Annotated in this window: 51 protein-coding genes, 1 rRNA gene and 1 pseudogene (1 of these 53 running past the window's edge); 36 read left to right on the forward strand and 17 right to left on the reverse strand. The window is 71.7% G+C overall.

The genetic code is table 11. The annotated features are described in order from the left end of the window. Positions 1-211: 211 nt before the first annotated feature. From rrf to AB0I66_RS27815, 3 genes and pseudogenes are all read left to right on the forward strand, one after another. Positions 212-328 (forward strand): 5S ribosomal RNA (gene rrf / locus AB0I66_RS27805). Positions 329-574: 246 nt separating this feature from the next. Then, a pseudogene (locus tag AB0I66_RS27810) lies at positions 575-1,234 on the forward strand (hypothetical protein); the annotation flags it as partial. A gap of 510 nt (positions 1,235-1,744) precedes the next feature. After that, a complete protein-coding gene (locus AB0I66_RS27815) occupies positions 1,745-2,602 on the forward strand; it encodes a hypothetical protein (protein WP_363211125.1) in 858 nt (285 codons plus the stop codon). An 86-nt stretch (positions 2,603-2,688) separates the two neighbouring features. On the opposite strand, the gene AB0I66_RS27820 is transcribed toward AB0I66_RS27815, so the two are convergent. Then, entirely contained in the window at positions 2,689-3,966 is a 1,278-nt protein-coding gene (locus AB0I66_RS27820) for a DUF1015 domain-containing protein (protein ID WP_363210689.1), read from the reverse strand. 72 nt (positions 3,967-4,038) lie between these two features. On the opposite strand from AB0I66_RS27820, the gene AB0I66_RS27825 reads away from it, so the two are divergent. Beyond that, positions 4,039-5,067 (forward strand): HAD hydrolase-like protein, encoded by a 1,029-nt coding sequence (locus AB0I66_RS27825; protein WP_363210690.1) that lies wholly within the window; start codon positions 4,039-4,041, stop codon positions 5,065-5,067. 248 nt (positions 5,068-5,315) lie between these two features. On the opposite strand, the gene AB0I66_RS27830 is transcribed toward AB0I66_RS27825, so the two are convergent. From AB0I66_RS27830 to AB0I66_RS27840, 3 genes are read right to left on the reverse strand one after another with little or no spacing between them, the layout of a single operon-like run. Continuing rightward, complete coding sequence (locus AB0I66_RS27830; RefSeq protein ID WP_363210691.1) at positions 5,316-6,149, reverse strand: siderophore-interacting protein; 834 nt, start codon at positions 6,147-6,149, stop codon at positions 5,316-5,318. Further along, on the reverse strand, positions 6,149-7,180 hold the full coding sequence (locus tag AB0I66_RS27835; protein WP_363210692.1) for an ABC transporter substrate-binding protein: 1,032 nt from the start codon (positions 7,178-7,180) through the stop codon (positions 6,149-6,151). The genes AB0I66_RS27830 and AB0I66_RS27835 overlap by 1 nt, the downstream gene beginning before the upstream one ends. Next, a complete protein-coding gene (locus AB0I66_RS27840) occupies positions 7,180-8,166 on the reverse strand; it encodes an ABC transporter substrate-binding protein (RefSeq protein WP_363210693.1) in 987 nt (328 codons plus the stop codon). The genes AB0I66_RS27835 and AB0I66_RS27840 overlap by 1 nt, the downstream gene beginning before the upstream one ends. Before the next feature lie 107 nt (positions 8,167-8,273). Between AB0I66_RS27840 and AB0I66_RS27845 the strand changes: the two genes are divergently transcribed. Genes AB0I66_RS27845 through AB0I66_RS27855 form a run of 3 tightly spaced genes read left to right on the forward strand, consistent with a single transcriptional unit; the run spans position 8,274 to position 11,268 of the window. Beyond that, positions 8,274-9,317 (forward strand): iron chelate uptake ABC transporter family permease subunit, encoded by a 1,044-nt coding sequence (locus AB0I66_RS27845; RefSeq protein WP_363210694.1) that lies wholly within the window; start codon positions 8,274-8,276, stop codon positions 9,315-9,317. Then, positions 9,314-10,342: an iron chelate uptake ABC transporter family permease subunit gene (locus AB0I66_RS27850; protein ID WP_363210695.1), complete on the forward strand. Its 1,029-nt coding sequence runs from the start codon at positions 9,314-9,316 to the stop codon at positions 10,340-10,342. Before AB0I66_RS27845 ends, AB0I66_RS27850 begins: the two co-directional genes overlap by 4 nt. A gap of 26 nt (positions 10,343-10,368) precedes the next feature. Continuing rightward, the gene (locus AB0I66_RS27855) at positions 10,369-11,268 is read left to right on the forward strand and encodes an ABC transporter ATP-binding protein (protein WP_363211126.1); all 900 of its coding nucleotides are present in this window, start codon (positions 10,369-10,371) and stop codon (positions 11,266-11,268) included. Here AB0I66_RS27855 and AB0I66_RS27860 read toward each other — a convergent pair. After that, on the reverse strand, positions 11,252-11,599 hold the full coding sequence (locus AB0I66_RS27860; RefSeq protein WP_363210696.1) for an SCP2 sterol-binding domain-containing protein: 348 nt from the start codon (positions 11,597-11,599) through the stop codon (positions 11,252-11,254). The genes AB0I66_RS27855 and AB0I66_RS27860 overlap by 17 nt on opposite strands. A gap of 42 nt (positions 11,600-11,641) precedes the next feature. Between AB0I66_RS27860 and AB0I66_RS27865 the strand changes: the two genes are divergently transcribed. From AB0I66_RS27865 to AB0I66_RS27875, 3 genes are read left to right on the forward strand one after another with little or no spacing between them, the layout of a single operon-like run. Further along, positions 11,642-11,965 carry a hypothetical protein gene (locus AB0I66_RS27865; RefSeq protein WP_363210697.1) on the forward strand — a complete coding sequence of 108 codons (324 nt, stop codon included), beginning with the start codon at positions 11,642-11,644 and terminating at the stop codon, positions 11,963-11,965. Positions 11,966-11,972: 7 nt separating this feature from the next. Next, the gene (locus AB0I66_RS27870) at positions 11,973-12,788 is read left to right on the forward strand and encodes a TlyA family RNA methyltransferase (RefSeq protein ID WP_363210698.1); all 816 of its coding nucleotides are present in this window, start codon (positions 11,973-11,975) and stop codon (positions 12,786-12,788) included. A gap of 11 nt (positions 12,789-12,799) precedes the next feature. Then, positions 12,800-13,705 (forward strand): NAD kinase, encoded by a 906-nt coding sequence (locus tag AB0I66_RS27875; RefSeq protein WP_363211127.1) that lies wholly within the window; start codon positions 12,800-12,802, stop codon positions 13,703-13,705. Positions 13,706-13,814: 109 nt separating this feature from the next. Here the strand turns inward: AB0I66_RS27875 and AB0I66_RS27880 are convergent, their stop codons facing one another. After that, positions 13,815-15,164 carry an ABC transporter permease gene (locus AB0I66_RS27880; protein ID WP_363210699.1) on the reverse strand — a complete coding sequence of 450 codons (1,350 nt, stop codon included), beginning with the start codon at positions 15,162-15,164 and terminating at the stop codon, positions 13,815-13,817. Between the two features lie 222 nt (positions 15,165-15,386). Between AB0I66_RS27880 and recN the strand changes: the two genes are divergently transcribed. From recN to AB0I66_RS27895, 3 genes are all read left to right on the forward strand, one after another. After that, entirely contained in the window at positions 15,387-17,114 is a 1,728-nt protein-coding gene (gene recN, locus AB0I66_RS27885; RefSeq protein WP_363211128.1) for a DNA repair protein RecN, read from the forward strand. Between the two features lie 109 nt (positions 17,115-17,223). Continuing rightward, positions 17,224-18,000 (forward strand): hypothetical protein, encoded by a 777-nt coding sequence (locus AB0I66_RS27890; protein ID WP_363210700.1) that lies wholly within the window; start codon positions 17,224-17,226, stop codon positions 17,998-18,000. A gap of 946 nt (positions 18,001-18,946) precedes the next feature. After that, positions 18,947-20,092: a glycosyltransferase family 4 protein gene (locus tag AB0I66_RS27895; RefSeq protein ID WP_363210701.1), complete on the forward strand. Its 1,146-nt coding sequence runs from the start codon at positions 18,947-18,949 to the stop codon at positions 20,090-20,092. Positions 20,093-20,114: 22 nt separating this feature from the next. Here AB0I66_RS27895 and AB0I66_RS27900 read toward each other — a convergent pair whose 3' ends face one another. Together AB0I66_RS27900 and AB0I66_RS27905 are read right to left on the reverse strand one after the other, a co-directional pair. Then, positions 20,115-21,758, reverse strand: a complete 1,644-nt coding sequence (locus tag AB0I66_RS27900; protein WP_363210702.1) for a PucR family transcriptional regulator — start codon at positions 21,756-21,758, stop codon at positions 20,115-20,117. A gap of 124 nt (positions 21,759-21,882) precedes the next feature. Next, complete coding sequence (locus tag AB0I66_RS27905; RefSeq protein WP_363210703.1) at positions 21,883-23,694, reverse strand: glycoside hydrolase family 15 protein; 1,812 nt, start codon at positions 23,692-23,694, stop codon at positions 21,883-21,885. A gap of 409 nt (positions 23,695-24,103) precedes the next feature. On the opposite strand from AB0I66_RS27905, the gene AB0I66_RS27910 reads away from it, so the two are divergent. The 11 genes from AB0I66_RS27910 (at position 24,104) to AB0I66_RS27960 (ending at position 36,866) form a co-directional block, all read left to right on the forward strand. Continuing rightward, positions 24,104-25,762, forward strand: coding sequence for a CTP synthase (locus AB0I66_RS27910; protein WP_363210704.1), 1,659 nt, complete (start codon positions 24,104-24,106; stop codon positions 25,760-25,762). A gap of 86 nt (positions 25,763-25,848) precedes the next feature. Continuing rightward, the gene (locus tag AB0I66_RS27915; RefSeq protein WP_363210705.1) at positions 25,849-26,475 is read left to right on the forward strand and encodes an NUDIX hydrolase; all 627 of its coding nucleotides are present in this window, start codon (positions 25,849-25,851) and stop codon (positions 26,473-26,475) included. 200 nt (positions 26,476-26,675) lie between these two features. Then, the gene (locus AB0I66_RS27920; protein ID WP_363211129.1) at positions 26,676-28,724 is read left to right on the forward strand and encodes a tetratricopeptide repeat protein; all 2,049 of its coding nucleotides are present in this window, start codon (positions 26,676-26,678) and stop codon (positions 28,722-28,724) included. A gap of 144 nt (positions 28,725-28,868) precedes the next feature. Then, positions 28,869-29,984 (forward strand): alanine dehydrogenase, encoded by a 1,116-nt coding sequence (gene ald / locus AB0I66_RS27925; protein ID WP_363211130.1) that lies wholly within the window; start codon positions 28,869-28,871, stop codon positions 29,982-29,984. Between the two features lie 378 nt (positions 29,985-30,362). Beyond that, positions 30,363-31,523, forward strand: coding sequence for a ParA family protein (locus tag AB0I66_RS27930; RefSeq protein WP_363210706.1), 1,161 nt, complete (start codon positions 30,363-30,365; stop codon positions 31,521-31,523). After that, positions 31,508-32,095 carry a hypothetical protein gene (locus AB0I66_RS27935; RefSeq protein WP_363210707.1) on the forward strand — a complete coding sequence of 196 codons (588 nt, stop codon included), beginning with the start codon at positions 31,508-31,510 and terminating at the stop codon, positions 32,093-32,095. Before AB0I66_RS27930 ends, AB0I66_RS27935 begins: the two co-directional genes overlap by 16 nt. Positions 32,096-32,112: 17 nt before the next feature. Next, complete coding sequence (locus AB0I66_RS27940) at positions 32,113-33,078, forward strand: segregation/condensation protein A (RefSeq protein WP_363210708.1); 966 nt, start codon at positions 32,113-32,115, stop codon at positions 33,076-33,078. Further along, positions 33,075-33,767, forward strand: coding sequence for an SMC-Scp complex subunit ScpB (gene scpB / locus AB0I66_RS27945; protein WP_363210709.1), 693 nt, complete (start codon positions 33,075-33,077; stop codon positions 33,765-33,767). Before AB0I66_RS27940 ends, scpB begins: the two co-directional genes overlap by 4 nt. Before the next feature lie 10 nt (positions 33,768-33,777). Then, positions 33,778-34,965 (forward strand): pseudouridine synthase, encoded by a 1,188-nt coding sequence (locus AB0I66_RS27950; protein ID WP_363210710.1) that lies wholly within the window; start codon positions 33,778-33,780, stop codon positions 34,963-34,965. A gap of 141 nt (positions 34,966-35,106) precedes the next feature. Beyond that, complete coding sequence (locus tag AB0I66_RS27955; RefSeq protein WP_363211131.1) at positions 35,107-35,850, forward strand: NUDIX domain-containing protein; 744 nt, start codon at positions 35,107-35,109, stop codon at positions 35,848-35,850. Beyond that, complete coding sequence (locus AB0I66_RS27960) at positions 35,847-36,866, forward strand: ADP-ribosylglycohydrolase family protein (protein ID WP_363210711.1); 1,020 nt, start codon at positions 35,847-35,849, stop codon at positions 36,864-36,866. The genes AB0I66_RS27955 and AB0I66_RS27960 overlap by 4 nt, the downstream gene beginning before the upstream one ends. Here the strand turns inward: AB0I66_RS27960 and AB0I66_RS27965 are convergent. Genes AB0I66_RS27965 through AB0I66_RS27980 form a run of 4 tightly spaced genes read right to left on the reverse strand, consistent with a single transcriptional unit; the run spans position 36,863 to position 39,380 of the window. Further along, entirely contained in the window at positions 36,863-37,573 is a 711-nt protein-coding gene (locus AB0I66_RS27965; RefSeq protein WP_363210712.1) for a nucleotidyltransferase domain-containing protein, read from the reverse strand. The genes AB0I66_RS27960 and AB0I66_RS27965 overlap by 4 nt on opposite strands. 22 nt (positions 37,574-37,595) lie before the next feature. After that, positions 37,596-38,063, reverse strand: a complete 468-nt coding sequence (locus AB0I66_RS27970; RefSeq protein ID WP_363210713.1) for a Rieske (2Fe-2S) protein — start codon at positions 38,061-38,063, stop codon at positions 37,596-37,598. Next, complete coding sequence (locus tag AB0I66_RS27975) at positions 38,060-38,653, reverse strand: DUF6529 family protein (RefSeq protein WP_363210714.1); 594 nt, start codon at positions 38,651-38,653, stop codon at positions 38,060-38,062. The genes AB0I66_RS27970 and AB0I66_RS27975 overlap by 4 nt, the downstream gene beginning before the upstream one ends. Before the next feature lie 52 nt (positions 38,654-38,705). After that, entirely contained in the window at positions 38,706-39,380 is a 675-nt protein-coding gene (locus AB0I66_RS27980; RefSeq protein ID WP_363210715.1) for a hypothetical protein, read from the reverse strand. Positions 39,381-39,568: 188 nt separating this feature from the next. Between AB0I66_RS27980 and AB0I66_RS27985 the strand changes: the two genes are divergently transcribed. From AB0I66_RS27985 to der, 6 genes are all read left to right on the forward strand, one after another. After that, complete coding sequence (locus AB0I66_RS27985) at positions 39,569-40,051, forward strand: YidB family protein (RefSeq protein ID WP_363210716.1); 483 nt, start codon at positions 39,569-39,571, stop codon at positions 40,049-40,051. 131 nt (positions 40,052-40,182) lie between these two features. Continuing rightward, positions 40,183-40,545: a chorismate mutase gene (gene aroH / locus AB0I66_RS27990; RefSeq protein WP_363210717.1), complete on the forward strand. Its 363-nt coding sequence runs from the start codon at positions 40,183-40,185 to the stop codon at positions 40,543-40,545. Further along, positions 40,542-41,627: a prephenate dehydrogenase gene (locus AB0I66_RS27995; RefSeq protein ID WP_363210718.1), complete on the forward strand. Its 1,086-nt coding sequence runs from the start codon at positions 40,542-40,544 to the stop codon at positions 41,625-41,627. The genes aroH and AB0I66_RS27995 overlap by 4 nt, the downstream gene beginning before the upstream one ends. A gap of 121 nt (positions 41,628-41,748) precedes the next feature. After that, the gene (gene cmk, locus AB0I66_RS28000; protein ID WP_363211132.1) at positions 41,749-42,441 is read left to right on the forward strand and encodes a (d)CMP kinase; all 693 of its coding nucleotides are present in this window, start codon (positions 41,749-41,751) and stop codon (positions 42,439-42,441) included. Beyond that, positions 42,399-43,085, forward strand: coding sequence for a lysophospholipid acyltransferase family protein (locus tag AB0I66_RS28005; RefSeq protein ID WP_363210719.1), 687 nt, complete (start codon positions 42,399-42,401; stop codon positions 43,083-43,085). The genes cmk and AB0I66_RS28005 overlap by 43 nt, the downstream gene beginning before the upstream one ends. 70 nt (positions 43,086-43,155) lie before the next feature. Further along, positions 43,156-44,628 (forward strand): ribosome biogenesis GTPase Der, encoded by a 1,473-nt coding sequence (der, locus tag AB0I66_RS28010; protein ID WP_363210720.1) that lies wholly within the window; start codon positions 43,156-43,158, stop codon positions 44,626-44,628. Between the two features lie 88 nt (positions 44,629-44,716). Here the strand turns inward: der and AB0I66_RS28015 are convergent, their stop codons facing one another. Beyond that, the gene (locus AB0I66_RS28015; RefSeq protein WP_363210721.1) at positions 44,717-45,016 is read right to left on the reverse strand and encodes a hypothetical protein; all 300 of its coding nucleotides are present in this window, start codon (positions 45,014-45,016) and stop codon (positions 44,717-44,719) included. 178 nt (positions 45,017-45,194) lie between these two features. Beyond that, positions 45,195-46,001 carry a hypothetical protein gene (locus tag AB0I66_RS28020; protein WP_363210722.1) on the reverse strand — a complete coding sequence of 269 codons (807 nt, stop codon included), beginning with the start codon at positions 45,999-46,001 and terminating at the stop codon, positions 45,195-45,197. Positions 46,002-46,527: 526 nt separating this feature from the next. Here AB0I66_RS28020 and AB0I66_RS28025 point away from each other — a divergent pair. Both AB0I66_RS28025 and AB0I66_RS28030 read left to right on the forward strand, forming a co-directional pair. Next, a complete protein-coding gene (locus AB0I66_RS28025; protein WP_363210723.1) occupies positions 46,528-47,181 on the forward strand; it encodes a transglycosylase family protein in 654 nt (217 codons plus the stop codon). A 119-nt stretch (positions 47,182-47,300) separates the two neighbouring features. Continuing rightward, positions 47,301-48,188, forward strand: a complete 888-nt coding sequence (locus tag AB0I66_RS28030; RefSeq protein WP_363210724.1) for a transglycosylase family protein — start codon at positions 47,301-47,303, stop codon at positions 48,186-48,188. Here AB0I66_RS28030 and AB0I66_RS28035 read toward each other — a convergent pair. The 3 genes from AB0I66_RS28035 to AB0I66_RS28045 are packed head-to-tail and all read right to left on the reverse strand — an operon-like array spanning position 48,166 to position 52,506. Beyond that, positions 48,166-48,855 carry an ATP-binding cassette domain-containing protein gene (locus tag AB0I66_RS28035; RefSeq protein WP_363210725.1) on the reverse strand — a complete coding sequence of 230 codons (690 nt, stop codon included), beginning with the start codon at positions 48,853-48,855 and terminating at the stop codon, positions 48,166-48,168. The two genes, AB0I66_RS28030 and AB0I66_RS28035, sit on opposite strands and share 23 nt — an antisense overlap. After that, positions 48,852-51,962 carry an ATP-binding cassette domain-containing protein gene (locus AB0I66_RS28040; protein WP_363210726.1) on the reverse strand — a complete coding sequence of 1,037 codons (3,111 nt, stop codon included), beginning with the start codon at positions 51,960-51,962 and terminating at the stop codon, positions 48,852-48,854. The genes AB0I66_RS28035 and AB0I66_RS28040 overlap by 4 nt, the downstream gene beginning before the upstream one ends. 4 nt (positions 51,963-51,966) lie before the next feature. Beyond that, positions 51,967-52,506 carry a hypothetical protein gene (locus AB0I66_RS28045; RefSeq protein ID WP_363211133.1) on the reverse strand — a complete coding sequence of 180 codons (540 nt, stop codon included), beginning with the start codon at positions 52,504-52,506 and terminating at the stop codon, positions 51,967-51,969. Between the two features lie 186 nt (positions 52,507-52,692). Here AB0I66_RS28045 and AB0I66_RS28050 point away from each other — a divergent pair, with 186 nt between their 5' ends. From AB0I66_RS28050 to AB0I66_RS28065, 4 genes are all read left to right on the forward strand, one after another. After that, positions 52,693-53,241, forward strand: a complete 549-nt coding sequence (locus AB0I66_RS28050; protein ID WP_363210727.1) for a hypothetical protein — start codon at positions 52,693-52,695, stop codon at positions 53,239-53,241. After that, the gene (locus AB0I66_RS28055) at positions 53,216-54,496 is read left to right on the forward strand and encodes an ABC transporter substrate-binding protein (protein ID WP_363210728.1); all 1,281 of its coding nucleotides are present in this window, start codon (positions 53,216-53,218) and stop codon (positions 54,494-54,496) included. Before AB0I66_RS28050 ends, AB0I66_RS28055 begins: the two co-directional genes overlap by 26 nt. Positions 54,497-54,660: 164 nt before the next feature. Continuing rightward, the gene (locus AB0I66_RS28060) at positions 54,661-55,941 is read left to right on the forward strand and encodes a glycosyltransferase family 4 protein (protein WP_363210729.1); all 1,281 of its coding nucleotides are present in this window, start codon (positions 54,661-54,663) and stop codon (positions 55,939-55,941) included. Continuing rightward, positions 55,938-56,636, forward strand: partial view of a hypothetical protein gene (locus AB0I66_RS28065; RefSeq protein WP_363210730.1) — the 5' portion only. It continues 177 nt past the right edge of the window; only the first 699 of its 876 coding nucleotides appear in the window; it begins with the start codon at positions 55,938-55,940; its stop codon lies beyond the right edge, outside the window. Before AB0I66_RS28060 ends, AB0I66_RS28065 begins: the two co-directional genes overlap by 4 nt.

The raw sequence follows: 56,636 nt of genomic DNA on the forward strand, positions 1-56,636 counted from the left end.
GTTGATAGGCCAGATCTGGAAGCCCGGCAACGGGTGGAGGTGACTGGTACTAATAGGCCGAGGGCTTGTCCTCAGTTGCTCGCGTCCACTGTGTTAGTTCTGAAACAACGAACAGTTGTGTCGGCTGAACGGCTACACCACTTAATTGAAGAGTGTGCTTGTTCGCTGCCCTGTTTGGGATCCCGCTTTGCGGCGGGATATTTCATAGGGTTTCGGTGGTCATAGCATGAGGGAAACGCCCGGTTACATTCCGAACCCGGAAGCTAAGCCTCATAGCGCCGATGGTACTGCAGGGGGGACCCTGTGGGAGAGTAGGACGCCGCCGAACAAATTTTGGAGGACCCTTGGTCCCAGCGTCCACGCTGGGACCAAGGGTCCTTTTTGTTTTTGTCGAAGCGCGCCGGCTACCCGGCTGCGCGAGAATGACTGCGGTACCGAAGACTAGGAGTCACCGATGTCCACCAACTCTCCCGACGAGCGACCGGAGCGCGGGCAGCGCAGCCGGGACGGTGGCGACCGGGGCGGATACCGTGGCGGCGCACCGCGTCGCGACAACGACCGCAGCGGTGGCGGGCGTCCTCCGTTCCGCCGCGACGACCGCCCCACCTCCGGTGGCCCCCGCCGTGACGACCGTGACCGGGGCGCCCCGCGTCGCGATGACCGTGGTGGCGAGCGTGGCGGCTTCCGCCGTGACGACAACCGCGGCGGCGGTGACCGTGGCGGCTTCCGTCGCGACGACAACCGTGGTGGCAGCGGTGACCGCGGCGGTTTCCGCCGGGACGACCGGCGTGACGATCGCGGTGGTGACCGTGGTGGCTTCCGGCGTGATGACAACCGCGGTGGCGGTGGCGGCTACCGCGGGCGTGACGACCGTGATGGTGGCGGGCGTCCTCCGTTCCGTCGTGACGACCGTTCGACCTCCGGTGGCCCCCGTCGTGACGACCGCCGTGATGGTGACCGTCCCGCGTTCCGCCGTGACGACCGCTCGACCTCCGGCGCCCCGCGCCGCGACGACCGCCGCGATGGCGACCGTCCCCCCTTCCGCCGTGACGACCGTCGGGATGACCGGCGCGACGACCGCGGTGGTGACCGTGGCGGCTTCCGCCGTGACGACAACCGTGGCGGCGGCGGTGACCGTGGTGGTTTCCGTCGCGATGACAACCGTGGCGGTGGCGATCGCGGTGGGTTCCGCCGTGACGGGGACCGTCCCGCCTTCCGTCGCGATGACAGGCGTGATGACAACCGTGGTGGCGGGGACCGTCCCCCGTTCCGCCGGGATGACCGTCGGGATGACCGGCGTGACGATCGCGGTGGTGACCGTGGTGGCTTCCGGCGCGACGATCGCCGTGATGACCGGCGCGATGACCGGCCTCGCGGTGGCGACCGGCCCGCTTTCCAGCGCGACGACCGTCGTGACGACAATCGCGGTGGCGGCGACCGTGGCGGTTTCCGGCGCGACGATCGCCGCGATGACCGTGGCGGCGACCGCGGTGGCTTCCGGCGTGATGACCGTGGCAATGACCGTGGTGGCGATCGCGGCGGTGACCGTGGCGGTTTCCGTCGCGATGACAACCGTGGTGGTGGCGGTGGCGGCTTCCGTGGGCGCGATGACCGTGGGCCGCGGCGCGACGACCGTGGCGGGCGGCCCGGTGGCTTCCGTGGGCGCGATGACCGGCGTGACGGCGACCGTGGTGGATACCGCGGCCGCGACGACCGGGACCGTGACCGCGAGCCGATCAAGCGGCTGCCGATCCCGGACGACGTCACGGGCCACGAGATCGACAAGGACGTGCAGCAGGAGCTGCAGAGCCTTCCCAAGGGCCTCGCTGAGGACGTCGCCAGGAACCTGGTGATGGTCGCGAACCTCATCGACGAGGACCCCGAGCAGGCCTACGAGTACTCGCGCGTCGCGCTGCGGCTCGCCTCACGTGTCGCCGCCGTACGCGAGGCGGCGGGCTTCGCGGCGTACGCGACCCAGAAGTACAGCGAGGCGCTCGGTGAGTTCCGTGCTGCCAAGCGGATGACCGGCAGTGTCGAGCTCTGGCCCGTCATGGCGGACTGCGAGCGCGGCATGGGCCGGCCCGAGAAGGCGCTGGACATGGCCGGGGCGCCCGAGGTGCAGAAGCTGGACAAGCCGGGGCAGGTCGAGATGCGTCTCGTCGCCGCCGGTGCACGGCGTGACCTGGGGCAGATCGATGCCGCAATCGTCACCCTGCAGGGTCCGGAGCTGGCGTCGAACTCCGTCCAGCCGTGGACCGCGCGGCTGCGGTACGCGTACGCCGACGCGCTGCTGGCTGCGGGGCGTGAGGCCGAGTCGCGTGAGTGGTTCGCGAAGGTCATCGAGTCCGACAAGGACGGCAGCACCGACGCGTCGGACCGTCTCGCCGAGCTGGACGGTGTCGAGTTCGTCGACGCGCTCCAGGGCGACGCGGAGGCGCCGGTCGCCGAGGTTGCGCCGGTCTCGGAGCCCGATGTCGTCTTCGTCGCCCCCGTACAGGAGGACGAGGACGAGGGCGTGGAGGAGTACTACGACGAGGACGACTTCGAGCTGGACGACGACGGTGACGAGAGCGACGAAGGCGGCAAGGGCGGTACGGCCTGAGGGCTGACCTCTTAGTACGACAGAGGGCGGGATCCCATCCGGGGTCCCGCCCTTTGTCGTATGTGCGTGCGTCGTGTGTGCGTGCTTCAGAGGTCGAGGCTGCGCAGGACCAGGCCCGATGCCGGCTTGGGGCCGAAGGACGTGGACTTGCGGGGCATCGTGACCCCCTGGCGGGCCAGGTCGCGTACGACTTCTTCGCGGACCGGGTGCATCAGGACCGCCGTACCGCCGTCGCGTTCCGCCTTCTCCACGGTCGCCTCGGTGTCGTGGATGTACGCGATGTGCTCCGGGGCGTCCGGGATCTGCCAGATGTGATCGAGGAGCGTGGAGTGCAGGACCGTCGCGTCCAGGGTGCGCCAGGCCTCCGGGGGGTCCACCGGGATCGTACGGGCGAGGAGGTCGGGGGAGGGGCGGTCCACGAGGTGGAAGGCGCCGTCACCCACCAGGAGGAAGGCGTTGCCCTCGGCCGCCGCTTCGGCCAGGGCTTCGAGAGCGCGCGGCAGGGGGCCCTCGAAGGTGCGGACGCGGAAGGAGTCGCCGAGGGCGGCGAGGGCTTCGGCGACCGGGAGCCCGTGTAGGTAGCGGTGGATGGAGCGGACCCGGAGCGGGTAGCGCGCGGTGTCCACCAGGAGGACCAGGCCGTAGTCCCAGGCGCTGTCGGACGGGTGCTCGGAGCGCAGCCGGAGATTGGTCGCCCAGCGGTGGTGTCCGTCCGCGATCAGGGCCTGGTGGCGGGAGAGATCTGACTGGATCTCGGCGAGGTCGGCGGGGTCGGTGACCGCCCACAGGCGGTGGCTGAAGCCGTCCTCCGTGGTCGTCGACAGGAGAGGTTCGGTGATCACGGTGCGCTCGATGACGGCTGTCGCGCCCTTGGGGGCGCCGTTCGAGCGGTAGGTCAGGAGCAGCGGTTCCAGGTTGGCGCTCGTGGCGCGCATCAGGGCCGCGCGGTCCTCCACGACGTGCGTCATGACGCCTTCGTGGGGCAGGACGATGCCGTCCGCTGCGTCGGAGAGGCGCAGGGCGCCGATGACGCCGCGCTGCAGGATGCCGGCGTCGCGCTGCTCGTAGATGTAGAGGCTCGGTTCCGGGTCGGGCGCGAGGATGCCTTCGGAGAGCCAGGCGTGCAGGGTTTCTGCGGCCTGTTGGTTGCGGGCCGCCGGGGTGGTCGCCTGCGGGAGGATCAGCCGGACGATGTTGTGCGGGTCGGCGGACTCCAGGTGGAGCAGGCCGTCGGGCCGTACGACCACGTCGTACGGCGGGGACGTCACGGCGGCAAGGCTGCCGACCCGATCGGGGTCGTAGCGCACGCCTCGGAACGGGATCAGGTCGAGGCCTTGGTCGTCGGTATGACCCGCTGTGTTCATTGCTGCATCGTATGTGTGTCCGTGGCATGAGCGATGATCGGGGGAGTGGGATCGATCGAGGAGCGATGCGTAATGAGCCAGACCGTCAGGACGCGGCCCGAAGGCAGCCGAAGTGTGCTGAGCGAGGCGTATGACACGGCGCTGCTCGACCTGGACGGGGTGGTGTACGCGGGCGGTCGTGCGATCGACCATGCCGTCGAGTCGCTCGGGACGGCACGGTCCGGCGGCATGCATCTCGCGTACGTGACGAACAACGCGCTGCGCACGCCGGACGCGGTCGCCGAGCATCTGTCGGAGCTCGGCATCGCGACGGATGCGGCGGACGTCATCACGTCCGCGCAGGCGGCGGCGCGGTTGGTGAGCGAGCAAGTGCCTGAAGGGGCGCGTGTGTTGGTGATCGGCGGGGAAGGGCTGCGGGTCGCGCTGCGCGAGCGTGGGCTCGAGCCGGTGGAGTCGGCGGACGACGCGCCCGTGGCGGTCGTGCAGGGGTACGGCGGTCCCGACATGGCGTGGGGGCGGTTCGCCGAGGCCTGTTTCGCGATCGCCCGGGGTGTGCCGTGGTTCGCGTCCAACACGGACCTGACGATTCCGAGTGCGCGGGGTATCGCGCCCGGCAACGGCGCGGCGGTCGAGGTCGTACGCATCGCGACGGGTGCGGAGCCGCAGGTGGCGGGCAAGCCGTTGCCTCCGATGCACCGCGAGACGATTCTTCGGACGGGCGCCGAGCGGCCGTTGGTCGTGGGGGACCGGCTCGACACGGACATCGAGGGCGCGTTCAACGGCGAGGTGGACTCGCTGCTCGTCCTGACCGGGGTCACGGACGGCGCCCAGCTGCTCGCCGCCCCGCCCGAGCACCGGCCCACGTACGTGGACGCGGACCTGCGCGGCATGCTGACCGGCCAGCCCGAAGTGACCGCGACGGAGGGCGGCTTCGGCTGCGGCGGGTGGACGGCTTCGGCACGGGGGCACGAGCTGGTGCTCGACGGTGAGGGCGAGGTCATGGACGGGCTGCGGGCGCTGTGCGCGGCGGCGTGGACGGAGGCGGGGGAGGGGAAGTGCACGTTGGACGCGGGGAAGGCGTTGTCGCGGCTGGGGGTGTAGCTGACCCCTGTGCGCTCTGCTGCCCGGCCTGCGGCGAGGCCCCGGCCTGCGGTGAGGCCCCGGCCTGCGGTGAGGCCCCGGCCTGCGGTGAGGCCCCGGCCTGCGGTGAGGCCCCGGCCTGCGGTGAGGCCCCGGCTTGCGGTGAGGCCCCGGCCTGCGGCGAGGCCCCGGCTTGCCGCGAGGCCCCGACCGGTGGTGGGCGGTCGGGGCCTCGGGGTGGCTTCGGCAAGGGGCGGGCCGGGGGGAAGTCAGGCCGTTTCGTTGCGGTCGATCAGTTCGTCCGTCGTGGTGCCCTTGCGCCAGTATCCGGAGAACGAGATCCGCTTGCGGTCGAAGCCGCGGTCGCCGACCAGGTGACGCCGGACCGTCTTGACCGTCGCGGACTCGCCCGTGACCCAGGCGTACGGAGTGCCCGAAGGCAGCTCGGCGGCGCGGATCGCGGAGGGCGTCGAGCCCTCCTCCGTGAGCCAGGTGATCTCGGCGTCGGCCTTCGTGGGCAGCTCCTGCTGGTCCGCCGGGTCGTGGACCTCGATCCAGACGCGGGTCGGCGTCCGGGGCGGGAGCGTCTCCAGGATGGCCGCGACCGCCGGGAGCGCCGACTCGTCGGCCGTGAGCAGGACCCAGTCGGTGTCCTGTGGCGGCCTGAAGTCGTAGGCGCCGTTCTCCTCCTCGACCGGGGCGAGCACGCCGATCCGTGCGCCGGGCCGGGCGGACCGCGCCCAGCTGGTGGCCGGACCGTCGGAGGGCGAGGGGGTCGCGCCGTGGACCGCGAAGTCGACGATCAACTCGTCCGGATCGCGGCGCAGTTCACGCGTGGTGTAGGTGCGCATGATGCCCCGTACGTCGGGGTCGAGGGCGCACCAGTCGGCGTACCAGTTGGCCGCGTCGCCGGACGTCGTGTCCGGCATGACGGGGGCGTCCTGACCCGGGTGCGGCAGGAACACCTTGATGCGCTGGTCGCGGCCCGCCGAAGCCATCCGGGCCAGGTCGTCGCCGCCGAGGGCGACGCGGATCATGGAGGGGGTGACGTACTCGGTGCGCAGTACGTGGGTGTCGAAGAAGTGGTACGGGGATTCGGTCATCAGGTGAGCCTCTTCGACTTCTCGATGGCGGCGGCGAGTTGTTCGAGCACGGGGGCGAAACCGGCGTAGCTGTAGCGCTCCTCCACCGACCAGGGCACGGTCTGTCCGGCCTTGACGGCGGGGAGCAGCTCCCAGGTGGGTTTCTTCGCGAGCTCCTTGGGCGGCAGCGCGCTCGACCGGTTGTCCGTCATGATGAGATCCGCGTGGTATTTGTCGGCGTTCTCCCAGCTGAGGAACTCCCAGAAGCCCCAGTCGTCGCTCTTCTTGCCCTCGACGAACTCGACGCCGAGGTCCTTGAAGTAGTTCAGGTCGCAGTAGGAGTCCGGTACGGCGACATAGAACTGGTCGGCGTCGCCGGTCATCGCGAGGACCTTCAGGCCGCGGTTGGCCTTCGCCGCCTTGCGCAGCCGGCGCTCGGCCTTGTCGAAGCGGGCCTTGGCGGCGCGTACCTTCTCCGACTCGAGGTCTCCGCCGAGCGCCTCGGCGAGTTCGGTGTAGCGCTTGAGCGGCTCAAGGAGCGAGGCGCGGGCGCCGTTGATGCCGACCGTGGGCGCGAGCGCCTCGATCTTCTTGGTGCTGTCCGCGGGCACGAACCAGAGGGCGGGCGGCGGGAACATGTTGCTGACCAGGAGGTCGGGTTCGAGCGCCGCGTACTTCTCGATGCTGAACTGGTTGAAGGACTCGCCCAGACTCGTCAGTTTGTCGACATCGAGATCGCCTGCCTGGGGGTTGGGCTTGCCGTCCACCGGCTTGGAGGGGCCGAAGACTCCGGTGCAGGTGACGCCGTAGTCGTGCAGGGCCGCAGCCGTGCTGATGTAGGCGACGATGTTCTTCGGGGTGTGGTTCACCTCGGCGGTCTTGCCGCGGTCGTCCTTGAAGCTCCAGGACTTCGCGTCCGCGCTCTTCCCGGACTTCTTCTCCTCGCTCCCGCAGGCGCTGAGCAGCGCGCCGAGGCCGAGGGCGCCGCCCGAGGCAAGCAGCCCGCGGCGGGACATGCCGCTGGACGCGAGGGGGCGGTGGGTGGTGGGCATCAGGCTGCCGCCTTCTTCGACTTGTCGACGGCTGCCGCGAGCTGCTCGATGAGCGGGGCGTAGCCGGCGTGGCTGAACTGGGCCTCGTTCGACCAGGAGATGACCTGGCCGGCCTTGACCGCGGGGAGTTTCGCCCAGGTGGGCTTGGTCTTCTTGAGCTCGTCGGGCTGGAGATTGCCGGTCCGTTTGTCGACAAGGATCAGATCGGCGTCGTACCTGTCGGCGTTCTCCCAGCCGAGCTCCTGGAAGAAGCCGGCCTTGGCCGTCTGCGTCGGGGTGACGAACTCGATGCCGAGGTCGGCGTAGTGGCGCAGGTCGGTGAAGTCGGTGGGGTTGCCCACGTAGAGCAGGTCGGCCTGCGCCGCCACCGCCATGACCTTCAGGCCGCCGCGGGCCTTCGCCGCCTTTGCGGACCTGCGCAGCGTCTCCGAGGCCGCCTCGAAGCGCTTCTTCGCCGCGGTGACCTGCTGCGCCCCGAGATCGGCGCCGAGCGATTCGGCGAGCTCCGCGAAGCGGCCGATCGCCTTCGTCAGGGAGGTTCCGCCGGTGAGGATGCCGACGGTGGGCGCGAGCGAGGTGATCTTCTTGGCGGATTCCTCGGGGACGTACCAGAGCGTCGGTGACACGTTCATGGTGGTGACGAGGAGCTCGGGGCGGAGCTTGGCGTACTTCTCGATGCTGAACTCGCCCCAGGTGTTGCCGATGACGGTCACCTTGTCGACATCGACACCCGCCGCCTGTACGTCGGGTTCGCCGTTCTTCAGCTTCGTCGGGCCGAAGACCCCGGTGCATTCGACGCCCAAGTCGTGCAGCGCGGCGGCCGCTCCGATGTAGGCGACGATCCTGCGCGGGCGGCCGGCGGCCTTCGCCGTCGTGCCGCGGTCGTCCTCGAAGCTCCAGCCCTTGCCGCCACCTGACGAGTTTGCGCCGTCCTCATCGCCGCCGCATGCTGTCAGGAGCCCGCCGATGCCGAGGGCGCCGCCCATGCCGAGCACACCACGTCGGGTCGGACCAGGAGGTATCGGGCGGCGGGCACGCATAGGTGGTGCCTCTCTCGTCGAAGTCAAGTGCGAGGGTAGGCTAACCTAACCTGGTGTTGGTCGACAGTCCCCCCGAAGCCAGCGCGGAGACCGCCCCCGCGCCACCCAATCGCCGCGCGATACGCAGCGCCGGGCTCCTCGTCTCGGTCTGTGTGCTGCTGCTCGTCGTCGTGGCGAGCATCGCGGTCGGTGCCAAACAGATGTCCCTGGACCAGGTCTGGCACGGCCTCTTCCAGGACACCGGGACGTACGGCGATGTCGTCGTCGGAGAGCGGCTCTCGCGGACGCTGCTCGGTGTGCTCGTCGGCGTGGCCCTCGGCCTCGCGGGCGCCGTACTGCAGGCGCTGACCCGCAACCCGCTGGCCGACCCGGGACTGCTCGGCATCAACCTCGGCGCATCGGCCGCCGTCGTCACCGCCATCAGCTTCTTCGGCGTCACCTCACTGAGCGGCTACGTGTGGTTCGCTTTCTTCGGGGCGGCCGTGGTCGGCGCCGCCGTCTACGCGCTCGGCGGGACCCGCAACGCGACGCCCGTACGGCTCGCGCTCGCCGGTACCGCGCTGAGCGCCGCGCTCTACGGCTATCTGCAGGCCGTGATGATCACGGACAACGCCGCGCTCAACAAGATGCGCTTCTGGACGGTCGGTTCCCTGGCCTCCGCCAAGACCGAGACCATCCTGCAGGTCCTGCCCTTCCTCGTGATCGGTATCGTGCTCGCCCTGGGCCTCGCCCGGCCGCTCAACGCGATGGCCATGGGCGACGACACCGCCCGCGCGCTCGGCGCCCACCTGAACCGCACCCGCGCCCTGTCCATGGCCGCCGCGACGCTGCTCTGCGGGGCGGCGACCGCGGCCTGCGGGCCGATCATGTTCGTCGGCCTGATGGTGCCGCACGTCGTGCGCTCCTTCACCGGGCCCGACATGCGCTGGATCCTGCCGTACGCGGCGATCCTGTCGCCGGTGCTTCTGCTCGGCGCCGACGTCATCGGGCGCATCGTCGCGCGCCCCGCCGAACTGCAGGTCGGCATCATCACCGCGTTGATCGGCGCTCCGGTCTTCATCTTTCTCGTACGACGGCGGAGGCTGGCTCAGCTGTGAAGGCGATACGCACCCGGGGCGGGCTCAGCTTCCGCCTCGACGTCCGCACGGCCGTGGTCGTCGCCGTGCTCATCCTGGCCGCGCTCGCCGCGAGCGTCGTCCTGATCGGCACCGGCGACTTCCCCATTCCGGCCGCCGACGTCATCCGCACCCTGCTCGGCGACGGCGACGCCGGCCAGGAGTTCATCATCAACGACCTGCGCCTGCCGCGGGTCCTCGTCGGCCTCCTCGTGGGGGCCGGACTCGGGCTCGGCGGCGCGATCTTCCAGTCCATCTCCCGCAATCCGCTGGGCAGTCCGGACATCCTCGGCCTCGGGCAAGGGGCCACCGCGGGCGCGCTCATCATGATCGTCCTCTTCCAGGGCACCGCGGTGCAGGTCGCGGGCGGGGCGCTCGTGGGCGGTCTGGTGACCGGCTTCGCGATCTACGTGCTCGCCTGGAAGCGGGGCGTGCACGGCTTCCGGTTCGTCCTGGTGGGCATCGGCGTCTCCGCCTTCGTCACCGCGATCAACGGCTATCTGCTCACCAAGGCGGACATCGTCGACGCCGCCCGCGCCGTCGTCTGGATGACCGGCTCGCTCAACGGCCGTGACTGGGAGCAGGTCTGGCCGCTGCTCGTCCTGTGCGCCATCCTCGTACCGCTCGTCATGACGTACGCACGACCGCTGCGGATGCTGGAGATGGGCGACGACGTCGGCTACGCGCTCGGCGTGCCCGTCGAGCGCACCCGCATCGTCCTGATGGCATCGGCCGTGCTGCTCACCGCCGCGGCCACCGCCGCGGCGGGCCCCGTCAGCTTCGTCGCGCTCACCGCGCCGCAGCTGGCCAGGCGGCTCACCCGTTCGCCGGGGCCGAACCTGATGCCGGCGATGTTCATGGGCGCCACCCTGCTGATCGTCGCGGACTGGGCGTCGCAGCGGGCCTTCGGCGCCGACCAGCTGCCCGTCGGCGTGGTCACGGGTGTGCTCGGCGGCATCTACCTGCTGTGGCTCCTCGTCATCGAGCGCAAGGCGGGGCGGATATGAGCGGGGCGGACATGAGCGGGCCGGACATGAAGACGCGGACGACGACCGATACGAAGACCTCCCAGAGCACCGACAGGCAGGAGCGTGCCGCAGTGAACCGGCTCGTCGCGGACGACGTGACCCTTGGCTACGACCAGCGCGTCATCGCGGAGAAGTTGTCCGTCGAGATACCCGACAACTCCTTCACGGTGATCGTCGGCCCGAACGCCTGCGGCAAGTCCACCTTGCTGCGCGCCCTGTCGCGGATGCTCAAGCCCTCGGCGGGCCGTGTCCTGCTCGACGGCAACGTCATCCAGTCGATGCCCGCGAAGAAGGTGGCACGGACGCTCGGTCTGCTCCCGCAGTCGTCCATCGCGCCCGACGGGATCACCGTGGGCGACCTGGTGGCGCGCGGCCGCTACCCCCACCAGGGGCTCCTTCGCCAGTGGTCGGCGGAGGACGAGCGGATCGTGAACGAGTCGATGGCCTCGACCGGTGTCGCCGAACTGGCTGATCGCTATGTCGACGAGCTCTCGGGCGGCCAGCGCCAGCGCGTCTGGATCGCGATGGCGCTCGCCCAGCAGACCCCGCTGCTTCTCCTGGACGAGCCGACGACGTTCCTCGACATCCAGCACCAGATCGACGTGCTCGACCTGTGCGCCGACCTCCACGAGGAGCAGGGGCGCACGCTCGTCGCCGTCCTGCACGACCTCAACCACGCGGCTCGTTACGCCACCCACCTCATCGCCCTGCGGGAGGGCGAGGTCATCGCCGAGGGCCCGCCGTCGGAGATCGTCACGGCGGAGCTCGTACGGGAGACCTTCGGGATGGAGTGCCAGATCATCGACGACCCGGAGTCGGGGACGCCGCTCGTGGTGCCCGCGGCTCGGCGGCGGCGGACGAAGACTGTCGATGCGGCGGGCGCGGGGGCTAAAGCAGCGACCTGAGGCGGAGCATGTCGCGCAGGCCCGCCTCCAGCTTGACCCGGCCGGAGGCCCAGGCCTTCGCGAAGTTCAGCTCGCCGTCGACCATCGCCACCAGATCGTCGCCCGCCATGGCGAGGCGGATCTCGGCCTTCTCGCGAGGGGCTCCGGGGTAGGTGTCGAGCACCGTGATCCGGCCGTTCTCGAGACGGCCGGTGAAGGTCACGTCGAGATCGGTGATGCGGCAGCTCAGTGAGCGGTCGAGCGCGGCGGCGCCGCGCACACCGTCTTCGGCGCCCGCCAGGTTGTCCGAGAGTTTGTCGAGCGCCGTGCGGCACTCTTCGATCGTCGCCATCGTGATCGACGGTACCGCAGCGCTTCGCGGTAGCGTCGTGGCATGAGCGACTCGTTGCCGGGCCCCGAGCCTGAGCCGGAGACGTACGACCCCGTCGGCCCCGCGCCCCTGGGGGTGGAGCGTGTCCCGACCGGTGACGCGGAGGTGGACGGCCTGCTCGGGCGTCTCGGCGACGCCGACCACCTCGCCACGGACGGCCACATCGAGGTGTACGAGGATGTACACCGGGGACTGCGCGACGCGCTGACCGCGCTCGACGCGCGCCCCGGGCCTCCGGCGCCCTCACCCATGGGGACGCCCGCGGCTTCGTCCCAGCACGCATCCCCGTACTCATCCCCGCACTCACCCTCGTACAACAGGAGCTGAACAGAACGTGGCAGGAGTGGCACGCCGCCGCCTCGACGCCGAGCTCGTCCGGCGCAAGCTGGCGCGCTCGCGCGAGCACGCCAGCCAGCTGATCGCCGCCGGCCGTGTGACCGTCGGCAAGAACACCGCGACGAAACCCGCGACGCAGGTGGAGACCGCCGCAGCCATCGTGGTCGTGAACGACGAGGACGACCCCGACTACGTCTCGCGCGGCGGCCACAAGCTGGCGGGCGCGTTCGCCGCGTTCGTCCCGCAGGGCCTGGTCGTCGAGGGGCGGCGCGCGCTCGACGCCGGCGCGTCCACCGGCGGCTTCACCGACGTGCTGCTGCGCGCGGGCGCCTCCGGCGTCGTCGCCGTGGACGTCGGCTACGGCCAGCTCGCCTGGTCGCTGCAGAGCGACGACCGGGTCACCGTCAAGGACCGCACGAACGTACGCGAGTTGACGCTTGAGGCCATCGACGGCACCCCCGTCGACCTGGTCGTCGGCGACCTCTCGTTCATCCCGCTCGGTCTGGTGCTGCCCGCGCTCGTGCGCTGCGCCGCCCCGGACGCCGACCTGGTCCTGATGGTCAAGCCGCAGTTCGAGGTCGGCAAGGAGCGCCTGGGCAGCGGCGGTGTGGTGCGCAGCACGGCGCTGCGGGCCGATGCCGTACGCGGTGTGGCGCGCCAGGCGTGGGGGCTGGGGCTCGGTGTGCGTGGCGTGACCGCGAGCCCGCTGCCCGGACCTTCCGGGAATGTCGAGTACTTTCTGTGGCTGCGTGCCGGGGCGCCCGAACTCGACCCGGCGGACGTTGACCGTGCCGTGGCGGAGGGGCCCCGTTGACTCAGACCCGAGTGACCCAGACCCGAGCTCGTACTGTTTTCCTGCTCGCGCACACCGGGCGGCCGGCTGCCATCCGCAGCGCGGAGCTCGTCGTCCAGGGACTGCTGCGCAGCGGCATCGGCGTACGCGTCCTGGAGGCGGAGGCGGCCGATCTGCCGCTGCCGTCCGAGGTGGGCACGGTGAAGGAGGCCACGCCGCAGTGCCTGGACGGCTGCGAACTGCTCGTCGTGCTCGGCGGTGACGGCACGCTGCTGCGCGGCGCCGAGTTCGCCCGGGCCTCCGGGGTGCCGATGCTCGGCGTGAACCTGGGACGGGTCGGCTTCCTCGCCGAGGCCGAGCGCGACGACCTCGACAAGGTCGTCGACCGGGTGGTGACGAAGGCGTACGAGGTCGAGGAGCGGATGACCATCGACGTCGTCGTGCGCAGCAACGGCGGTGTTGTGCACCGCGACTGGGCGCTGAACGAAGCCGCCGTGCAGAAGATGTCGGCCGAGCTGATGCTCGAGGTCGTCCTGGAGATCGACGGGCGTCCGGTCACCGGCTTCGGCTGCGACGGCATCGTGTGCGCGACGCCCACCGGATCCACCGCGTACGCCTTCTCCGCGGGCGGGCCCGTGGTGTGGCCGGAGGTGGAGGCGCTGTTGATGGTGCCGATCAGCGCCCACGCCCTGTTCGCCAAGCCCCTGGTGACCTCGCCGGACTCGGTGCTCGCCGTCGAGGTTCAGCAGCACACGTCGCACGGGGTGCTGTGGTGCGACGGCCGGCGGACCGTGGAGCTGCCGCCGGGCGCGCGGGTCGAGGTGCGCAGGGGTGAGGTGCCGGTGCGGCTCGCCCGGCTGCACCATGCCTCGTTCACCGATCGGCTCGTGGCCAAGTTCGCCCTGCCGGTATCGGGGTGGCGGGGGGCGCCTCACTAGCGTGGGGCTCGGGGCGGATGTGTCTGCGGGTCGTGTGTGGCTGGGCGCGCCCGCGCGGCGGAGCCGCATATGTCACAGCCCAGTGCCCCTTTCGGGGCGCCGCCCCGCGTCACGTCGCGCTGACCACGGTGATCGCCTGGCGCCGTAGCACGCTTGCCACCGGGAGTCCGGTGGACAGCAGCGTCAGCAGCATGGTGCCCGCCGCGAGCCCCGTCGGCACCGCCCACGGCAGGTACGGGAGTGATGAGCCGAAGGCCGTGCTGAGGACGGGGGCCAGGGTGCCGAGCGCTATCGCGGTGCCGAGCAGCAGCGCCGTCCCCGCGACGACCACCGCCTCCCAGGCCGCCATGGCCCGCACCTGGGAGCGTCGGCTGCCCACCACCCGCAGCAGGGCGACATCGCGGCGGCGCTCGAAGGAGATCATGGCGAGGGTGTTCGCCGCGGCGATCGCGGCGAAGCCCGCGTACAACCCCGTGCCCACATAGTCGAGCCAGACCTCGCCCGTGCTGCCCGCCGAGCCCGTGTGGTGCTGCGCCGTCGTGTGCATGCCGATCTTGGTGAGCCCGAAGCCCACCACCAGGACGAGCGGCACGACCGCGGCGGAGAATCGGCGGGGCTGCGAGCGGATGTTGAGCATGGCGAGGCGCGCACTGGCGCCGAACCGGCCCACCAGCGCGGAGACCAGCCAGGCCGCGGGCCCGATGATGCGCGGACCGAGCAGACCCGCACCGACGCAGAAGAGGATCAGGACGAGGAAGGCCCCCTCACCGGCCTCGTCCGTCGGCTGCTTCGACAGGAGCACGGCCACCGCGCAGGCCCCCACGACGGCGATCACGCCGAGCGGCGCCCGCAGCGTGCCGAGGCCCCGCCGCCCGGTCGCCGCCTCGCTCAGGGCGCGGGCCGGGCGAAGGAGCGAGAACCGCAGAGCCGAGAGGAACGCGGCGAGCGTCGTCGTCACCACGGCGACGCCGAGGCACACCGGCAGGGCGACCCAGGCGAACCGGAAGCCGGCTTCGGCGGGGAGCAGTCCGTGCGACACCATGCCCGCGTGCCACCAGCGTGCGACGAAGCCGCCGACGACGAAGCCGACGAGCGCCGCCGGGACCGACGCGGCGAGCGCCTGACCCGCCACCGCCCGACGGATCTGCCGGGGTCTGGCGCCGATGGACCGCACCAGAGCCAGCTCGCGGTGCTGCTGGGTGACGGCCGTGCCCATGGTCGACGCGACCACGAATATCGACATGTAGATCGATCCGATGAGCAGGACGAGGGCCATGTCCCCGACGCCGTTCTCCGTGATCTGTCTGCGGGCCCGCGCGGAGAGGCCCTCCGTGCCCGTCGCGCCGAGCATCATCGTCGACGCGCTGACCACCGTCGCCGCGAAGAGCGCGGCCACCGCCGTACCCACGAAGGCCGGGCGGTGCGCCCGCAGTGCCGCCCATGCCAGTCCCGTTCCCATACCGATCATGGTGGGGCCCTGGGTCCCCCACGCACCAGGAGGCTGTCAGGAAGATCGTGGTGGGGTAATCCCCACCCCGGAAAACCCCACCCCCTGCGGGTGACAGCGTCCGTTCGGTCCGCCTTTGCCACCTGCGTGTTCGTGGAAGGACGGTGCAAGGAGACCAGGGGCCGTCGCACACCTGGCCCATGACCTCGTAAGGTCGTGTCCGTGTTGGAGGAGATGCGGATACGGTCGCTCGGAGTCATCGACGACGCGGTGGTCGAGCTGTCGCCGGGGTTCACCGCGGTGACCGGCGAGACCGGTGCGGGCAAAACGATGGTGGTCACCAGCCTTGGCCTGCTGCTCGGCGGACGTGCCGATGCCGCCCTGGTGCGGATCGGCGCCAAGGCGGCGGTGGTGGAGGGGCGGATCACTGTGCCCGCGGATGCCACGGCTGCCGTGCGCGCCGAGGAAGCGGGGGCCGAACTCGACGACGGGGCGCTGCTCATCAGCCGTACGGTCTCGGCGGAGGGGCGCTCGCGTGCGCACCTCGGCGGCCGTTCGGTCCCGGTGGGTCTGCTGTCCGAGCTCGCCGACGATCTCGTGGCGGTGCACGGTCAGACGGATCAGCAGGGCCTGCTCAAGCCGGCCAGGCAGCGTGGGGCCCTCGACCGGTACGCGGGCGACGCGGTCACCGTGCCGCTGGCCAAGTACACGGCGGCGTACCGCAGGCTGCGGGCCGTGACGACCGAGGTCGACGAGATCACCACGCGGGCGCGTGAGCGGGCCCAGGAGGCCGACCTGCTGCGTTTCGGCCTCGAAGAGGTCGCGGGCGTCGAGCCGCGTGCGGGCGAGGACACCGAACTGGCCGCCGAGGCCGAGCGGCTCGGCCACGCGGAGGCCCTCGCCTCCGCCGCCACGTCCGCGCACGCCGCGCTCGCGGGTGTCCCCGAGGACCCGGAGGGTGTCGACGCCACGACGCTCGTGGCGGGGGCGCACCGGGCGCTCGAAGCGGTGCGGTCCCACGACCCCGCGCTGGCCGCGCTCGCCGAACGGATCGGTGAGATCGGCATTCTGCTGGGCGATGTGGCGGGAGAGCTCGCGGGTTACGCCGATGACCTCGACGCCGATCCCCTGCGCCTCGCGGCGGTGGAGGAGCGGCGGGCCGCGCTCACCCAGCTGACCCGGAAGTACGGCTCCGACATCGACTCCGTGCTCGCCTGGGCCGAGGAGGGGGCCGCGCGGCTCACCGAACTCGAGGGCGACGACGACCGCCTGGAGGAACTCACCGCCGAGCGGGACGCGCTCCGCGGCGAACTTGCCGGGCTCGCGCAGGCGTTGACCGACGCGCGCCAGGAGGCCGCGTCGCGGTTCGCGGCGGCCGTCACCGCTGAGCTGGCCTCGCTCGCGATGCCGCACGCGCGCGTGACGATCGACATCACCGCCACGGAGGTGCCGGAGGGCGCGGACGGTGTGCCGGTCGACGGACGCTTCGTCGCGTACGGTCCCGCGGGCGTGGACGAGGTGGAACTCCTCCTCGCCCCGCACCCGGGGGCCCCGCCGCGGCCGATCGCCAAGGGTGCGTCCGGCGGTGAGCTCTCGCGGGTGATGCTCGCCGTCGAGGTGGTCTTCGCGGGGACGGACCCCGTGCCGACGTATCTCTTCGACGAGGTCGACGCGGGTGTCGGCGGGAAGGCCGCGGTCGAGATCGGCCGCAGGCTCGCACGCCTCGCCAAGTCCGCGCAGGTCGTGGTCGTGACGCATCTGCCGCAGGTGGCGGCGTTCGCGGACCGGCAGCTGCTTGTCGAGAAGACGAACGACGGGTCCGTGACGCGGTCCGGGGTGCTCGTGCTCGAAGGCGAGGACCGGGTGCGGGAGCTGTCCCGGATGCTGGCGGGCCAGGAGGACTCGGAGACCGCGCGGGCGCATGCGGAGGAGTTGCTGGCGACGGCTCGGGGGGACGGGTAGCGGGCGGGGTCGCCTTTGGCCGGGGCGCCATGTGCGCCGCCGGTCACCGGCTTCGCCGAGTTCGTCCTCAAACGCCGGACGGGCTGGGGCTCGCCGTAGCCTGGCCCGCATGATCGACCGCAAGCCCGCCCGGCGCCTCACCGCCCTCCTCGCCTCGGCCGCCGTCACCCGTGTCGCCACCACCGCGTTGCGCTCCCGCGCTCCCGGTGGGCCCGACCGCTGGCAGCGGAAGAACTACGCGGGGCGGGCGGTGGAGTTGTACGCCGGGCCGGCCGCCGCCCTCGGTGCGGCGGCCGGTGCGGTGGCGCTGCCCGCCAGGATCCGCACCGCGGCCGGGCTCGCCGTGCTCGCGGCGGGGGCCTGCGGGGCGTACGACGACGTGGCGGGCGAAGGTGATCCCCGCCGGGGCTTCCGTGCGCACCTGGGCGCGCTGCGGGACGGCGAGGTGACCAGCGGGGCCGTGAAACTGTTCGGGGTCTCCGCGGCGGGGCTCGCCGCGGGCGCCCTGCTCAAGGACCGGCCGGTGGACAAGCTCCTCGCGGGCGTCGTGATCGCGGGCACCGCCCATTTCGTCAACCTCGTGGACGTACGCCCGGGAAGGGCCGCGGCAGCGGTGGTCGCGCTGGGGGCGCCGGGGCTGCTGCGCCGAGGCGCCGCCGGTGTCCTCTCCGCCGCCTCCGTGGGAGCCGCGGCGGCCGTCCTGCCGGACGACATCGGCGAACGCACCATGATCGGCGACGCGGGAGCACACGCCTTGGGCGCGGCACTGGGCCTCGCCATCACCACGAGCAACGACCGCACCGGTCTGGCACTGCACGCGGCGGGGGTCGTGACGGCGGCGACGTTCGGCGAGAAGGTGAGCGCGGTGGCGCGGGGCTGGACGTAGGGGCTGGGCCCAGGGGATCGGCCTCATCGGCCACGCGGGGCTGGACCTAGAGCTGGGCCGTGCCCCCCGGCCGCAGGGCCGTATCGCTGGAGGGTGTGGGGAGTGCGCCGTGATGAGCGCGCGGGAGTGCGCGCCGTGGGTGTGGCGCTCGGCGGTGCCGTCGCCTGGTTTGTCGCGTTGAGGGCGTGTCCTGCCGTGGGGCGCGGGAGTGCGGCCTCGGGCGGGAAGCTCGGCCTCACCGGCCACGCGCTGTGGGTGGTCGGGGTTGTGGCGACGGTCGTGTGCGGGGAAAAGGTGAGCACGGTGGCGTACGGGGCTGGGCGGTAGGGACCTCGGCCGCGCTGGGCCGTGGCTCTCGCTGTGAGGGCCTATCGCTGGAGGGCGTGGGGAGTGCGCCGCAATGCGCGCATGAGTGTGCGGGTGTGGCGCTTGGTGGTGCCGTCGTCACGGCTTTGTCGCGTTGAGGGGTGTGTCCTGCTGCGGGGCGCGGGAGTGCGCGCCTCGGGTGGGAAGTTCGGCCTCACCGGCCACGCGGTGGGGGTCGTGTGGGGGGTGTGTCGGGGTGAGTGAGGGCGTGGTCCAGTGCGGGGTGCCGGAGTGTGCGCCCCCCCCGGGCGTTAAGTGCGGCGGCGTCCTTGTCACGGCAGGTGCCTGTCGTCGTTGGGAGTGAGGTCTTTGGGGGGGAGGGGCGGGGGGCCTGTTGTGAGGAGCCCTGGTGTGTTGAAGTTTCGGAAGTCTTTCTTCGGGAGTGTGGTCGCTGCGAAGATGCGAGGGTCGTAGGTCGATCGCGGTGCTGAATCCTCGTCGTCCTCACCCGTGTGGGTGATCCGCGTCAGGGAGTTGCCCGCCCCGACACGGAAGAGACCTGTCGGCGGTGCCGGAACGTCCGTGCGGGCTGGCATCCTTGGCGCAGCCCCCCGACGCCGAACCCAGGAGCCCCGGCTACGTGAGCCACGTGAGCAGCCAGTCGTCGCACGGCCGGCCCCCGTTGCACACCGTGCAAGTACTGGGCGGCGGAAGTGCGGGCAGCAGTGCCCACGTCAGGTCGCTCGCCGCGGGCCTCGCGGCGCGGGGCGTGCGGGTCACGGTGTGCGCCCCCACCGAGGCGGCCGACGCCTACGACCTCACGGGCACCGGCGCCCGGCACGTACACGTACCCCGCAGCAGCGACCCCGCGTCCGTCGCCTCCCTCCGCCTGGCCTGCGCCGACGCCGACCTGGTGCACGCGCACGGCCTGCACGCCGCGCTCCGCGCCGCCCTCGCGCTCACCGGCCGCCGTACCCCCCTCGTCGTCACCTGGCACACACGCGCGCACGCGGAAGGCGCGCGCGCCCGCCTCCTGCGCCTCCTGGAGCGACGCGTCGCCAAGGCCGCGGCCGTGGTCCTCGGCACCTCGTCCGACCTCGTCGACCGCGCCCGCAGCAGGGGCGCGCGGGACGCCCGACTCGCCCCCGTGACGTTTCCCGCGCCGCGACCGGTCACCGGGGCAAGCGGTGATGCCGAGGATGCCGAGGGGCTGCGCCATAAGGCGCTTGCCGAACTGGGTGCCGTCGGGCGGCCCTTGATCGTCACGCTCGGCACGCTCGAACGGCAGCGCGGCTACGACATCCTCCTGGAGGCCACGCGCGCGTGGCGCCACCTCGACCCCCTGCCGCTCCTCGTCATCGCGGGCGAGGGGCCCGAACGCGCCGCGCTGCAACGCCGTATCGAGGGCGAGGGCCTGCCGGTCCGGCTCGTCGGGCGGCGCGACGACGTACCGGAGATGCTCGCGGCGGCCGACCTCGTGGTGCTGCCCAGCAGCTGGGAGTCCCGTTCCGTGCTCGCCCAGGAGGCCCTGCACGCGCGCGTGCCGCTCGTCGCGACCGCCGTCGGCGGTATCCCCGAACTCGTCGGCGACGCCGCGGTGCTCGTCCCGTACGGCGACGCCGAGGCCCTGGCCACCGCCGTCGCACGCCTCCTCGCCGACCCCGCGCTCCGGGAGCGCCTCAAGGACAAGGGCACGGCACAGGCGGCGACATGGCCGACCGAGGACGAGACCGTCACCCAAGTCCTCACTGTTTACGATGAGTTGACTCGGCCGTTCGGTATGTAGGGCAAGGGTGGAGGCGGGGCTGCTACGCCACGTGTCTGCGTGCTCGCAGCGCCAGGCTCAGCGCTAGCACCGTCTGCGGGTCGTCCAGGTCCGTGCCGAGGAGCTCACTGATCCGGGCGAGACGGTTGTAGAGCGTCTGACGGTTCAGGTGCAGTTCGCGCGCCGTCTCCGCCTTGCGTCCCGCATGCGCCAGATACGTCTGCAGGGTGGGCAGCAGCGGCGGCTTCGAGCGCAGGTCGTGGGCGCGCAGCGGGCCGATCGCACGGTCCACGAACGCCGCGAGCGCCGAGTCGTCGTAGTTGTGCAGGCGCCACAGCAGCAGGTCGATGTCCAGGCGCCGCGCGTCGTACCAGGGGCGGTCGATGAGGCCCTGCGCGGCCGTCGCCGTCTCCGCCGCGTGCCGGAGCCCGGCAGAAGCCGCCGCCCAGCCGCCCGCGACCCCGACCACCACGACCGGCGGCAGCGCCCCGGCCCGCTGCATCCCCGCCCGCTCCACGCCCGCCCGCAGCGCGGCGGCGACCCGGTCGGCCACCGCGGTCCGCTCGGACTCCGAGCGGAGCCCCAGGAGCAGCGGGACACGCCCCTCGACCGGACGTACGCCGAGCAGCACCGGCACCCCCACCGCCGCGAGCTCCTCCGCCACCGCCCGCGCGAGCACCGCCCAGCCCCCGCCCGGCGGCAACCCGTCCGCGAGGCGCATCACGACCGGGAGCAGCGGGCTCTCGCCGGGCTTGAAGCCGAGCACCCGCGCCTGGGCGGGCGCGTCGTCGGCCAGGATCCGCCCCTCGGCGAGATCGGTCAGGAAGTCGCCCCGGCCCCGCGCGGCGAGCTCCTCCTCCTGGCGCGCCTGCATCAGGACCACCGCGAGCGAGCCCGCGGCCCGCTCCGCCGCGATCCGGTGCACCGGAAGCAGCGCGGACTCCACGGCGAGCAGCACGAGGCGGGCGCGCACCGAGCCCGAGCCGGGGCCACCGCCGGGCACGTCGACGAGCAGCGCGCCCGCGGGCGGCCCGTCCTTGTCGACGCTGCGGCCCCGCAGCCCCTCCCACACCTGGAGCGGATCGGCACACTCCGTGCCCGCCCCGGCGGCGTACAGAAGCTGCCCGTCCGGCGACTCCAGGAACACCGGGTTGCCGCTGAAGTCCGCGAGGACGCGCAGCACCTGGGGCACGCCGCCCCCGCCGAGCAGCGCCTCCGTGCAGCGCCGGTGGACCTCCTCGGCCCGCTGGAGCAGCGCGTAGTGACCGTTGACGATCTCGGTGTGGATCTCTTCGGTGACCGTCACGAAGGGCACCTCCCGGTGCAGCTGCACCAGCGGAAGACCCGCGGCACGCGCCGTCTCCACGATCGCCGCGGGCAGCCGCGTGAAGCGCGGGCCCAGCTCGACGACGAGGGCCGCGATGCCGCGCTCGGCGAGCTTGCGCACGAAGACACGCTGCTCGGCGGGGCGCGCGCCGAGGCCGAGGCCCGTGGTCAGGAGCAGCTCGCCGCCCTTGAGGAGCGAGGCGATGTTCGGCACCTCGCCCGCGTGCACCCACCGCACCGTGCGCTGCAGCCGCTCGGCGCCCGCGACCACCTCGGGCAGCCCGCCGCGAAGACCCGGGAGTTCCAGGGCGCGCTGCACGGTGATGCCGCCCTGAGTCCCCTGCGTACCCTGACTTTCCATGGGCGGACCGTACCTGCGCATACGTTCCGGGAACATCTCCGACCGGTCACGGGAATGATCTGATCCGCTCATACCCCGACAACTCGCCGTCCCGGAACGTCACGCGCCGGCCGCCGTACGCCCGCTAGCCGCCGTACGCCCCGCTGGCCGTCAGTCGCAGTGCCGTGTCGATCAGCGGCACGTGGCTGAACGCCTGCGGGAAGTTGCCGACCTGCCGCTGGAGCCGCGGGTCCCACTCCTCGGCGAGCAGCCCCAGGTCGTTGCGGAGCGCGAGCAGCTTCTCGAAGAGCTTGCGGGCCTCGTCGACCCGGCCGATCATCGCCAGGTCGTCCGCCATCCAGAACGAACAGGCGAGGAAGGCGCCCTCGTCACCCTCCAGACCGTCCACGCCCGCGTCGTCACCGGCGGTGGGGTAGCGCAGGATGAAGCCGTCCGACGTCGAGAGCTCCCGCTGGATCGCCTCGATCGTGCCGATCACGCGCTTGTCGTCGGGCGGCAGGAAGCCCATCTGCGGGATGAGGAGCAGCGAGGCGTCCAGCTCCTTGGAGCCGTACGACTGCGTGAACGTGTTCCGCTCCTTGTCGTAGCCCTTCTCGCAGACGTCCCGGTGGATGTCGTCACGCAGGTCGCGCCACTTGTCCAGGGGGCCGTCCGCGTCTCCGGACTCGATGAGCTTGATCGTGCGGTCGACGGCGACCCACACCATCACCTTGGAGTGCACGAAGTGCCGGCGCGGGCCGCGGACCTCCCAGATGCCCTCGTCCGGCTGGTCCCAGTGCGTCTCCAGGTACCGGATCAGCTTGAGCTGGAGCAGCGAGGCGTAGTCGCTGCGGGCCAGGCCCGTCATGTGGGCCAGGTGCAGGGCCTCGGTGACCTCGCCGTACACGTCGAGCTGGAGCTGGTGCGCGGCGCCGTTGCCGGCCCGGACCGGGGTCGAGTTCTCGTACCCCGGCAGCCAGTCGAGCTCGGCCTCGCCGAGCTCGCGCTCACCCGCGATGCCGTACATGATCTGCAGGTTCTCGGGGTCGCCCGCCACCGCGCGAAGGAGCCACTCGCGCCAGGCGCGGGCCTCCTCGCGGTATCCGGTGCGCAGCAGCGAGGAGAGCGTGATGGCGGCGTCGCGCAGCCAGGTGTAGCGGTAGTCCCAGTTGCGGGAGCCGCCGATGTCCTCCGGCAGCGACGTCGTGGGAGCCGCGACGATGCCGCCCGTGGGGGCGTACGTCAGCGCCTTCAGGGTGATCAGCGAGCGGACCACGGCCTCGCGGTAGGGGCCGTGGTACGTGCAGTGGTCCACCCACTCTCGCCAGAAGTCCTGCGTCGCCGTGAGGGCGTTCTCGGGCTCGGCGGGCGGCGGCGGCTCCTTGTGCGAGGGCTGCCACGAGATGGTGAACGCGACCCGGTCACCGGGCGAGACCGTGAAGTCCGAGTACGTCGTGAGGTCCTTGCCGAAGGTCTCGGCCGTCGTGTCGAGCCACACGGAGTCGGGCCCCGCGACGGCCACGGTGCGCTCGTCGACCTTGTGCACCCACGGCACGACCCGGCCGTACGAGAAACGCATCCGCAGGGCGGAGCGCATCGGCACCCGGCCGCTGACGCCCTCGACGATCCGCACCAGCTGCGGGGCGTCCGTGTCGCGCGGCGGCATGAAATCGGTCACGCGGACCGTGCCGCGCGGGGTGTCCCACTCGGATTCCAGGATCAGCGAGTCGCCGCGGTACGTGCGCCGCGCGGCGGTCGGCGGTGGGGCGTCGGGGCTGTGCGCGGGCCCGAGCCGCCAGAATCCGTGCTCCTCCGTGCCGAGCAATCCGGCGAAGATGGCGTGAGAGTCGAAGCGGGGCAGGCACAGCCAGTCGACTGTGCCGTCCCGGCAGACCAGGGCAGCGGTCTGCATGTCTCCGATGAGTGCGTAATCCTCGATGCGCCCGGCCACGTGCATCTCCAGTCAAACGGCCACGTCGCCCTCTCGGGGCGCTCGCTACTACGGTCAAGGGTTCGCTGTGAAACGAACTGCGCGAGCCTCTTGTTCCAAGAACGGTAGGGGGTGATTGCCGTTGGTCGGTCCGGCTCGGCAGCCAGTGTCCGAGCAGGATACGACGCACCCCGGTGATCTGCGCGCCGCTCCCGGCAACCGGCCTGCGCCGAACGGGTGAGCGCCTGGTGAGGGACCTGTGACGGGGGTGCCCGAGCGTGGCCGGAAGCAGCCTCGTCCGGTCGCTGATACCCTGGTAGCCCGTGAGCCGGTGGTCATAGAACCCCCGAACCGCAGCGACGGCACCTCCTCCAAAACCTGGGACGAGGCCGGTACGCACCCTTCAGACCGCGACCACGGGAGCCCCCTCTTGGCCATGCAGACTCGATCCTCTGCGTCATCGACGACCAAGCACATCTTCGTCACCGGGGGTGTCGCCTCTTCCCTCGGCAAGGGTCTGACTGCCTCGAGCCTGGGTGCGCTCCTCAAGGCGCGCGGCCTGCGCGTCACCATGCAGAAGCTCGACCCGTACCTCAACGTCGACCCCGGCACGATGAACCCCTTCCAGCACGGTGAGGTGTTCGTCACGAACGACGGCGCCGAGACCGACCTGGACATCGGCCACTACGAGCGCTTCCTGGACGTCGACCTCGACGGCACGGCCAATGTCACCACCGGCCAGGTCTACTCGCAGGTCATCGCCAAGGAGCGGCGCGGCGAGTACCTCGGCGACACGGTGCAGGTCATCCCGCACATCACGAACGAGATCAAGCACCGCATCCGCCGCATGGCCACCGACGACGTCGACGTCGTCATCACGGAGGTCGGCGGCACGGTGGGCGACATCGAGTCGCTGCCGTTCCTGGAGACCGTCCGTCAGGTCCGCCACGAGGTCGGCCGCGACAACGTCTTCGTCGTGCACATCTCGCTGCTTCCCTACATCGGCCCGTCCGGTGAGCTGAAGACCAAGCCGACCCAGCACTCGGTCGCGGCCCTGCGCAACATCGGTATCCAGCCGGACGCCATCGTGCTGCGCGCCGACCGCGACGTGCCGACCGCCATCAAGCGCAAGATCTCGCTGATGTGCGACGTCGACGAGGACGCGGTCGTGGCCTGCAAGGACGCGCCGTCGATCTACGACATCCCGAAGGTCCTGCACACCGAGGGCCTGGACGCGTACGTGGTCCGCAAGCTGGACCTCCCGTTCCGCGACGTGAACTGGACCCAGTGGGAGGACCTCCTGGACCGGGTGCACAACCCGAACCACGAGGTCACCATCGCGCTGGTCGGCAAGTACATCGACCTGCCCGACGCCTACCTCTCGGTGACCGAGGCCCTGCGCGCCGGCGGCTTCGCCAACCGCGCCCGGGTCAAGGTCAAGTGGGTCACCTCCGACGACTGCAAGACCCCGGCGGGCGCCGCCAAGCAGCTCGGTGACGTCGACGCCATCCTGATCCCCGGCGGCTTCGGCGAGCGCGGTGTCAACGGCAAGGTCAGCGCCATCCAGTACGCCCGCGAGCACAAGGTGCCGCTGCTCGGCATCTGCCTCGGCCTGCAGTGCATCGTCGTCGAGGCCGCCCGCAACCTCGCGGACATCCCCGACGCCAACTCCACGGAGTTCGACGCCGCGACCGCCCACCCGGTCATCTCGACCATGGCGGAGCAGCTGGACATCGTCGCCGGTGAGGGCGACATGGGCGGCACGATGCGCCTTGGCATGTACCCCGCGAAGCTCGCCGAGGGCTCCATCGCCCGTGAGGTGTACGACGGCAAGGAGTACGTCGAGGAGCGCCACCGTCACCGCTACGAGGTGAACAACTCCTACCGCGCCGAGCTCGAGAAGAAGGCCGGCATCCTCTTCTCCGGCACGTCCCCGGACGGCAAGCTCGTCGAGTACGTCGAGTACCCCCGCGAGGTCCACCCCTACCTGGTCGCCACGCAGGCGCACCCGGAGCTGCGTTCGCGCCCGACGCGCCCGCACCCGCTCTTCGCGGGCCTGGTGAAGGCCGCGGTGGAGCGCCAGACGGGCAAGTAACACAAGAGCGATACGGTTGCCGGGGTACGTGCCTGAAGAGGCGCGTGCCCCGGTTTCTGTTTGCACGTGTGGGAGGACAGGGCGACATGACGATCAAGGACACCGCCGAGGAGTGGCAGGTCACGGCGACGAAGACGCCCTTCGTGGGGAACAAGACCTCGGTCCGCACCGACGACGTGGTCATGCCCGACGGGTCTGTCGTCCACCGTGACTACCAGGTGCACCCCGGCTCGGTCGCGGTGCTCGCCCTGGACGACGAGGGCCGCGTCCTGGTCCTGAGCCAGTACCGCCACCCCGTCCGCCACAAGCTGTGGGAGATCCCGGCCGGCCTGCTCGACATCCCCGGCGAGAACCCCCTGCACGCCGCCCAGCGCGAGCTCTACGAAGAGGCGCACGTCAAGGCCGAGGACTGGCGTGTCCTGACCGACGTCTACACCTCGCCCGGCGGCTGCGACGAGTCCGTGCGGGTCTTCCTGGCCCGCGATCTGTCCGAGGCAAAGGGCGAGCGCTTCGAGGTCTCCGAGGAGGAGGCCGACATGGAGCTGGCGCGCGTACCGCTCGACGAGCTCGTACGCGGGGTGCTCGCCGGTGAGCTGCACAACAACTGCCTGGTCGTGGGCGCCCTTTCGCTGACCGCCGCGCTGAGCGGCGACGGCGTCGACGCGCTGCGTCCCGCCGAGGCGCCCTGGCCCGCGCGTCCCTTCGAGGCCTGAGAAGTCCTCCGGTGTGACGATCTGCTGATCCGATCGGGGGACTTGTGCGTGCCGCTCGCCAGGGGAGACGCCAGGGCCTGAACTAGGCTCTGGAAGCGTCCCGACCGGAGTCCCGGCGGGTTCGCGCGCAGGCGGACGGAGCATGACCCGTGACGGATCAGGCGGTCGACACGGACGGTTCGGCGGCGGGCGGCGCGGTGCTGCGGCCCGCTCCGGCCCGGACTTCCGAGGACAGTCAATTCGTCGGCCGGCGCAGAGAGTTGAAAGAGCTCCGCGCCGACATCGACCGCGCCGGTCTCGACACCATCGCGGGCCGCAAGGCGCCCCGGGCGCGCGTGCTCCTCATCGCGGGCCGTCCCGGCTCGGGCCGCTCCGCGCTCGCCGAGGAACTCGCCCGGCAGGTCGCCGACGACTACCCCGACGGGGTGCTGCGCGCCCACCTCGCCGAACCCGACGGCACGCGCGTGCCCACGGAACGCACCGCACGGGAACTCCTCGACGCCCTCGAGGTCCCCGCGCCGCCGGGCGCCGACGAGGACGAGCTCACCGAAGTGCTCCGCGAAGCCCTCTCCGGCCGCCGGGCCCTGCTGCTTCTCGACGGTGCCGCGGACGCCGAGCAGGTCGACCCGCTGCTCCCGGACGCGCCCGAGTGCCTGGTCGTCGCCGTCTCGGAGGGCCCGCTCACCGGCATCCCGGACGTACGGCCCTGCACGCTGGGCGGCCTGGACACCGCCGCGGGGGTCGAACTGCTCTCGCGCGCGGCGGGCCCGGTGCGCATCACCGTGGACCCGCGGTCGGCGGAGAGCCTGGTCGAGGCCTGCGCCGCGCACCCCGCCGCGCTCGTCCTGGCCGGCGGCTGGCTCTCCGGGCGGCCCAAGGCGGCCGTCGCCGACCTGGCCAAGCAGGTGCACGACCGGTCCGAGGACGAGTCGTCCTCCGGTGCCCTCGCCCGCATCTTCCAGCTCTCGTACACCTCGCTGCCGGGCGCCGCCGCGCGGATACTGCGCTATCTCTCCCTCGCTCCGGCCGGCTACATCGACCCGCACACCGCGTCCGCGCTCGCCGGCTGCTCGGTCTCCGCGGCCCGCACGACCCTGGACGACTTCGTGAAGCTCGGCCTGGTCAGGGCCGTGGATTCGTCCCTTCCGCAGTACGAGCTGCCGGCCTGCCTGCTGCCGCTGCTGCGTGCGCGCACCGAGAGCCAGGACCGGCCCGCCGAGGTGCAGCTCGCGCGGGCCAGGATGCTGGAGCGGACCGTCCGCCTGCTCCAGTCCTGCCGGGCGGTCACGGAGCCGGACGACTCGGGCGCCCGCAAGAAGCTCGCCGGGCTGCCGCGCGCCCTGCGGTTCCCCAATCCTGCGGCCGCCTCCGAGTGGCTGCGCGTCCGGCAGCCCGCCCTGCTCGCCTCGGCCCGCCTCGCGGTCGCCGACGGGGAGCTCGACACCCTCGCGCGGCGCCTCATGGCGGCCCTGACGCGGGCGCTGGTCGCCCACCGGGGCACCGAGGAGGCGGCTCCCGAGCTGTACGGCGTACACCGGCTCGTCCTCGATGTCGCCGAGCGGCGGAACCTGCCCCGCGAGAAGGCGGCGGCCCTGCTGAATCTCGCGGATCTGGACGCGCGGACGGGACGTACGCAAGAGGCGCTGGGGCGCTATCGGCTCGCGCTGGACGCCGGACGGGAAGCAAATGATCCGTACGCGACTGGCCGCGCGATGGAATCCGTAGGCGGCGCCTACCAGGAGCTGGGGGACTGGTCGCGGGCCTCCGACTGGTTCGGGCGCGCGCTCGCTCACCGCCTCGCGCGCGACGAGCGCGCCGACGCCGCCCGCCTGTACGGCCGCATCGCGTCGGCGCACACCTACGCGGGCCGTTACGGCGAGGCGCTGCGCAACTGGAGCTCGGCGGTCACCGGCCACCGCAAGGCCGGTGATGTGGCGGGCCAGGCACGGGCGTTGAGCGAGCTGGCGCGGGTGCAGGAGTACGCGGGGCGGCCCGAGGAGTCGCTGCGCACCTGCCAGGAGGCGGTCGACTGGGCGCGGCAGGCCGGTGACGTACGCCTCCAGGCCGCGCTGCAGCTCAGGCTGGCCGACACCCTGGACCGGCTCGGCGACCCGGCGGCCGCCCGGCTGCACCGCAGTGCCGCCGAGCGCATGCTGGGAACAGGGGCGGAGGAGGTCACCGGGCTTGCATCCCCAGCTGGAGCCAAACCTTCCGCCTACGAAATCCGTAGCACTTCCGCAGAAGATTGATGCATTGAAAGGCTAGACAGCGAGAAGTCCTTCATTAGACTGGCTCCGCCGCGTACTTCCGTGGTGTCTCCGATGCGCCCTCTTGTGTATCGGTATGTAGTGCATTGCCCGAAAAACCCCTGAGCCAAGAGGACCGTGATCGACGTGAAGGTCGGCATCCCCCGCGAGGTCAAGAACAACGAGTTCCGGGTGGCCATCACCCCCGCCGGCGTGCATGAGCTGGTGCGCCATGGCCACCAGGTCGTCATCGAGCGGAACGCCGGTGTCGGCTCCTCGATCACGGACGCGGAGTACGTCTCCGCGGGCGCCGTCATCCTGGACACCGCGGACGAGGTCTGGGCCACGGCCGACCTCCTCCTGAAGGTCAAGGAGCCCATCGCCGAGGAGTACCACCGCCTCCGCAAGGACCAGACCCTCTTCACCTACCTGCACCTGGCCGCGTCCAAGGAGTGCACGGACGCGCTCCTGGAGTCCGGCACGACCGCCATCGCCTACGAGACGGTCGAGACCGCGAACCGCGCGCTCCCGCTGCTCGCCCCGATGTCCGAGGTCGCGGGCCGCCTGGCCCCGCAGGTCGGCGCCTACCACCTGATGGCCGCCCAGGGCGGCCGCGGTGTGCTGCCCGGCGGTGTCCCCGGTGTCGCGGCCGGCAAGGCCGTCGTCATCGGCGGTGGCGTCTCCGGCTGGAACGCCGCGCAGATCGCCATCGGCATGGGCTTCCACGTGACCCTGCTCGACAAGGACATCAACAAGCTCAAGGAAGCGGACAAGATCTTCGGCACGAAGATCCAGACCGTGATCTCCAACGCCTTCGAGCTCGAGAAGGCCTGCCTCGACGCCGACCTCGTCATCGGCGCCGTCCTCATCCCGGGCGCCAAGGCGCCGAAGCTCGTCACCAACGAGCTCGTCTCGCGGATGAAGCCGGGAAGTGTCCTTGTCGACATCGCGATCGACCAGGGCGGCTGCTTCGAGGACTCGCACCCGACGACGCACGCCGAGCCGACCTTCCCGGTCCACAACTCGGTGTTCTACTGCGTCGCCAACATGCCCGGCGCCGTGCCCAACACCTCGACGTACGCGCTGACCAACGCGACGATGCCGTACATCGTCGAGCTGGCGAACCGCGGCTGGGTCGAGGCGCTGCGCCGTGACCACGCGCTCGCCCTGGGGCTCAACACCCATGACGGCAAGGTCGTTTACAAGGAGGTCGCCGAGTCGCACGGCCTCGAGCACGTCGAGCTTGAGACGCTCCTCGGCTGAACCCGAAGCTGAACCCGACCGCTTTCGTCAACGAAAGTCGTCAATCTCACGCCCACGGCCGGACCTTGAGAGGGGTCCGGCCGTATGCGTATGTCCGTGGACATGGTCAACTCGCCTTAAACGTAACCCTTTAACCGATTCGCACACCCCGGAATCGCGCCGAAGACACGCCGCACACCCTTGACATGGGGGCGTTCGATTGCCGACACATCGGGCCGGGTCCGGCGGATTGTGTTGCTGCGGACCGGTGACACGCCATAGAGTCGCCAACCGTCGGCATGGTGCCACGCTGACCTATCGAGAAATTTCCTGGTCACCAAGGAGGTAAGACGACTTGTGAATGAGTCGACATTTGCTCCCGGGGGTGGTCAACCAGGAATGTCTGAGCGCGGCCAAGGACCCATGGGGCTCGAGGCTGTCGGCTCCGTCGCTGTCCGCACCTTCGAAGCCCGCCAGAAACCGCAGCCGACGCGAGCGGCCCAGTCGGCCCAGTCAACATCGTCTGCACCCCAGAGCATGGATGGCCATCACGTGAACGCCATGGCCGGCGACCGGAGTGGCGAGAACACCACCCACACCCAACTCGCCGACTACGAGGAACTGCCCCAGGGGCACTTCTACGACCCTGACGCCGAGTACGAGCCCGATCCCGAGTACGCGGCCACGCTGGCCCCGGACGCGGCCCGTCAGCGCCGTGAGCGCATCGGTCCCACGGGACGCCCGCTGCCGTACTTCCCGATCCCGGGTCCGCTGACCGATCACGGTCCCGCGAAGATCATCGCGATGTGCAACCAGAAGGGCGGCGTGGGCAAGACGACGTCGACCATCAACCTGGGTGCCGCGCTCGCGGAGTACGGACGCCGGGTCCTGCTGGTCGACTTCGACCCGCAGGGCGCCCTGTCGGTGGGCCTCGGGGTGAACCCGATGGAGCTGGACCTGACGGTCTACAACCTGCTCATGGAGCGGGGCATGTCGGCCGACGAGGTGCTGCTGAAGACGGCGGTCCCGAACATGGACCTGCTGCCCAGCAACATCGACCTGTCCGCCGCCGAGGTGCAGTTGGTGAGCGAGGTCGCGCGCGAGTCCACGCTCCAGCGGGCGTTGAAGCCGCTGATGCAGGACTACGACTACATCGTGATCGACTGTCAGCCCTCGCTCGGCCTGCTCACCGTGAACGCCCTGACGGCGGCTCACAAGGTGATCGTGCCGCTCGAGTGCGAGTTCTTCGCGCTGCGCGGTGTGGCCCTGCTGACGGAGACCATCGAGAAGGTCCAGGAGCGGCTCAACCCCGACCTGGAGCTCGACGGCATCCTGGCCACCATGTACGACTCCCGCACGGTGCACAGCCGTGAGGTGCTCGCGCGGGTGGTCGAGGCCTTCGACGATCACGTGTACCACACGGTGATCGGGCGCACGGTCCGCTTCCCGGAGACCACGGTCGCCGGTGAGCCGATCACGACGTACGCATCGAACTCGGTCGGCGCGGCCGCTTATCGCCAGCTCGCCAGGGAGGTGCTCGCCCGGTGTCACGCCGAGTGAGTCTGCCGGGGGCCGACGAACTGTTCCGTACGACCGGGGGGATGGCGCTGCAGTCGTCGTCCCCGCGACGCCAGGCGAACGGCGAGGCACGGGTGCCGTCGCCGGCCGGCGAGAGCGACGAGACCGCTGCCGGTGACGCGCACGGCAGCGGCGCGGAGTCAGACGGCGGCGACGCCGCCGAACACGGCTCCGCCGACGCGGAGTCGGGCGAGTCCCGCAGCCGGTCGGCCACGGCCGAGGGCCGAGCCGCCCAGGGGCAGGGCCAGGAAGGCGCCGCCGCACAGGGCGGCGGCCGGTCCGCGAACGCCTCCTCCACGGCACAGGCGCGGCGGCGCGCACGGGCGGCCAACCGGCGGCCCAGCGGCCGCGAGCGGCACGACGAGAAGATCACGGTCTACGTGTCCGCCGAGGAGCTGATGGACCTGGAGCACGCGCGTCTCGTGCTGCGGGGCGAGCACGGGCTCGCGGTCGACCGCGGGCGCATCGTCCGCGAGGCGGTGGCCGTGGTGCTCGCGGATCTGGAGTCACGCGGGGACGCGAGCATTCTCGTACGACGGTTGCGCGGGCGGTAGCGGTAGCGTTCCCGCCGATGCCCCTGAACGACGATTCCGCACCGGCCACCCGTCGGCGTGCGCTGGGGCGCGGCCCGGGTGCGGCTCCCGCGGAGCCCGCGCCGGAGCCGGAGCCGGATCCGATTCCCGAGCCGGAACCGGCCCCTGAGCCGGAGCCCGAGCCCACGCCCGACGACGGGCGGTTCAAGGTCCGTCTCGCGAACTTCGAGGGCCCCTTCGACCTGCTGCTCCAGCTCATCTCGAAGCACAAGATGGACGTCACCGAGGTCGCGCTCTCGACGGTGACCGACGAGTTCATGGCGCACATCCGCGCCATGGGGCCCGACTGGGACCTGGATCAGACCACCGAGTTCCTCGTGGTAGCCGCCACCCTGCTCGACCTCAAGGCGGCCCGCCTCCTGCCCTCCGCCGAGGTCGAGGACGAGGCGGATCTCGCGCTGCTCGAAGCACGGGACCTGCTCTTCGCGCGGCTGCTCCAGTACCGCGCGTACAAGCGGATCGCCGACATCTTCAGCGAGCGGCTCGAACAGGAGGCGCGGCGCTATCCGCGCACCGTCGGTCTCGAGGCGCACCACGCGGAGCTGTTGCCCGAGGTCGTCATCAGCATCGGCGCCGAGGGGTTCGCCCATCTCGCGGTGAAGGCGATGCAGCCCCGCGCGAAGCCCCAGGTGTACGTCGACCACATCCATGCCCCGCTGGTGTCCGTGCAGGAGCAGGCCGGGGTGGTCGTGGCCCGGCTCCGGGAGCGGGGCGAGCTCAGCTTCCAGGTGCTCGTGGAGGACGCGGGGGACACCCTCACCGTCGTCGCGCGCTTCCTCGCCCTCCTCGAGCTGTACCGCGAGAAGGCCGTGGAGCTGGACCAAGAGACCGCCCTTGGCGAGCTGATGGTGCGGTGGACCGGCGGGGACGGCGACGGGGAGCCGACGGTGACCGACGAGTTCGACCGCGCGCCCGAGCCGGCGAGTGAGGAGAAGACCACATGAGCGTGGAGAACCCCACGAGTCCCACGAGTCCCACAAGTGCCACGAGCCCCGCGGGAGACCTGGCGGGCGCCGTCGCCGATCTTGAGCTGCGGCCCGCCCTGGAGGCCGTCCTCATGGTCGTCGACGAACCGGCCACCGAGGAGCACCTCGCCAAGATCCTCGACCGGCCCCGGCGGCAGGTCGCCGACGCGCTGCGGGAGCTCGCCGACGAGTACACCGTGCAGCGGCGTGGCTTCGAGCTGCGGCTCGTGGCGGGCGGCTGGCGGTTCTACACGCGGCCCGAGTACGCCGCCGCCGTGGAGCGGTTCGTGCTCGACGGGCAGCAGGCACGGCTCACCCAGGCGGCCCTGGAGACCCTCTCGGTCGTCGCGTACCGCCAGCCGGTCAGCCGTTCCAGGGTCTCCGCGGTGCGCGGAGTGAACTGTGACGGCGTGATGCGGACGCTTCTCCAGAGGGGTCTGGTGGAGGAGGCGGGCGCGGAACCCGAAACAGGTGCGATCCTGTACAGGACGACGAACTACTTTCTGGAGCGGATGGGCCTGCGCGGCCTGGACGAGCTCCCGGAGCTCGCGCCCTTCCTCCCCGAGGCGGAGGCGATCGAGGCCGAGACGCTGGAAGGCGTTCCGTCGTTCGATCCGGACGCACCCGATGCGCCGGGTTACGAGTACACCGAGAGCACAGACGACTAACGGAAATTTGATGCGAAGCAGCAACGGCAGGAACAGCAGCGGAAACAACGGCGGGAGCCGTGGTGGCAACAGCGGCAGCCGTGGCAGCAGCGGTGGGCGCGGAAGCGGCGGCGGTCGCGGAAGCGGCGGCGGCGGGCGCGATTACCGGGGTTCGGGCAACAGCCCGGACCGGCCGGGTCGCGGTGCCGGAGCCGGTCGCGACGACCAGGCTCCGAAGCGCGAGAGCAAGCCCCGTCCCGAGGAGCGCCGCTACGACGTGGGCGGCGACGCCAACAGGAAGGGCCGCGGCGCGGCCGCGCGCGGTGGCGCCAAGGGCGGCCCCAGGGCCCCGCAGGGCTCGGACAGGGGCACGCGCCGTGGCGCGGGAGCTCCCGCGACGTCCCGTGAGTACGACGCGCGGCAGGAAGAGCGCAACCGCGAGCGTTACGCGGGCAAGCCCAAGGCCAGCCCGCCCAAGACGTTCCCCGGCGCCGAGCAGGAGGGCGAGCGCCTGCAGAAGGTCCTCGCCCGCGCGGGCTACGGCTCGCGCCGTGCCTGCGAGGAGCTGGTCGAGCAGGCGCGCGTCGAGGTCAACGGCGAGATCGTGATGGAGCAGGGCCTGCGGGTCCAGCCGGAGCGGGACGAGATCAAGGTCGACGGCCTGACGGTCGCCACGCAGTCGTACCAGTTCTTCGCGCTGAACAAGCCCGCCGGTGTCGTCTCCACCATGGAGGACACCGAGGGGCGGCAGTGCCTGGGGGACTACACGAACAACCGCGAGGCGCGGCTGTTCCACGTCGGGCGGCTCGACACCGAGACCGAGGGCGTCATCCTGCTCACCAACCACGGTGAGCTGGCGCACCGCCTCACGCACCCGAAGTACGGCGTGAAGAAGGTCTACCTCGCGCACATCGTCGGCCCGATCCCGCGTGACCTGGGCAAGCGGCTCAAGGACGGCATCGAGCTCGAGGACGGGTACGCCCGCGCGGACCACTTCCGCGTCGTCGAGCAGACCGGCAAGAACTACCTGGTCGAGGTGACGCTGCACGAGGGCCGCAAGCACATCGTGCGCCGCATGCTTGCGGAGGCCGGTTTCCCGGTCGACAAGCTGGTGCGGACGTCCTTCGGGCCGATCGCGCTCGGCGACCAGAAGTCGGGTTGGCTGCGCAGGCTCTCGAACACCGAGGTCGGCATGCTGATGCAGGAAGTCGACCTCTAGGCGAGTCCGAGGTCAGTGAAGGCGGCCGGTCCCTGCGTGATGCAGGTGCCGGCCGCCTTTTGCCTGTCGCGGGGCGAGTTGCCTGTTGCGGTGCGCACCCTCTCCCTTTTATAGTCGAGCTGACCATAAAGGAGAGGGGGGATCGTGCAGGGCTACGACAAGTACGCCTTCGAGCCGTTCGCCGTCACCGTCGACCTCGCCGTCTTCACCGTCCGCGCGGGCCGCCTGCATGTGCTGCTTGTCGAGCGCGGCCAGGAGCCGTACGCCGGACGCTGGGCGCTGCCCGGGGGATTCGTGCTGCCGGACGAGTCAGCCGAGACCGCGGCGGGACGCGAGCTCGCCGAGGAGACCGGCCTCACCGACAGCGCCGGACTCCACCTGGAACAGCTGCGCACCTACAGCAAACCGGACCGCGACCCGCGGATGCGCGTCGTCTCGGTCGCCTTCGCGGCCCTCGTCCCCGATCCGCCCGCGGTACACGCCGGCAGCGACGCGGCCCGCGCCGAGTGGCTGCCCCACGGCACGCAGGGCCCCCTCGCCTTCGACCACGACCGGATCCTCGCCGACGCCCACAACCGCGTCCGCGCGAAGTTCGAGTACACCGGCCTCGCCACCGCCTTCTGCCCGCCCGAGTTCACCCTCGGCGAGCTGCGGCAGGTCTACGAGACGGTGTGGGGCGCCGAACTCGACCCGGCCAACTTCCGGCGCAAGGTGCTCGGCACCACCGGCTTCGTCGAGGCGATCCCCGGTGCCGCGCGCCTGACCGGCGGCCGGGGCAAACCGGCGGCCGTCTACCGGGCCGGCCCGGCCACCGCCCTGCACCCGCCCCTCCTGCGCCCCTCGACCGCCCTCTCGACCGCCCCCTCGGAAGGAAAGCCCTCATGAAGCGTGCCGCCACCGGATCCCTCATAGGCCTCGCCCTGGGGGACGCGCTCGGCTTCCCGACCGAGTTCAACGACGTGCCGTCGATCCTCGCCAAGTGCGGGCCCTGGCGGGAGATGGAGCTGCCCCGGCCCGCGATCGTCACGGACGACACGCAGATGACGCTCGCCCTGGGCCGCGGGCTGCGGACCGCCATGGAACGGGGGCTGCTCGGGCCGAAGCGAATGGAGCGGCCGGTGCGCGAGGAGTTCGTGGAGTGGTACCAGTCGCCGGAGAACAACCGCGCGCCCGGCAACACCTGCCTCAAGGCCTGCTACCTCCTGAAGACCGGCAAGCCCTGGGAGGAGGCGAGCCAGATCCACTCCAAGGGCTGCGGCGCCAACATGCGCGTAGCGCCCGTCGGGCTCGCCCCCGGCCTGAACGACGAGCAGCGGGCGGGCGCGGCCCAGTTGCAGTCCGCGCTCACCCACGGCCACCCCACGGCGCTCGCCGCGTCCGACCTGACCGCGCACGCCGTGCGGCTGCTCGCCGAGGGCGCCGAGCCGACGGGGCTGGTCGGGATGCTGCGCTCGTACGCCTACGAGAACCGGCAGACCTATCACGCGCGCTGGCTCGGCGAGCTGTGGACGCGGGACGACGACCCGACGCCCGGGATGTTCATCGCCCGCGGCTGGGACGAGTGCCTGGCCGTCCTCGAACGCCTGGAGGCCGCGCTGCGGGACGCCAACCCGGAGACGGACCCCTGCCTGGCCACGGGCGAGGGCTGGGTCGCCGAAGAGGCGCTCGCCACAGGGCTTCTGTGCTTCCTGCAGTTCGTGGACGAGCCCCTCACGGCCCTGCGCCGGGCCGCCTGCACCTCCGGCGACTCCGACTCCATCGCCTGTCTGGCCGGTGCTTTCGCGGGCGCCCACCTGGGCGCGGACGCCTGGCCCGCCGAGTGGGCCGAGCGGATCGAGTACCGGGGGGAGCTGCTGGAGCTCGGGGCGCTCTGGGACGGGGACGGCGCTCAGCTCACCTAGGACGCCGCCGCTGCTGCCGCTGAAGCCCGGCGCGCGCGGAACAGGAAGTCCGCCACCCGCTCCCGGTCCGGCTCCGCGGGGAGCGGGGTGCGGGCGGCCGCCGAGTCGGCCTCCGCCGCCAGGCGCCGCATCCAGGACTCGACGTCCGCCCAGGACACCTCGCCGCGCTTGACCGCGAGCAGCGGCTCGCGCTCGTCGCCGACGTCGATCGCCAGCCTGCCGGTGCGCAGGAGGTCGCGGCAGCTCGTCAGGAGGCGCAGGAGATGCATGGCGTGCTTCCAGCGGGGCGCGCCGTGCAGGCGTACGTCCGCCTCCAGCTTTCTGTGCTGGCCGAGCGCGTAGCCCACGAAGGTGGTGTGGGACTGGCGGGACAGGAACGCGTCGCGCAGGTCCAGGAGCTCGCGGCCGGTGTCCGTCACGTGCTCCACGAGGGGGGAGTGCAGGCACTCCAGGACGTTCGGATTGGCGCGCAGGGCCAGCTCGCAGAAGCGTTCCAGCTCCCAGCTGAACTGCTCCGGCGCGGGTCCTTCCACATGCGTGGGCGGCTTCTCGAAGTGCCAGAAGAGGGGCGTGGGGGCCAGGAAGATGCCCCTGCGGTCGGTGTCGCTGCCGTCCGTGGCCAGGCCGAAGGCGCGCGAGCCCATCACGCAGGCGTAGACGGTGTGGTCGCGTACGAGGTCAGGGCCGGTGTCCGTGGGGCGGTGCATGCCGGGAGCGTACGGCCACCGGCTAGCCGCGCGTGATCGATTTTCCGGTGACCTTGATGTTCTCCGGGGCGAGCGGGCGTGGTGCAGGACCGTCCGCCACCGAGGCGTCCGCGACGCGGTACTTGCTGCCGTGGCAGGCGCAGTTGATCGTGCCGTCCGCGACTTCGCTGACCGTGCAGCCCGAGTGCGTGCAGACCGCGGAGAAGGCCTTGAAGTCGCCCTCCTCGGGCTGGGTCACGACGATCTTCTTGTCCTTGAGGACCTTGCCGCCGCCGACCGGGATGTCGGAGGTCTTGGCCAGCTCCTCGGCCTTGGGCGGGGGCTCGTCCTTCCCGCCGGACTTCGAGGGCCCGGCCGAACTGGCCTCCGCCTCCGACTTCGGCGGCTCCGGCTCCGCGCCCTCGTCCCCGTACTTGCTGCACCCGGCGGTCAGCGCGACCACGCCGCCCGCGGCGAGGACGGTGCGCCGTGACGGCGGTGTGCCGCTCATGTCGTCACCCCGAACGTACGGAAGAACCACAGGGCCGACGTCCACCAGACCACCGTGAGGACCACGAAGACCAGACCGCCGATCACCGGAAGCAGCCAGCCCGGCAGCTTCTCCGAGCGCAGCAGCAGCATCTTGGCGCTGAACGCCCCGAAGAAGAAGCAGCCGAGCAGCGAGTGCCACATCACCCGGGACGAATACGTCTGGTAGCCGAGGGCGTAGAGGCAGTGGACCGCCACCGGGACCGACACCAGGAACGCGATCCGCCCCGACCAGCGGTGCAGCGCCGACGACCAGGACGGCCCCGGCAGGCGCCCGTACACCATGAGCGCCGAGACGATCTGGACCAGCGCGAAGGCGAACGCCGTCGTGCCGAGCCAGGCCTTGACCGCGCTCGTGCTGCTGAACCCGGCCAGGTTGAAGGCGGTGCCCTCGGGGTCGTGCGACTTGCCGTACACCCCGAGGCCGACCGCGACGGCCCCGGCGACCAGGGCGGGGACGAGATAGCGCGCCGGGTGCGGACGGCGGTGGTCACCCGCTCCCGGGGGCGGGCCGAAGCCGCCCTGGGTCGCGGCGTTCGGATCGACGCTCATGGCGGCTCCATGGTCGGGGCGGGCGGAGCGGGGTCAGGGCCGTCAGGGCCGGTCAGGGCTCGACGGGGCGGGCGGTGAGACGGTCGCCGTCGACCATGACGACGCCGGTCTCCGGGTCGAGGCGGGGGGCCGGCTGCGGCTTGCCGTCGCGCTTGACGATGCCGACCTGCCGCCCGTCGGGCAGGACGATCCAGCCGCCGTCGATCTCGGCGCCGCGGACCTCGGTGGTCGCGCGGTACAGACCGGACGGCTTCTTCGCCCTGGCGGCGGTGAAGTCCCGTGGCTGTCCGCCGACCTCGACCGTGCCGGTGACCGCGTTGCCGGCGAGCGTGCCGTCCAGCTTCGCGCCCTTCTTGCCGGTCAGTCGCATGGAGCCGTCGTCCTCGACGTTCCCCTTGAGCCAGGACTCCGCGTCGCGGCCGTTGCAGTAGTACGCGATGGCCTTGTCGTCCCGGATCGAGACCGAGATCGCGGCGGCGTCGTCGGCCGTGCGGCCCGCGTACTCGGACTTGCCGGCCGGCTTCTTCGAGGGACTCTTCGACGGGCTCTTGGTGGGTGCGGGCGTGCTCTTGGTGGGCTTCGCGGATGACGGCGCGGGCGACGCGGCGCCGGGCGAGTCCTTCCCGTACGACGAGTTGCCCTCCCCTGTCGTCGCGTTGAGCGACAGCATGAACAGGGCGAGCAGCAGTCCCCCCAGAAGCGTGTACAGCGGTCCCGAGCGCTTCATGCGGCCTCCCCCGAGGCGTGGGCCGTGACGGCTCCTCCATGCAAGCGGACCCGTGCCCCGGCGTCCATAGTTGAACGGCCACCAATCGTGCCAAGTGGCGACAGGGGGCGATTCGGGTGACATTGGCAGGGTCTGAGGTCCGCGCCCTTCGAGGCGCCGACCCGGCCCCTTACTCGAAAGGCGCGACCATGGCGGGCAACGATCTGGGAAGCCTTCTCGGCGGTCTCCTCGGCGGCGGCCAGAAGGACCAGGGAGATCTGGGGAGCTCCCAAGGCGGCAACATCCTCGGCTCGCTCCTGGGCGGCCTCCTGGGCGGCGGAGCAGGCGGAGCAGGCGGAGCAGGCGGCGCGAACAGCGGCCAGGGGGGCTCCGTCGGCAGCAATCCGCTGGGCGGCCTCCTCGACATGATCACGAAGTCGGGTCTGGTCAACCAGGACCAGCTCGACTCCTGGGTCGGCAAGGGCGACAACCAGCCGCTGAGCCCGGACCACGTCAAACAGGCCGTCCCCGACGAGACCCTGGAGAAGGTCGCCGAGGAAGCGGGCGTCAGCCGTGAAGAGGCCGCGGACCAGATCGCGCGGCAGCTGCCGCAGGCCGTCGACCAGCTGACCCCGGCAGGGCAGGTCCCGTCCGGCTCGCTGGAGGACATCATCAGGGATCAGCGGCTCTGACCCCTCCGTGACCACCCCGGTGAGGCACGCGGCGTCCGTCTCGGCAGACGGGCGCCGCGCACTCGTCCCCCGGGCGCTGACTACCCTTGGTCCGCACAGCAGTCGTAGACACGCGAGCGAGGAGCAGCACAGTGGCGGTACGAGCGGTCCGGGGCGCCGTCCAACTGGAGCGGGACGCGGCCGACCACATGGACGAGCAGGTCAGCGAGCTGCTCACCGCCATCCTGGAGCGGAACGCGCTGACCCAGGAGGACCTGATCAGCATCTGGTTCACCGCGACGCCCGATCTGCACAGCGACTTCCCCGCGGCGGCCGCGCGCAAGCTCGGCATCGTGGACGTCCCGCTGATCTGCGCGCAGGAGCTGCAGATCGACGGCGCCATGCCACGGGTCGTCCGCGTCCTCGCGCACATAGAGTCCCCCAAGCCCCGCGCCGAGATCACACACGTGTACCTCGGCGCCGCGGCCACCCTGCGCAAGGACATCGCCCAGTGAGAACCGCCCTCGTCATCGGCACCGGCCTGATCGGCACCTCCGCCGCCCTGGCCCTCGCGTCGCGCGGCGTGACCGTGCACCTCGCCGACCACGACCCCGGCCAGGCCCGCACGGCGGCCGCGCTCGGCGCCGGGACCGACGAAGCGCCCGAGGGACGGGTCGACCTGTGCGTCGTCGCCGTGCCGCCCGCGCACGTCGCCGCCACGCTGGCCGACGTCATGCGGCGCGACGCGGCCCGCGGCTACCTCGACGTGGCGAGCGTCAAGGGCGGCCCGCGCCGTGAGCTCGAAGCGCTCGGCATCGACCTCACCCCGTACATCGGCACGCACCCCATGTCGGGGCGCGAGCGCAGCGGCCCGCTCGCCGGCACCGCGGACCTCTTCGAGGGGCGGCCCTGGGTCCTCACGCCCACCCGCGACACCGACACCGAGGTCCTCAACCTCGCCCTGGAGCTCGTCGCCCTCTGCCGTGCCGTGCCGGTCGTCATGGACGCCGACGCGCACGACCGCGCGGTCGCGCTCGTCTCGCACATGCCGCACCTGGTCTCCAGCATGGTCGCCGCCCGCCTGGAGAACGCCGAGGAGACGGCGGTGCGCCTGTGCGGCCAGGGCATCCGTGACGTCACGCGCATCGCCGCGTCGGACCCCCGGATGTGGATCGACATCCTGTCGGCCAACCCCGGTCCCGTCGCCGATCTGCTGTCCGCCGTCGCCACCGATCTCGACGAGACGGTGACGGCGCTGCGCGCGCTGCAGTCGGCGGACGACGCGAAGCGGCGCGAGGGCGCCGCGGGCGTCGAGAGCGTCCTGCGGCGCGGGAACGCCGGCCAGGTCCGGGTGCCCGGCAAGCACGGTGCCGCCCCGACCGCGTACGAGGTCGTCGCGGTGCTCATCAACGACCAGCCGGGACAGCTGGCCAGGATCTTCGCCGACGCCGAGCGGGCCGGGGTGAACATCGAGGACGTCCGCATCGAGCACGCCACCGGGCAGCAGGCGGGCCATGTGCAGCTCCTCGTCGAGCCGAAGGCCGTGCCGGTGCTCGCGGCGGCGCTGCGGGAGCGGGGCTGGGCGATCCGCCAGTGAAGGCCCGGGGCATCCGGCAGTAAGAGGTGCGCGCGGGAGCCAGTAACCTTGTGCGGGGCGTGTCCGCGCCCCGCTACCCCGCCCCCGCGTCCTGAGAGAGGTTTCGCACCCCGTGGAAACCGTGGAAACCGCCGGTCCGGCGCCCGCAGCAGTGATCGTCGCCATCGACGGGCCCTCCGGCACGGGCAAGTCGAGCACCTCCAAGGCCGTCGCCGCCCAGCTGGGCCTCAGCTACCTGGACACCGGCGCCCAGTACCGCGCGATCACGTGGTGGATGGTGCACAACGGCATAGAGCTGACGGACCCGACCGCCATCGCCGCGGTCGCGGGCAAGCCCGAGATCATCTCCGGCACCGACCCGCTCGCCCCGACCATCACGGTCGACGGCACGGACGTCGCGGGGCCGATCCGCACCACCGAGGTCACCTCGAAGGTCAGCGCCGTCAGCGCCGTCCCCGAGGTGCGTGCCCGCATCACGGAGCTGCAGCGCACCATCGCCGCCTCCGCCGAGAAGGGCATCGTCGTCGAGGGGCGTGACATCGGTACGACCGTCCTGCCCGACGCCGACCTGAAGATCTTCCTCACGGCCTCGCCCGAGGCCCGCGCCGCCCGCCGCAGCGGCGAGCTCAAGGGCGCCGACGTCGCCGCGACGCGTGAGGCGCTCATCAAGCGGGACGCGGCCGACTCGAGCCGCAAGACGTCCCCGCTGGCCAAGGCGGGCGACGCCGTCGAGGTGGACACCACCGAGCTCACGCTGCAGCAGGTCATCGAGTGCGTCGTCACCCTCGTCGAGGAGAAGCGGGCGGCGAAGTGACCGCGGCGCCGTCGGAGCGGGGTGCGGAGGTCGGCCGCCGCATCGGCGTCGGCCTCATGTACGGCCTGTGGAAGCCCCGCGTCCTCGGCGCCTGGAAGGTTCCCGTGACCGGCCCGGTGATCCTGGCCGTCAACCACTCCCACAACGTCGACGGCCCGATGGTGATGGGCACGGCCCCCAGGCCGACGCACTTCCTCATCAAGAAGGAAGCCTTCATAGGCCCCCTGGACCGCTTCCTGCGCGGCATCGGGCAGGTGAAGGTGGACCGTGAGATCGCCGACCGCACGGCGATCACCCAGGCCCTGGGCGTGCTCGACGACGGCGGCGTCCTCGGGATCTTCCCCGAGGGCACACGCGGCGAGGGCGACTTCGCCTCGCTGCGCGCGGGCCTCGCGTACTTCGCCGTACGCAGCGGGGCGCCGATCGTCCCGGTGGCCGTGCTGGGAAGCACGGAGAAGCGCGGACGGTTGTGGAAGGGGCTGCCCCCGCTGCGGAGCAGGGTCGACGTCATCTTCGGCGACCCCTTCGAGGCGGGCGACGACAGCGGACGGCGTACGCGCAAGGCGCTCGACGAGGCGACCGTGCGCATCCAGGAGCGGCTCACCGCGCACCTGGCCGACGCCAGGCGCCTGACCGGGCGCTGAGCGAGACTTTCAGTAGTGGACCGTCGCGAGACGGTCCACCGATCACGAATACGACAGAGGTACGGACTTCATGAACGACCAGATCCAGCCCGAAGGCTCGGCTGAACACGAGCACGGGGCGCTTGGCGACGCCGAGTACGCGGAGTTCATGGAGCTCGCCGCGGAGGAAGGCTTCGACCCCGAGGACGTCGAGGGCGCGATCGGCGACGCGGGCCACGGCCCGCTGCCCGCCCTCGCGGTGATCGGCCGCCCGAACGTCGGCAAGTCGACCCTCGTCAACCGCATCATCGGCCGCCGCGAGGCCGTCGTCGAGGACCGCCCCGGCGTGACCCGCGACCGCGTGACGTACGAGGCCGAGTGGGCGGGCCGCCGCTTCAAGCTCGTCGACACCGGCGGCTGGGAGCAGGACGTCCTCGGCATCGACGCGTCCGTGGCCGCCCAGGCGGAGTACGCGATCGAGGCCGCCGACGCGGTCGTCTTCGTCGTGGACGCCACGACCGGCGCCACCGACACGGACGAAGCCGTCGTGCGCCTCCTGCGCAAGTCCGGCAAGCCCGTCGTCCTGTGCGCCAACAAGGTCGACGGCCCCTCCGGCGAGGCCGACGCCACCGCGCTGTGGGCGCTCGGCCTCGGCGAGCCGTACCCCGTCTCCGCGCTGCACGGCCGCGGTACGGGCGACATGCTGGACGCCGTCCTGGAGGCGCTGCCCGAGGCGCCCGAGCAGTCCTTCGGCGGCGGCATCGGCGGCCCGCGGCGCATCGCGCTCATCGGCCGTCCGAACGTCGGCAAGTCGTCGCTGCTCAACAAGGTGGCGAACGAGAACCGCGTGGTCGTCAACGAGATCGCGGGCACCACCCGTGACCCGGTCGACGAGCTCATCGAACTCGGCGGCGTCGTCTGGAAGTTCGTGGACACCGCGGGCATCCGCAAGCGCGTCCACCTCCAGCAGGGCGCCGACTACTACGCCTCCCTGCGCACGGCGGCCGCCGTCGAGAAGGCGGAGGTCGCGGTCATCCTGATCGACGCCAGCGAGTCGATCAGCGTCCAGGACCAGCGCATCGTCACGATGGCCGTCGAGGCGGGCCGCGCCATCGTCGTCGCGTACAACAAGTGGGACACCCTCGACGAGGAGCGCCGCTACTACCTGGAGCGGGAGATCGAGACCGAGCTCCTCCAGGTCGCGTGGGCCCCCCGGGTCAACGTCTCCGCCGAGACCGGCCGCCACATGGAGAAGCTCGTCCCGGCGATCGAGACGGCCCTCGCGGGCTGGGAGACGCGCGTCCCGACGGGCCGCCTCAACGCCTTCCTCGGCGAGCTCGTGGCCTCCCACCCGCACCCGATCCGCGGCGGCAAGCAGCCCCGCATCCTCTTCGGCACGCAGGCGGGCACGAAGCCGCCGCGGTTCGTGCTGTTCTCCTCGGGCTTCATCGAGCACGGCTACCGCCGCTTCGTGGAGCGCAGGCTCCGTGAGGAGTTCGGCTTCGATGGCACGCCGATCCACATCTCGGTGCGTGTGCGCGAGAAGCGCGGCCGCAAGAAGTAGGCACGGATGGACCAAGGGGCCGGGCCCCGCCTTCGAGAGAAGGCGGGGCCCGGCCCCTTGCGTGTGCTGCAGGTGCTGCGGTGGTGGCTCAGAGCCCCCGGCGCGGCCCCGGCGGCAGCGCCGCGGGGAACTGCTGGTGCACCGTGCCGTGCTGCTCGTGGCCGTAGCGGCTGACGTGCAGCTGGCTGAAGGTGTTGTGCCGCGGGTCGAGCCGGTCACCCACCCGGTGCATGCCGTAGGGCGCGGAGCCGAACGACGTGAACCCCAGATCCTCCTCGCCGCTCCGGTCTCCCGGGAGGGCCTTGAACGACCTGCGGTACTCCGAGTAGAGCGCGTCGTAGATCGGTGTGGCCGAGTGGTCGCCCCCCGCGTCCTGCGACGAGCGCATGGACGGGATGGGGGTCTGGTACGCGGGCCGGGGGCGGGAGGGGTCGTATGTGTGCACGTATGTGCCAACGACCCCGTGCTCGTACGGATGCGGGGGCCGCGCCGCTTTCACGGGGCGCCGGGGGCATGACCGGCGCAGCCGGGACCCGGGGCGTGACGGCGGCGCGGCCCGTGCGGGCTCAGGTGCCCGCGAGCGGCATCGAGGCCGCGACCAGACGCCCGTGCGTCGCCGCCTTGTCCAGGGCGCCGCGCAGCAGGTCCTCGCGGGGCTGGCGGCCGATGGAGCCGACCGGTGCCGCGAACAGGAGCACCGACTGCAGCTTGTTCGCCGCGGACCGCCACGCCTCGGTGACCTGGAGCGGGTGGTGGGCCTGCCACCAGGCGACGGGAGAGCCGCCGCCCGCGCCGGGCTGCAGCACCGCGTGCAGCTGGCCCGCGGCGAGCAGCACCGACCAGCCGTGCAGCACGGGGGGTACGCCGTCCAGCGAGGCCGCCGGCGTGAATCCCTGCTCGACCAGGAGCTGCAGGAAGTCGTCGCCACCGCCGGGAGCGGACCCCGGGCGGGCGATGGCGCCGGTCGGCTCGACGACGAGGGCGGGATGCAGCTCGCCCTCGATGAGGACGAGACCGCTGGTCACGCCGAGGACCGCCTGGTCGGGCACTCCTTCGGCGGGGCCGGGTCCCGCGACACCGGCGAGGCCGGTGCCCTCCTCACCGGTGATGGAGCGCACGGCACCCTGCAACTGCTCCTCGGAGACCTGGACGATCTGGGAGGGCAGGCAGGTGGCGTGCGCGAAGGCGAGTACGGCGGTCTCGTCGCCGATGAACAGGACGGTGCTGGTGCGTTCCTGCTCCGTGTCGCCCGGGGTCCGGCAGGACGTGCAGTCGTAACTGCCCGGGGCGTTCTCTCCGGCGAGCAGCCGGTCTGCTTCTTCGTCGCCGATCTCGGCGCGTACGTCGTCGCCGACGTCGAGCATGCGCGGCACGGGGGGCTCCTCGGAATCGTTGCGTGCGGACCGGGGGTGCCCGGCTCATAAGGAGACAACGGGCGATCAGTGGCGCAAGTCACGCGTGAAGGCGAACGGAATCGAACCATCCGCAGCGGAGGGTGAGTTGCCCGACGGAATCCGTCACTCCGCGCCAACATCTGCCGCTTACAGGCAAGTTGCGTCGGTGAGCTGGGTCACAGATCGCCATGCCGACAGGTCGACAAATCATGAAATCAGTGAATTAAGTGGCTGGCTTGAATTGGCTGATACTCCGGGTAACGGCCAACTGGCCTGGAATGACAAGGAGTTGGTTGATATCGGGGCGAGGAGGCACCTAGATTCCACCGCCGTGTGCAGCGAGCACCGCTCGGGTACGTCCGCCGGCCGCACCAGGCAGCCAGCTCAAGCACCACGGCACGAACGTGCCGAACTCCGGCGGACGGGGTGAACGGGCCTCCGGCGCCAGATGCGCGCGGAGGTCCGGGCCACCTGGGGGACCCCGGGTCCTTCGAGAGGGATATTCATGTCCGCACGTCCCAAGTGCGTTCGCAGGACAGCAGTGATCGGCGGAGCGGCGTTGCTCGCCCCGCTGGGACTGCTCACCGCCACCGGCCAGGCCGGAGCGGCGGACAGCGGAGTGTGGGATCGCATCGCCCAGTGCGAGAGCGGCGGAAACTGGAGCATCAACACCGGGAACGGCTACTACGGAGGGCTTCAGTTCTCCGCGTCCACCTGGCGGGCGTACGGCGGAGGCGCCTACGCGGCGACCGCCGACAAGGCGTCCAAGGCGCAGCAGATCGCTGTCGCCACGAAGGTCCAGCGCGCCCAGGGGTGGGGCGCTTGGCCCAGCTGCTCGGCGCGGGCGGGTGCGTCCGGCAGTGCGCCGGGGGCGGCAGCCGCTCCGGCGGCCCCCAAGGCGGCCAAGGCTCCGCAGGCACCCAAGGCACCCAAGGCACCCAAGGCGGCCGAGCGGCAGTCCGTGAAGCCGCAGGACCGTACGCCGAGTCATGTCGGCCGGGGAACCGGGCGCGGTAACTACACCGTTCGGCAGGGGGACACCCTCAGCCGGATCGCGGCCGCGCACGGCGTCAGCTGGCAGAAGGTGTACTCCGCCAACAAGGCGGTCATCGGCGGGAATCCGAACATGATCCTGCCCGGGCAGCGGCTCGACCTCTGAGTTCCGTCCCTTCAGGGCGTGGTCCCGCCCGGTCGTCCGACCGGGTGGGGCCACGCCTGTGGCGGCGCGGCACGGCTCCTCGGCGCGGTGGCGCTGCCTAGCTTGGGCGGATGCATCCGATGCCGATCAAGAGTCTTCGGTCGCTGTGGCCCGCCGGTCTGGTCATCGCCGCTGTCACCTCACTGCTGCTGCCCGCGTCCGCGACCGCGCAGGCCGCTCCTGCTCCGGCCGCGCCCCTGCCGGGGCCGGGGGCCGCCGAGGCGCTCGAATGCTCCCGGACCAAGGGCCCCTGGAACTGCCTCGCACAGTGCGAGAGCACCGGCCGGTGGCATGTGAACACCGGGAACGGCTTCTACGGAGGGCTGCAGTTCCGGCAGTCCACCTGGGAGGAGCACGGCGGGCTCAAGTACGCGCCGCGTGCCGACCTCGCCACCAAGAAGGAGCAGATCAAGGTCGCCGAAGCCGTGGTGCGCAACCAGGGGTGGAACGCCTGGCCCGTCTGCTCCAAGAAGATCCCCAAGGAGGTCCGGGACGGCTACTTCGCCATGCACGTGGTGAAGGCGGGGGAGACGCTGAGCTCCATCGCGCGGCGTTACGAGGTGCGGGGCGGCTGGCAAGCGCTGTATCGAGCCAATCGCAAGGCCGTGGGAAGCGAGCCTGACCGGCTGAGTGTCGGCACCAGGCTTGTCATCCCGGGGAAGTCCCCGGCGAAGCCGAAGCCCGGGGGGCCGGCCAGGCCTTCGGAGCCCGCGAAGCCTCCGAAGCCCGCGAAGCCTTCGGAGACGGTCAAGCCGTCGAAGTCTGCTGAGCCTCCGGAGACGGCGAAACCCTCGGCCAGCTCCAAGCCCTCGACGACCCCCAATCCGTCGACGACCCCCAAGCCGTCGACGACCCCCAAGCCGTCGACGACCCCCAAGCCCTCATCCACCCCCGAGCCTCCGAAGGCATCCCAGCCCGAGCCTGCCGCGAGCGCCACCGAGCCGGTCAAGACCGCCTCCGGCGGCTGAGTTCGGTTGCCTCGCCGCTGAACACGACTTCGCCACGGCGTAGTTCGTGCACCACCACTGCCGTCCGGCCCGCGTGTCCGCGCAGGCCGGGCGGCAGGCGTTGTTCGGCGGTCAGGACGCAGGCGTGCGCGCTCAGGCCCACCAGGAGGTCGTACGTACGTGACGCGACGGAGGGGGACATTCCCTGGGTGGGTTCGTCGATGAGGATCACCCGGGCGTGGGGCGTCAGGAGGGCGCGGGAGAGTGCCAGCATGCGTTGCTCGCCGCCGGAGAGGGTGCCTGCGCGGCGGGAGAGGAGGGGGCGAAGCTCGGGGTACGCGTCCAGGGCCGGGGTGAGGTCGGGGGCGGCCTCGGGGCCGGCCAGGCCGAGGTTCTCGGTGACCGTGAGGTGGCTGAAGACGGCTGGCCCGTCCGGTACGAAGCACAGGCCCCGCGTCGCGCGTTCGTGGGCGGTGAGCCGGGTGACGTCCGCTCCGTCCCAGGTGACGGCCCCGGCGGTGAGGCGCGCCGTGCCTGCCAGGGCGCGCAGCGCCGTGGTGCGGCCCGAGCCGTTGCGGCCCAGGAGGACGGTGAGTCCGGGGGCGGGGGCGGCGAGGGTCACGCCGTGCAGTGCTTCGAGGGGGCCGTAGCGGACCCGGGCCGCGTGGAGTTCGATGCCGTTTCTCATGGGGTCGCCCTGTGGAGGACTTCGGTCGGGGGGCCAGAGGTGACGATGCGGCCCGCGGCCATGACGTGCACGGTGTCGGCCAGGTCCGCGACGAGGTCGATGTCGTGCTCGACCACCAGGAGGGCCATGCCGGCGGCGGCCAGGGCACGCAGGACGCGGGCCAGCGCGGCCACCTCGGCGGTGTCCAGGCCTGCTGCCGGTTCGTCCAGGAGGAGGGTGTGGGGGCGGCCTGCGAGGGCGCGGGCCAGTTCCACACGCCTGAGGGTGCCGGTGGGGAGGTCAGCGGCGGGGTGGTGGCGGAGGGCGGGGTGATGAAGGGAGAGGAGCCGCAGGGCTTGGACGGTGACGGACGGCGGGCACCGGAACCGTGTCTGATCCGCTCCTACTTGGACGTTCTCCGCGACGGTCAGGGACGGGAACACCGCCAACTGCTGGAAGGTGCGGGCCAGGCCGAGGCGGGTCCGGGTATGGGCGGGAGCGCGGGTGATGTCTTGGCCGGCGAAGGTGATGCGGCCCGTGGAGGGGCGAAGGGTGCCGGCCAGGCAGTGGAAGAGGGTGCTCTTGCCTGCGCCGTTGGGACCTACGACGGCAGTGATGTGACCCGAGGGCACGGAGAGGGACACCCCATCGAGGGCGGTGAAGCCGTCGTCGTAGGTGGCGGTGATGTGGTGGGCGGTGAGGGTGTGCTGTGGGGGTGGGCTTTCGCGACGGGGCCGCCGGCTGGGGGGCGGGGCCGCCTCGGGAGGTGAGGCCGCTACAGCCCCGGAGCGCCGCGAACCGCACTCCGGACGGCCATACGGAACCGCCCCCTCCGGCAGGAGCGGAGCCTGCGCCCCGGTGTCACTTTCCGCTGCTGCGGGGGTGCTCTCGTGGTCTGTCTGCTCACTGCGGGGCGGCCGCTCAGGGGATCTGGTGAGGCCCGCTATCGCGCTGCTGGCGTCCGATTCGGTTTCCGCCGCTGCGGGGGTTCTCTCCTGGCCCGTCTGTTCGCCGCGGGGTGGCCGCTCAGGGGAACTGGTGAGGCTTGGCCGCCAGGGGAGTAGTCGCGTGAGGGCTGCCATCGCGCTGCTGGGGCCTGTTCCCCTGTTCGCTGCCGCGGAGGTGTTCTCGCGGCCCGTCTGCTCGCCGCTAGGTGGCCGCTGTTCAGAGAATCGGGTGAGGTTTGTTCGCCAAGGGAGCCGTCGGGTGGGGGCGGTTTTTGCGCCACTGGGGGCCGATCCCAGCGGAGGGGGCACGGGGTTCCATTCGCTGTGGGGGGATCGGAAGGCCAGGGTGGTTCGGGTGTGGTTGCCCAGGGGGGTTAGGTGGGGGTGGCGGGGTAGGCGGGGGGTCAGGGAACGTAGTGCCTCGTAGGGGCCGCCGGGGAAGCGGCCCGTCAGGACTGCCAGGACGCCGATCAGAGCCGCGGCCACACCGCCCCGCGTGCCCGCGTCCAGGCCCACCAGAAGCGCCGCCGCCAGCAGGGCCCCGAGGAGGCTGTCGGCGCCGAGGACCACCACCGCCGCGAACCACAGGAGCCCGCGCACGGGGTCGTACGCGGCGGGGTCGAAGGCCCGTAACCCCATGCCCAGCATCCCGCCCCCCAGAGCGGCAAGCCCCGCGCCGGCGACGAACGCTGTCAGCTTCAGGCCGCGTACCGGCACCCCCGCGGCCGACGCCCCCGCCTCGTGATCCCGCATCGCGGCTAGGGCACGCCCCATGCGGCCCCGGCGCATGCCTGCCGCGAAGAGCAATGCGGAGGCGAGCAGAGCCAGTTCAAGGACGTAGTACGCGCGGTCGCTTACGAAACCCGCCGGGCGGTCCAGGGCGAGGCCCGACGTCGCGTACGGCTGGGCGAAGACGAAGCGGCTGACGCCCACGCCGACCGCGAACGTCGCCAGGGCGAGCGCGAGACCCCGGCGACGTAACGCGGGCCAGCCGGTGAGGAGGCCGAGGGGGGCCACCAGGAGGACGGCCACGGCCAGGGCGGGGAGGTGGGGGAGCTCGGGCAGGCCCGGGAAGCGGCCCGACGTGAGGAGCGCCGTGAAGAGCGCGCCAAGACCCGCGTACGCCGCCTGCCCCAGGGAGATCTGGCCGCCCCGGCCGGTGACGACCACCAGGGAGAGGAGCACGACGGCAAGGGCGGGTACCTGCACCGAGGTCGTCAGGTCCGGGCCCGCGAAGCCCAGCGGGATGAGGAAGAGGACCGCGGCCACGATCCACGCGCCCGGCGGCGTGGGGACGCGCGCCGTCGCCGTGCGGGGAAGCGTGCTGTGCGAGCCGATGCCCGGAAGCACGAGGGCCGCGACGAGGAGAGCGACGACGAAGAGGTTCGCTCCCAGGGACTGCAGGAGGGGCTCCGCCCAGCCCGACGGGTGCAGGCGGGTCAACTGGCTCTGCGCCACGCCGAGTCCGAGAGCCACCGTGATCGCGACGGACAGGCTCCGCATCCGGGCCGCCACCGCCACCGCCACGACCTCCATGACCAGGAGCGGCATGCCGTAGGGGTCCAGGCGTACGAAGGGGGCGAGCAGTACGCCGGTGAGCCCCGCCGTGAAGGCGCCGAACGCCCAGCCCGCCGACGCCACCCGGTCCGCGTCGATGCCGCTGAGGACGGCGAGAGGACGGTTGTCGACCACGGCCCGCAGCTCGCTGCCGAAGCGGGTCCAGCGGGTCACCGCCCAGACCAGCAGAGCGAGGGCCACCGTCACCGCCAACTGCGCCCAGGGGTCTCCCGACACGAGGGTGGGCGCGTCCGCCCTGGCTCCCGGGCCCCAGACCAGCGCGGCGCCCCCGACCAGCAGGACGAAGACGCCGATGGATGCCACCAGGGTCTGGGCCGGGTCGCTGCCCAGGATCGACAGGGGCCGGAAGACCGCCTTCTCCAGGAGCAGGCCGATGGCCGGGGCGATCAGGAGGAGCGTGACCGCGGCGGCCAGGGGCAGCGGCCAGTCCCACTCCACCGTCAGCTGGCGCAGGACGTACGCGCAGAGCATCGCTATCGCGCCGTGCGCGAAGTTGAGGACACCGGTCGCGCGGTACGTGACGATCAGGCCGATGCCGGTGAGGGCCGCCGCGCTGCCGACCGCGAGCCCGGCCAGCGTCAGGTCGTAGCTCAGGGAGGCCACCGGGTCATCGCTCCGGAGACGGGGGAGATGGGGGAGACGCGGGAGACGGAGTGATCGGGGTCGGCCGCGGTTCGCAGATGGGGCACGGGCTCAGGTCACCGGTCGCGAGAATGTGCGCGTCCGCGGGGACCGCTTCCGGCTTACCCGCCACCAGGGGGCAGTCCGCACGGTGCCAGAGCGTGCCGCCGGGGATCATCAGGAGGTCGCCGCTGCTCGCCACCGGGGCCGGTCGCTCCGTCGTTGCGGCAGACGAACCCGCCGTCACCAGGAGCTCGTACAGCTCCTCGACGCGGGCCGTGGCCAGCGTGCTTCGGCCGTGCGCGAAGAGCACCGCCCCGGCGACGATCAGGGCCGCGCCGGGCACGGTGCAGGACGCCAGATACGGGAGCTGCCGCTCGGCGAAGCGTTCGCCGGACGTGCCGTACCAGCCGACCACGCAGAGCACCGCGCCCGCGGCGAGGGCGGCGAAGGCGACCCAGAGGACGGGGCGCACGGCACGGAGCCGGGCCGAACGGTCTGTCTGATCCGGTTGAGCCGCCCGCATCTGCGCCCCCTGGGACACGTTCGTAGCGTCGGTGGGCTGTCCATGTCAGCCGATGGCTTGCACTATGCCTTCTGCAAGCTGACCCTGAAAGCTCCGGGCCCGGGCGGCCCGGACCGACACCCGGTGGTGAGCCAGATGGTTTTCTGGACCAGCCCCAAGCGGGGGAGCGATCTCAGGCGGGGAAGGGTGCGGAGCGCGGCCGTCGCGGCAGCCGCGGTCCTGCTTCTCGCTCCGGCCGCCGTGGCATGCGGTGACGACAGCGGCGGGGGCGGCGACAGCGATCCGCCCGAGCCGTCCACGGACAGGACGAGCCAGGAGGCCTCTTCCCAGGCACCCGAGGACGACGAGCCCGCGGAGCCCGCGGAGGACGAGCCGGCGGATCCGGCGGCGGCCGAGAAGGAGGTCAAGGAGAACTTTGAGAAGTTCTTCGACCCTGCCGTCCCCCTGAAGGAGAAGGAGGCCGTCCTGGAGGACGGGGCGAAGATGCGGGGCGTCCTGGAGAGCTTCAACGGCGACGAGCGCGGCAAGCAGGTCAGCGCCGACGTCAACAAGGTCGAGTTCAGCTCGGCGACCGAGGCGGACGTGACGTACGCCCTGACCCTGAAGGGTGCCACCGCGCTGCCCGACGCCTCGGGCACCTCCGTCAACCAGGACGACACCTGGAAGGTGTCGGTCAAGACTCTCTGCGCCCTGGTGAAGCTGAGCGGCAATGAGTCGCCCGGCCCGGGCTGTTGAGGCGCTGGCCGTAGCCGCGCTGCTCGTGGCGGTGGCGGGGTGCGGCAGCCGGCTCCCCGAGAGCGACTTCGAGGGCAGGAGCACGGCGCCCGCCCCGCCGGGGGCACCGGTCCGGGTCGGCATCATCACCAGCGCGACGAGCCCGGTCGGCGGCTCCGCCTTCACCGGGCCCCGGGACGGGGCCAAGGCGTACTTCGAGCGGCTGAACGCGCGGGGCGGGATCGGCGGACGCAAGGTCGAGGTGCACACGTGTGACGACGGCGGCAGCGGCGTCGGCAACAACGAGTGCGTGGACAAGCTGGTCGAGGAGGAGCGTGTCGTCGCGCTCGTCGCCACCAGCTCCCTCGACTACGCGGGCGCCTCCCGCGTCTCCCGCGCGCGCGTGCCCGACGTCGGGGGCCAGCCGATCGGGTCCGCGTACGACACCTTTCCGCATCTGTACGGGATCTACGGCAGCCTCGCCCCGCGTGACGGGAAGCCCGGCTGGGGCGGCAAGCTGATCGGCGGGACCGAGGTGTACCGCTACTTCAAGCGGGAGCAGGGCGCGCGGACGGCCGCCGTCGTCTCCTACAACCAGGCCGCGTCCGCCGCGTACGCCCGTCTCGTCACCCGTGGCCTGAAGGCCGAGGGCTACAAGGTGGTCACCGAGCAGGTCGACTTCGCGCTGCCCAACTTCCGCGCGGCGGCGGCCGACCTGAAGGAGCAGGGCGCCGACCTCGTCTTCGACGCCATGGACACGCACGGCAATGCCCAGCTGTGCGAGGCGATGGACGACGTGGGCGCCGACGTCACCGCCAAGGTCACCAACGTCCAGAACTGGACCTCGACGGTCGCCGACGACTACCAGGACGCCCCGCGCTGCCGCAACGCCCTGTGGGCCACCGGCGCGAGCCGCAACTACGCGGACACGGACCAGCCCGCCGTACGGGAGTTCCGCGACGCCATGAAGGGGCACAAGGACCTCTCGCAGTGGCAACTGGAGGGGTGGGCGGCAGCCATGTGGTTCACGGACGCGGCGAAGTCGTGCCGGGGCGACGTCACGCGCGCATGTGTCGACCACTTTATGAACCGCGGCGAGTCCTACACGGCGCGTGGGCTGCTGCTCCCGGTGAGGTACGAGGAGCGGGCGCGGCCGCCCGGAACCCGTAGGACCTGTGTGTCGGTGGCCCGCTGGAAGGACGGTGAGGGCTGGGTCACACAGGGGGACATGGACGACAACTGCTTCGAGGTGCCGCAGCTCTCCTACCAGCCATGATGCGTGTAGCTAGCAGGAAAGTTCCCGAAACCGGATACCGATGGCACAACTGTTCAAGAACAAGATGATGATGAAACCCAACCCTGAGGCCGTAATCCCCGTCTAACCCTGCGGTAGGCGGACGAGAAGGACTGTCCGCGGGGAAGCGTGGGATACGGGGACGCATGCACATCTCTTTCCTGATTCACAACGCGTACGGAATCGGCGGGACGATCCGGACGACGTACAACTTGGCGAACACACTCGCCGAGCAGCACGACGTCGAGATCGTCTCCGTCTTCCGGCACCGCGACGAACCCGTGTTCGCGCCCGACTCCCGCGTCAGGCTCAGCCACCTCGTCGACATGCGCAAGGAAAGCCCCGGCTACGAGGGGGAGGCCGCCGACGCCCTGCGGCCCGCAAGGACCTTCCCCAGCGCGGAAGGCCGCTACGACCAGTACAGCGCCCTCACCGACCGGCGCATCGCCGAGCATCTCTCCTCGGTCAGCGCCGACGTGGTGGTCGGCACGCGTCCCGGCCTGAACGTGCACCTGGCCCGCGAGACCGCGCGCGGCCCGCTGCGCGTCGGCCAGGAGCACCTCACCCTGGACAGCCACTCCAAGGAGCTGCGCCGCCAGCTGCGCAGCGTCTACCCCCGCCTCGACGTCCTGACCACGACGACCGAGGCCGACGCCCGCGCCTACCGCCGCAAGATGCGCCTGCCCGGAGTCCACGTCCAGGCCGTGCCCAACCCGGTGCCCGCGCCCGGCATAGAGCCCGCCGACGGCTCCCAGAAGTGGGTCGTCGCGGCGGGACGGCTCGCCCCCGTCAAGCGGTACGACCTGCTGATCCGGGCCTTCGACCAGGTGCGCGCCCAGCGTCCCGACTGGCGGCTTCGGATATACGGCGGCGGCAAGCAGAAGGACAAGCTGCGCGCCCTGATCGACGAGCTCGGGCTCTACAACCATGTCTTCCTGATGGGACCCGCCCACCCCATCGAGCCCGAGTGGGCCAAGGGCTCCATCGCGGCGGTCACCTCCAGCCTCGAATCCTTCGGCATGACCATCGTCGAGGCGATGCGCTGCGGACTGCCCGTCGTCGCCACCGACTGCCCGCACGGGCCCGGCGAGATCATCGACAACGGTGTCGACGGGCGCCTCGTCGAGGTCGGCAACCCCGACGCCATCGCGGGCGGACTGCTCGAACTGATCAACGACGACACGCTGCGCAGGCAGATGGCGGACGCCGCCCTGGAGGACTCCGAGCGCTTCGACCCGGCCCGCATCGCCGAGCGCTACGACGCGATGTTCACCGGGATGATCGCCCGCGGCAGCTCCTTCGGCGGCCGGATGCGCGGCTCACTGCACCGCACCCGCGGCGCGCTCCTGAACGGCGCCTACGCGGTACGGGACATCGGACACGGGGTACCGACCAGCGGCATACAGACGAAGGGATCCACCGCATGACGGCCTTGGCCACCTCGGACGCCTCATCGCCCTGCGACACCAGTGCCGATCAGGACGTCGCCGCGGCCCCGCGAGCCGACTGCATAGCCGACTCCGCGGGCGGTCTGACCTTCGACGTCACCGACCCCGGCGGCGCGGGCGCCGCCTATCTGCTGCTGCGCCGCCGCGACGCCGCCTCCGCCGACGAGGACGTACGTCTGCCGCTGTCCCCGGCGGCCGACGGCCGGCTAAGGGCCGCGCTGCCCAGCAGCGTCGAGCTGGCCGAGGGCCGCTGGAACGCCTACGTGGAGGTCGGCGGCGCCACCCCGCGCCGCCTGGCGCCCGGCGTCAACGACCTGCGCTCGCTGGTGGACCGCGCCCCCAGCGGGGCCCGCGGCCACATCGACGTGCGCATCCCGTACGCGACCAAGCAGGGCAATCTCTCCGTACGCAGCTGGCTGCGCGCCCCGCACGCGGAGATCGGCGAGCTTGAGATCACCGGCGCCTCGGTGACCGCGCAGGGCCGCGTGTACGGCACCGCGCTGACCGGCGCCGCCTACGCCGAGGCGACCCGCCGCGCCGAGCCCGAGAAGACCGAGCGCTACGAACTGAACGCGAACGGCCCGGAGTTCAGCTTCGGGCTGCGGTGTGACGTGCTCGCGGACAGCGGCGTCGGCCCCTGGGATCTCTGGCTGCGCCCGGCGGGGGAGAGCGGG

It is taken from the genome of Streptomyces sp. NPDC050439, assembly GCF_040655335.1.
GTDB lineage: Bacteria > Actinomycetota > Actinomycetes > Streptomycetales > Streptomycetaceae > Streptomyces.

Bases quoted from the DNA above. Each gene is read 5' to 3' on its own strand.
- AB0I66_RS27970 (WP_363210713.1), bottom strand. From the start codon at position 38,063: ATGAGCGGCACACCGCCGTCACGGCGCACCGTCCTCGCCGCGGGCGGC.
- scpB (WP_363210709.1), top strand. From the start codon at position 33,075: ATGAGCGTGGAGAACCCCACGAGTCCCACGAGTCCCACAAGTGCCACG.
- AB0I66_RS27950 (WP_363210710.1), top strand. From the start codon at position 33,778: ATGCGAAGCAGCAACGGCAGGAACAGCAGCGGAAACAACGGCGGGAGC.
- AB0I66_RS27975 (WP_363210714.1), bottom strand. From the start codon at position 38,653: ATGAGCGTCGATCCGAACGCCGCGACCCAGGGCGGCTTCGGCCCGCCC.
- AB0I66_RS27940 (WP_363210708.1), top strand. From the start codon at position 32,113: ATGCCCCTGAACGACGATTCCGCACCGGCCACCCGTCGGCGTGCGCTG.
- AB0I66_RS27825 (WP_363210690.1), top strand. From the start codon at position 4,039: ATGAGCCAGACCGTCAGGACGCGGCCCGAAGGCAGCCGAAGTGTGCTG.
- AB0I66_RS27865 (WP_363210697.1), top strand. From the start codon at position 11,642: ATGAGCGACTCGTTGCCGGGCCCCGAGCCTGAGCCGGAGACGTACGAC.
- AB0I66_RS27930 (WP_363210706.1), top strand. From the start codon at position 30,363: ATGTCTGAGCGCGGCCAAGGACCCATGGGGCTCGAGGCTGTCGGCTCC.
- der (WP_363210720.1), top strand. From the start codon at position 43,156: ATGAACGACCAGATCCAGCCCGAAGGCTCGGCTGAACACGAGCACGGG.
- AB0I66_RS28045 (WP_363211133.1), bottom strand. From the start codon at position 52,506: ATGCGGGCGGCTCAACCGGATCAGACAGACCGTTCGGCCCGGCTCCGT.
- AB0I66_RS27965 (WP_363210712.1), bottom strand. From the start codon at position 37,573: ATGCACCGCCCCACGGACACCGGCCCTGACCTCGTACGCGACCACACC.
- AB0I66_RS27960 (WP_363210711.1), top strand. From the start codon at position 35,847: ATGAAGCGTGCCGCCACCGGATCCCTCATAGGCCTCGCCCTGGGGGAC.
- AB0I66_RS28015 (WP_363210721.1), bottom strand. From the start codon at position 45,016: ATGCGCTCGTCGCAGGACGCGGGGGGCGACCACTCGGCCACACCGATC.
- AB0I66_RS27840 (WP_363210693.1), bottom strand. From the start codon at position 8,166: ATGGGCGGCGCCCTCGGCATCGGCGGGCTCCTGACAGCATGCGGCGGC.
- AB0I66_RS27985 (WP_363210716.1), top strand. From the start codon at position 39,569: ATGGCGGGCAACGATCTGGGAAGCCTTCTCGGCGGTCTCCTCGGCGGC.
- recN (WP_363211128.1), top strand. From the start codon at position 15,387: ATGCGGATACGGTCGCTCGGAGTCATCGACGACGCGGTGGTCGAGCTG.
- AB0I66_RS28055 (WP_363210728.1), top strand. From the start codon at position 53,216: ATGAGTCGCCCGGCCCGGGCTGTTGAGGCGCTGGCCGTAGCCGCGCTG.
- AB0I66_RS28060 (WP_363210729.1), top strand. From the start codon at position 54,661: ATGCACATCTCTTTCCTGATTCACAACGCGTACGGAATCGGCGGGACG.
- AB0I66_RS27835 (WP_363210692.1), bottom strand. From the start codon at position 7,180: ATGCCCACCACCCACCGCCCCCTCGCGTCCAGCGGCATGTCCCGCCGC.
- AB0I66_RS27910 (WP_363210704.1), top strand. From the start codon at position 24,104: ATGCAGACTCGATCCTCTGCGTCATCGACGACCAAGCACATCTTCGTC.
- AB0I66_RS28030 (WP_363210724.1), top strand. From the start codon at position 47,301: ATGCCGATCAAGAGTCTTCGGTCGCTGTGGCCCGCCGGTCTGGTCATC.
- AB0I66_RS28025 (WP_363210723.1), top strand. From the start codon at position 46,528: ATGTCCGCACGTCCCAAGTGCGTTCGCAGGACAGCAGTGATCGGCGGA.
- AB0I66_RS27890 (WP_363210700.1), top strand. From the start codon at position 17,224: ATGATCGACCGCAAGCCCGCCCGGCGCCTCACCGCCCTCCTCGCCTCG.
- AB0I66_RS27915 (WP_363210705.1), top strand. From the start codon at position 25,849: ATGACGATCAAGGACACCGCCGAGGAGTGGCAGGTCACGGCGACGAAG.
- AB0I66_RS27830 (WP_363210691.1), bottom strand. From the start codon at position 6,149: ATGACCGAATCCCCGTACCACTTCTTCGACACCCACGTACTGCGCACC.
- AB0I66_RS27855 (WP_363211126.1), top strand. From the start codon at position 10,369: ATGAAGACGCGGACGACGACCGATACGAAGACCTCCCAGAGCACCGAC.
- AB0I66_RS27905 (WP_363210703.1), bottom strand. From the start codon at position 23,694: ATGCACGTGGCCGGGCGCATCGAGGATTACGCACTCATCGGAGACATG.
- AB0I66_RS27860 (WP_363210696.1), bottom strand. From the start codon at position 11,599: ATGGCGACGATCGAAGAGTGCCGCACGGCGCTCGACAAACTCTCGGAC.
- AB0I66_RS27900 (WP_363210702.1), bottom strand. From the start codon at position 21,758: ATGGAAAGTCAGGGTACGCAGGGGACTCAGGGCGGCATCACCGTGCAG.
- AB0I66_RS27880 (WP_363210699.1), bottom strand. From the start codon at position 15,164: ATGGGAACGGGACTGGCATGGGCGGCACTGCGGGCGCACCGCCCGGCC.
- AB0I66_RS27820 (WP_363210689.1), bottom strand. From the start codon at position 3,966: ATGAACACAGCGGGTCATACCGACGACCAAGGCCTCGACCTGATCCCG.
- AB0I66_RS27980 (WP_363210715.1), bottom strand. From the start codon at position 39,380: ATGAAGCGCTCGGGACCGCTGTACACGCTTCTGGGGGGACTGCTGCTC.
- AB0I66_RS28035 (WP_363210725.1), bottom strand. From the start codon at position 48,855: ATGAGAAACGGCATCGAACTCCACGCGGCCCGGGTCCGCTACGGCCCC.